Here is a 54,216-nt window from a genome sequence, read left to right as displayed (position 1 = left end):
AACGCCGAGCCGCTGAGCCGATCATGCCCCTGAAGTTGTTCAAGGACCGCAACTTCAACCTGACCACGATCGCCGGTCTCATCATCGGCATCGCGATGTTCGGAGCGCTGGCCTACCTGCCGACCTACCTGCAGATGGTCACCGGAGCCAATGCGACCGAGGCCGGGCTGCTGATGATCCCGATGATGGCGGCACTGCTGCTGACGTCGATCGTCTCGGGCCAGCTGGTCAGCAGGACCGGTCGCTACAAGTGGCTGCCGATCGTCGGCACCGTGATCGTCGCCGTCGCCCTGGTGCTGCTGTCGACCATGACCCCGACCCTGCCGGTGTGGATCATCTGCTCGTTCCTGGCCGTGATGGGCATCGGACTCGGCATGAGCATGCAGATCCTCATCCTGATCGTGCAGAACTCGTTCCCGGTGTCGCAGGTGGGAACCGCGACCGCGTCGAACAACTACTTCCGTCAGATCGGAGCCTCGCTCGGCTCCGCGATCGTCGGCAGCCTGTTCGTCGCCCGCCTCACCGAGCTGCTGACAGACCGGATGCCCGCAGGCGCATCCTCTTCCAGCGGATCGAGCAACTCGTTCACCCCGGCGATCGTCAAGGCGCTGCCGGCACCGGTGCGCGATGTCATCGTCGGCGCGTACAACGATGCGCTCACCCCGGTGTTCCTCTACATGGTCCCGCTGCTCGTGATCGCCGCCCTGCTGCTGTGCTTCGTGGTGGAGAAGCCGCTGGCGACGACCATCGATCGGGACGTGCTCCCGACGACGTTGGAGACCGACGGATCGACGCATCCGGTGCTCGCCGTCACCGGCGAAGCCGACCGTACCCCGGCATCCGGAGAGGCGGCGTCCGACACGGCGTCCGACCTCGACGGAGACGAGCGCGAGCAGGAGCTCATCTCCCGCTGACGCCTCGTGAACCGAGCGACCCGCCTCCGAACGGCTTCCGGAGGCGGGTCGCTCGCGTTTTGTCGGGCGCCGGACCCTGGCGGCTGTCACCGGCGGCTCCTACAATGACCCCATGTTCGTCGAAGGGACCCTTCGATGGCAGGTCACCGAGGACTGTCCGTGGGACCTGCTGATGGCGCTCGCCCTGCGAGACCTCGGACGCCTGTCTCCGATCGGCGATCCGTGCATTCCCGAGCTGTCTCCGGCCGTGGCGCCGGCCATGCGCGCGGCTACCGGCACCGTCCCCGTTCAGCGCGAGGGCGGCCGCCCCGCACGCGACCAAGCGGTCGGCCGGATGGACACCGGGCCAGTGCGTCCCGCCTCCGAGCCGGATCGCGTGACCGGCCCGGATGCGCTCCGTGAGCAGTGGCTGGCGTGGTTCGAGCTGACGGTCGATCGGGAGCGGCGGCCGATCGCCAGTCTGCTGCGGCCCCCGCACTTCGAGGCGTTCGATCGCGCGCTCGAGCTGCAGGATCTGGTGATGGCCAACTACCAGGCCGCGCTGGCCTGGACCCGCGAACGTCACGCCGAGTACGCGGCGACGAGTGTGGAGCAGCACGCCGCGCGCGCCGCCGACATCGTCGACGTGGTGCAGGAGCGCGAGCACGTGCTGCGGCGCCAGGCGGGGTACTTCCGGCTCGATCTCTACGTGCTGCCGCTGGCGGAAGCCGGCGCGTGGATCGTCGGACCGCACACCGTCATCGTCTCCACGTCGCTGCGGGACGACTCCGCCGCCTTCCGCGCCTGGTTCACGCCGATGGTCGCCGCCCTCGTCTGAGCCTGCCCGGCCCAGACGAGGTGCGGGCGATCAGACCGGCCGACGCTCGGGCGAGACCGTCAGGGACGGGTCGGTCTGCGCGACATCGCCGACGGCCTCGTCGATGCGTCCGAGCACGTCCGACGACAGCCGGACGCCGGCTGCGGCGGCGTTCGACGCGACCTGCTCCGGGCGGGAGGCGCCCACGATCGCGCCGGCAACGTTCGGGTTCTGCAGCACCCACGCGACGGCGAGCTGCGCCATGGTGAGGCCGAGTTCGTCGGCGATCGGCTGGAGCTGCTGCACGGCCGTGAGCACGTCGTCGCGCATGAAGCTCTTGATGGCGTTCGCGCCGCCCTTCTCGTCGGCGGCGCGGCTCCCCGCCGGCGCCTCGGCGCCCGGCTTGTACTTGCCGGTCAGCACGCCCTGGGCCACCGGAGACCAGACGATCTGCGAGATGCCGAGCTCGCCCGAGGTGGGTACGACCTCCTTCTCGATGACACGCCACAGCATCGAGTACTGCGGCTGGTTCGAGATGAGCTGGAAGCCGAGCTGCTTCGCGAGCGCGTGGCCGTTGCGCAGCTGCTCGGCGTCCCACTCGCTGACGCCGATGTACAGCGCCTTGCCGGCGCGCACGACGTCGGCGAACGCCTGCATGGTCTCTTCGAGCGGTGTCTCGTGGTCGTAGCGGTGCGCCTGGTACAGGTCGACGTAGTCGGTGCCGAGTCGCTGGAGGGAACCGTCGATGGACTCCAGGATGTGCTTGCGCGAGAGCCCGACGTCGTTCGGGCCCTTGGGACCGGTCGGCCAGTAGACCTTGGTGAAGATCTCGAGCGAGGCGCGGCGCTCGCCCTTCAGGGCGTCTCCGAGCACCTTCTCCGCCGCGGTGTTCGCGTAGGCGTCCGCCGTGTCGAAGGTGGTGATACCGGCGTCGAGAGCAGCCTGAACGCACTGCGTCGCGATGTCGTTCTCCACCTGTGATGCGTGGGTCAGCCAGTTGCCGTAGATGATCTCCGAGATCTTGAATCCGCTGTTGCCGAGGTATCTGAATTCCATGGTCCCAAACTACGCCAGCGACGCCGGGCCGGATGTCGGCGGAGCGTGGCAAGCTGGGGGAGTGGGACGAGCGGACGGCAGCGACAGACGCGTGTCTGCGGCGACCGTCGACGACACGACGGCCACCATCCTGCATGTCGACATGGACGCCTTCTTCGCGGCGGTCGAACTGCTCGATCATCCGGAGGCGCGGGGCAAGCCGGCGATCGTCGGGCATCCCGGTCCACGTTCGGTCGTGACCAGTGCGACCTACGAGGCGCGCCGTTTCGGTGTGCGCTCGGCGATGCCGGTGGCCCAGGCGCTGAGGCTGTGCCCGCAGGCGATCATCCTTCCGCCGCACATGCACAAGTACCAGGAGTACTCGGCGAAGGTGATGCGCATCTTCTCCGAGGTGACGCCGATCGTGGAGCCGCTCAGCATCGACGAGGCGTTCCTCGACGTCGCGGGGGCACGTCGACTCCTCGGGTCCCCGCGTCACATCGCGGAGCTCATCCGGGCGCGCGTCTTCGAGGAGACGGGGCTGACCTGCTCGGTCGGCGCCGCCTCGACGAAGTTCATGGCGAAACTCGCGTCGGGGCGGGCGAAGCCCGACGGGCTGCTGGTGATCCCGGCCGCCGAGACACTCGACTACCTGCGGCCGCTCCCGGTCGGGGCGCTGTGGGGCGTCGGGGCGAGCACGCAGGAATCGCTCGCCCGGCTCGGACTGCGCACCGTCGCCGACCTGGCCGACACGCCGCTGCACGTGCTGCAGAAGACCGTCGGCGACGCCTCCGGCCGCAAGCTGCACGAACTGGCCAACGGCCGGGACGCCCGCAGCGTGACGCCCGAGTCGCGCGAGAAGAGCGTCGGGCACGAGATGACCTTCGAGGTGGACGTCTCCGACCAGGATCGACTGCGGCGCGAGCTCCTGCGCCTGTCGAACCAGGTCGGCGCACGCCTGCGCACGCACGGACTGGTCGGCCGCACCGTCGCTCTCAAGCTCCGCTTCTCGGACTTCCGCACCGTAAGCCGGTCACGCACGCTGGGCGAGGCGACGAACGTCGGGCGCCGCATCTTCGAAGAGGTGTGGCAGGTGTACGAGGCGCTCGGGCTCGACCGCACGCCCATCCGCTTGATCGGGGTCCGCGTCGAGCAGCTCACGGAGAGCGGCGGCGACCGGCTCGCGCTGTGGGACCCCGACGAGGAGTGGCGGGAGACCGAACGCACCCTGGACGCGGTGAGCGCGCGATTCGGCCGGGGCGCGATCGGCCCGGCATCGCTGGTCAAGCCGGGCAGGGACGCCGACGCGGCCGCGGAAGACGGGCGCAGTCCGCGCTGGCTCAGCGACTAGGCCGGCTAGCGCACGCCGATCTGGATGCCGCGGTGGTCGCTCCCGTTCGCGGAGAGCACCGAGCTCGAGACGGTCGTCAGACCGCGCACCAGGGCGTGGTCGAGCCGCGCGACGGGGAACGACGACGGCCAGGTGAACCCGAGGCCGAGATCGCTGTCCGACGCCTCGGTCATCGTCGAGAGCAGGGGACGGAACTGGCGGTCGGTCGACGCGGTGTTGAAGTCGCCAACGACGAGCACACGGCTCGACCTGTCGGCGGTCAGCGTGTCGGCGAGCTGAGCGAGCATCGTGTCCCGCTGCTCGTACTGACCCGGGCGCACCGAAGCCAGGTGCACCGCGTAGACGCGGGTGGGCGCACCCGGAGTCGCCAGATCGACGCGGAGCGCGCGCGCCCAGCCCAGGCCGAGGTCGAGACGCGCCTGATCGGTGATCGGGTAGCGGCTCCACAGCCCGACGGTGCCGACGATGTCGCTGTGCGGATAGGTCTTGTCCAGTTCCCGGGAGACCGCCTGGCGTGAGGTGGCGTCGAGTTCCTGCAGGGCGATGACGTCGGGCCTGCGTGACGCCAGGTCGTGCGCGATCGAAGCTGCCGCAACGTTGTCGGCGTGGATGTTCTCGCTGACGACGGTGATCCCCGCGGCACCCACCGGCATCGCGGGAAGCAGCGCCGTGCCGAAGTTGGCCGCCCAGACGGCGGCCGCAACGGCCACGCAGAGCGCCCCGAACAGTGACAGCCGCAGCAGCGCCGCGAGGCCGAGCAGCAGGATGGCCACGCCGACCCACGGGAGGAACGTCTCGATGAGCGAGGCGGAGCCTGCCAGGTTGGGGAGCAGGCCGTGCCAGAGGAGCAGCGCCGCGGCGGCGAGTGCGAGGATCCCGACGACGACGCCACGGGGGCCTCGGCTGGAACGGATCATCGACACTCGCACGATTATTCAGGGTCAACTCCTGAGAAGCCGCCGCAAACGCTGGACGCAGGCCGGGAGATGGCCTGGTCAGCCTGGGAGGCGGAGGGTAGCGTTGCCCGCATGACGAACATCTCCCTGAAGCTCGCGGAAACCATCAGCTCGAACGGCATCAAGGCGGTCTACGGCGAACCCGTCGAGATCGACGGAACGACGATCGTTCCCGTCGCCGCCGTGCAGTACGGTTTCGGCGCCGGCTCGGGCGGCGAGGCCGGCGAGGAGGACGCGCCCGGCGGCGCCGGTGGCGGCGGGGTGAGCATCCCGTTCGGCGCCTATGTCAGCGACGAGCGCGGCGTGCACTTCCGTCCGAACCTGATCACGCTCCTGATCGTGGGGATCCCGTTCGTGTGGGTGGCCGGCCACGCCTGGTCGCGGGTCATCAAAGCACTCAAGAAGTAGGCGAACGCACTAGACTCGGTGCGAACACGGGAGTCCGGTGAGCCGGGCTGAGAGGAAGCTTCTCAAGCTTCGACCGTTGAACCTGATCTGGATCATGCCAGCGCAGGGAGACATTCTCATCATCCCGTGCCCTCTTTCCACGAATGAAAGGGCACGAAAAGTGCATTCGACAATCGCATCCACACCGTCCACGGCGCGAACCGGGCGGGTCCTCCGCTGGCGCGTCGTCGACATCGTCGTCGCCAGCGTGATCGCTGTCGCAAGCGGTGTCATCTTCTGGGCCTGGGGTCAGGCGTACAGCCCCATCGCTGCGCCGATCGAGGCCGTGCTGCCTGGCTTTCAGGGCATCCTGAACGGGCCGTGGCTCTTCGCCGGCGTGCTCGGCGCCCTGGTGATCCGCAAGCCGGGAGCGGCGATCTTCACCGAGCTGGTCGCTGCGGTCGTCTCCGCGCTGATCGGTACACAGTGGGGCTTCATGACACTCGTGTCCGGCCTGGTGCAGGGCCTGGGCGTCGAGATCGTCGTTGCGGCCTTCCTCTACGCCAACTGGCGGCTCTACGTGGCTCTCCTGGCCGGAGCAGGCGCCGGCCTCGCCGAATCGGTGCTCGACCTCCTCTACTCCTACCCGGGCGCCAAGGCGTCCTTCGCGATCGCCTACACGGTGTCGACCACCATCTCGGGCATCGTCGTCGCCGGTCTGCTGTCGTGGCTGCTGGTGAGGGCGCTCGCGCGCACCGGAGCGCTGAGCAGGTTCGCGGCCGGCCGCGAGGTGACGGGGCGGGTGTAATCATCAGCGGACGCGGAGACGCTCCGATTCCGGCGGGCGCGCGGTTCGACGGCTGGGGCTGGCGGTATTCGGGGCGCGCCGCCTGGGCGGTGCGCGATCTGACGCTGCGCATCGAGCCGGGCGAGCGCGTGCTACTGCTGGGCGCATCCGGCGCGGGCAAGAGCACCGTCCTGGCGGCGCTTGCCGGTGTGCTCGGCGGCGACGACGACGGTGACACGCTCGGCACCGTCGGCGTGGCGGGGGAGTCTCCGCTCGGCTCTTGCGGAGTGAGCGGATTGCTGCTGCAGGATCCGGACTCCCAGGTCATCCTGGCGCGCGTGGGCGACGACGTGGCCTTCGGCTGCGAGAACCTCGGCGTGCCGCGCGAGGCGATCTGGGCACGCGTGCGCGCTGCGCTCGACGCCGTCGGGCTGCGGGTCCCGCTCGACCATCCGACGGCGGCGCTCTCCGGCGGGCAGAAGCAGCGGCTGGCCCTCGCCGGCCTGCTCGCGATGCGTCCGGGGATGCTGCTGCTCGACGAGCCGACCGCCAACCTCGATCCCGACGGGGTCGTCGATGTGCGCGACGCGGTCGGTGCGGCACTCGAGGCGACCGGCGCCACGCTCGTGGTCGTCGAGCACCGGGTCAGTGTGTGGCGGGACCTCGTGGACCGGGTCGTCGTGCTCGCGGCCGACGGTGGCGTGCTCGCCGACGGCGCTCCGGATGCCGTGCTGGCCGACCGTTCGAACGAACTCCGGCAGGCCGGCGTCTGGCTGCCGGACGAGCCGATCGACCCGGCGCGACCGGTGCAGGCCGGCACGGAACTGCTGGTGGCCGACAGGCTCGAGATCGGCCGGGGTGGGGCATCACGCCGTCGGCACCGGCGTACGGCGCAGGCCGTGCAGCCGCTGCCGTTGCGGATCGATACCCACATCGCCGCCGGCTCAGCGCTGGCGCTCACGGGACCGAACGGGGCGGGCAAGTCCACGCTGGCACTCACGCTCGGCGGTCTCCTCCCACCCCTCGGCGGGTCGCTGCGGGCCGAGCCGTCGTTCGCGCTCGATGCGCCCGCCGAGCCGTGGACCTGGCGATCGCGCCAGCTGCTCACGCGGATCGGCAGTGTGTTCCAGAACCCGGAGCACCAGTTCGTGGCCTCGACGGTGCGCGAGGAGCTCGCCGTCGGGCCGCGTGCGGTGCGGGAGCCAGAGGACGAGATCGTACGGCGGGTCGACGAACTGCTCGAACGGCTCGGCCTGGCCGGCCTCGCCGAAGCGAATCCGTTCACGCTCTCCGGCGGCCAGAAGCGACGGCTCTCGGTCGCGACCGCCCTCGCCACCAGACCCAGGATGCTCGTGCTCGATGAGCCGACGTTCGGACAGGACGCGCTGACCTGGGCCGGCCTGGTCGCCATGATCGGCGAGCTGCGAGCGGAGGGGCACGCGATCGTCGCAGCGACGCACGACGCGGAGTTCGTCACCGCGATCGGCGCGGACGTTCTGCGCCTCGGGGACTCCCGAAGCGGCGAAAGCGTCGCGAGGGTCGGGATCTCCGGGACCGACGGGCGCGGGGCGCACGACGGCTCCGCCACGGGGGAGGAGGTCGCATGAGCATCCTCGCCCCTGTGCGCCAGGGCGCGCTCGCCCGCGTGAACCCCGTCGCGAAGCTGGGCGCGGCACTCATCGTGAGCGCCGTCCTCCTGATCTCGATCGACTGGGTGTCCGCAGCGGTGGCGCTCGTGCTCGAGATCGCGCTGTTGACGGTAGCCGGCATTCCGCTGCGCACGCTGGTCGTCCGCACGGCGCCCGTCTGGATCGCCGCGCCCCTGGCCGGGCTGACCACCGTGCTCTACGGCCAGGCGAGCGGCACCGTCTACGTGCAGTGGTGGGCCGTCGAGATCAGCGACGGCTCGATCGCGCTCGGCCTCGCGACGATGCTGCGCATCCTGGCCATCGGACTGCCTGCCGTTCTGCTGTTCATCACGATCGACCCCACCGACCTCGCCGACGGGCTCGCCCAGGTGCTGCGTCTTCCTGCCCGCTTCGTGCTCGGTGGATTGGCCGGGTTGCGCCTCGTCGGCCTGTTCGTCGACGACTGGCGTGCGCTGACCCTCGCCCGGCGCGCCAGGGGGATCGCCGAGACCGGAGCCATCAGGCGCATGCTCGGCCAGGCGTTCGCGCTGTTCGTGCTCTCGATCCGGCGCGGCACCAAGCTCGCGACCGCCATGGAGGCGCGGGGCTTCGGCGCGCCGGTGAGACGCACGTGGGCGCGGCCGTCGGTCTTCCGTGGGCGCGACTGGGTGACGCTGGCCGTCGCGGTGCTCGTGGCATCCACCGCCGCTGCGGTCGCGATCGCGGTGGGGAGCTGGAATGTCCTCGGCAGCTGACGCGCACGCGCGCCTGACCGCCGCGCTCGGTCGCCTCGCCGCCGATCCGGGGCGTCCGGCGCCAGTTGTGCTGATCGACGGCCCGAGCGGCGCCGGCAAGAGCTCGCTGGCCGACCGGATCGTCGCGGAGTGGCCCGGCGACGTCGCGCCCGTGCTCGTGCGCATGGACGACCTGTATCCCGGCTGGGGCGGCCTCGCCGCGGCGGCCGCGGCGCTCGGTGCCGAGCTGCTCGGTCCGCTCCGACGAACCGGCCGCGGACGCTGGCGACGCTGGGACTGGGCGGCCGATCGCCCGGCCGAGTGGCACGAGGTGGATGGCGTCCGTCCGCTCATCGTCGAGGGCTGCGGCACTCTCACGGCCGGCAACGCCACCGACGCCGACCTGTGCATCTGGCTGGACGCCGACGACACGCTGCGTAAGGAGCGCGCGCTGGCGCGTGACGGCCTCGCGTTCGAGACGCACTGGGACCAGTGGCAGCACGACTTCGAGGCATATCTCGAGCGTGAACAGCCCCGGCACAATGCCGACCTGGTGCTCGATGTGACCGAATGGCCCCTGCCGGTGCAAGCCGTACCGCGTGCCGAGGACTAGATTTGAGGAATGAGCGATCAGAACCAGTCCGAGCACGAGTACATCGTCGAGTACGTCGACGGACCCCTGGAAGGAACGACTGACCGCCGGGTGCTGGTCGACGGAAAGGTCGATGACCGCATCGGCGTCGTCGCGGCCGTCAGTGGTCTCGAATCGCTGTTCTGGTACGTCGCCGGCGACGAACGCACGGTGAACGGCGAGAAGTACGTCTCCTACCGTTTCGACGCTCCGGACAGCGACCCCGTCGAGGCCGACGAAGAGGACGAGTCGCTCTGAGCGACGGGCCGTCTGAGCTGTCGGCGGCTACGCCCAGCCGAGTTCGTGCAGGCGGTCGTCGTCGATCCCGTAGTAGTGCGCGATCTCGTGCACGAGCGTGACGTGGATCTCGTCCCGTAACTGCTGCTCGTCGTCGCAGATCGACAGCAGCGGCTCCCGGTACAGGATGATGCGGTCCGGCATCTCGCCGAAACCGTAGTCGCCGCGTTCGGTGAGCGCGACGCCGTCGTAGAGTCCGAGCAGGTCGAGCGAGCCGTCTTCCGGGCGGTCCTCGACCACGAACACCACGTTGTCGAGCCCGTCGACCATCTCGTCCGGCAGTTCGTCGAGCTCGTCGGTGACGAGGGCTTCGAACGCGTCGGCGTCCAGGTCGAGCATCTCAGGTCACCAGGCGTCGGCGACGGCCGCGTGCAGGTCGAGCAGAGCTGGGGTGCGTTCGCTCGGGCCGCGTCCGAAACCGCACTCGGTGGCGACGCCGAACCGCGGCACCGCGGTGGCCGCCGCGTCCGCGCGGCGACGGGCGCCGTCGACGCCGTCTTCGTGGTGGAGCAGCCCGAGGTAGAGCTCGGTGCTTTCCGGCAGTTCGACGGCGGCGAGCGGTGCGAAGAAGGCCGCGTCGTCGCGCTCGATCGGCACGGGCAGGTGGAACCAGGTGATCGGACGCGGGGCGGCGGCCAGCACGCCGGAGATGACGTCGGCGAGATGCCCGGCATCGGTGGGCTGCACGAAGTGCGCCTCCTCGACATCGCCGTAGCAGAGGTGGTAACCGACCTGCACGTCCGCGGGGACGACCGAGGCCTGCCGTGCGGCACGCTCGATCACCCCGCCGAGCACATCGTCGAACCACGGCACGATGGCGTGAGTCGACCGGATGTTGGTCGACTCCAGCAGCGCGAACTCGACGGCCGTGTCCCACTGGATGGCGAGGTCGGCGTGGGGGATGCCCGCCACGATCCGCTCGAGCTCGCCGAACAGCGCGCGCTCGTAGGCCCGCTCGAAATCTGCGCGGAAGTCGGCGACGACGAACGCTCCGGCGATGGCCGCCGGAGTGGGGAGGGAGACCTGGAACCGCGTTCCGGGTGCGATCGCGCCCTCGTCGCGCAGGCGGGCGAACGTCGCGTACGACGCGAGCGCCGCCTCGGCGTAGCCGAGGTCGGGGAAGACGAGGTCGTCGGCCGACACGCCCTCGTCGATCACGAAGGGGCGGCCGTCGAAGGTGTCGCGGATGTAGAACGGCTCGACGGGGATTCGCGAGAGACCCGCCATCGTGTCGAACCGCTTGGTCTGGAACTGGATCCAGTAGAAGCGTTCGCCCACCTCGCCATCCGGGATGCGGTGCAGACGGTCGCCGAGGTGGGTGCTGACGGTGCGCAGGACGGTCTCGGCATCGGGCAGGTTGATGCTGCCGACGAGATGTGCGCCCTGGATGACGGGGATGCTCACCTGCGTGAGTTTACCGGTGCGCCGGCCCCGGGATCGTCACGGGACCGGCGCACCGGAATTCACGAGCCCGGACTCCCGGGCGGATCGATCAGTACCAGTTGACCGACTGCGAGTGGGACCAGGCGCTGCACGGCGAGCCGTAGGAGCGCGCGATGTAGTCGAGACCCCACTTGATCTGGGTCGAGGCGTTGCTCTGCCAGTCGCTGCCGGCGGTCGCCATCTTGCTTCCGGGCAGCGCCTGCGGGATGCCGGTGGCACCGCTCCCGGCGTTGTACGCCTGGTAGTTCCAGCCCGACTCCTTCTGCCACAGGTTGCTGAGGCAGCTGAACTCGCCGTCGCCCCAGCCGTGCAGGCTCGAGGCGAGATTGCGGGCCGTCGCCTGCGCACCCGAGGGGGTGTTCGCCAGCGCTGCGGCGCGGGCGGCTGCCGCAGCGGCGGCGGCGGCGATCTCGCGGTCCTTCGCGGCGGCGGCCGTCACGACGGCGGCCGTGGCGGTCTTCGTCTTGTCGATGGTGGCGCGCAGCTTGGAGTCGTCGAGCTGCTGATAGTCGTCGAGGCCGGCGATCGCGGTCTTCGCCGCGGACGTGTCGACCTTCGCCGCACGCGCGGCGACGGTGGTCTTCGCGCTGGCGAGCGTCTTCGTGGCCTCGGCCTCGAGCCGGTGGCGCACGATGCCCTCGTAGACCGAGAGCTGTTCGTGGTGCATGCCGGTCGACTCGGAGATCTGCTTCGTCTCGGTCTGGCTCTGCTGCTGGGCGAGCGCCGGGCCGATGAGGCTGGCGGTCGCGAGGGCGGTGGCGACACCGGCGACGATGCGGCCGAGGGGCAGGGAGGTGTTGCGGATGGTTCTGAGCATTCTCTTCCAGTGTTCGGGCTTCCCCGCTCGCGGGCACACGGCTGTAGGCCGTGTGCGGGCATGGATCGGTCATCCTCTCGGTGGAGAGGAGGCGATCCGGCGGGTCGGGAACCGCGGCGGTACGTGCGTGATCGCCCGGCGACCCGGTGGGTCAGAGGGCGCGCAACGCGCGACGCGGGTGTGCCGCGCTAAACACAGGTGGACATCCGGAGCAATCGGGGGGTGGATGCGGCACACGCGCGACACGACGGCATACCGTGCCGTCAACGGAAAACAACGTTACGTGGTCATTCTGGGCAGAACAGGCACGTTGGCTGGGAGGGTCGTGTGTGCGTCGCTGGTGTCAGCGCCCGGCGGACCGTGCCGCGTCGTGCTCGGCGGACACTCTCTCCGCGTCACGCTCGGCCTGGTCCATGCGCCGGTCGGTGACCCAGATCATCCCGATCACGAGGCCGAGAGTGAGGGCGCCCATGATGATGAAGACGGGCGGGAAGCCCAGGAACTGGGCGAGCACCCCGCCGGCGAGGGCCCCGAGCGGGATGGTGCCCCACGAGACCAGGCGGTAGGCGCTGTTGAGGCGGCCGAGCAGGCGGGTGGGCGTGATCCGCTGGCGCAGCGACACCGTGATCACGTTCCAGATCGACACCGTGATGCCGCCGAGGAAGAATCCCGCACCGACGATGTAGGGGTTGGTGGTGAATGCCGGGGTCGCCAGGCTGACGAAACTGCCGAGGATCGTCAGGATCAATGCGCGGGAGCGCCCGAGGCCGTGCTCGACACGTTCGGCGACGAGTGAGCCGAGAACACTCCCGAGCGCGGACGCGGTCAGGAGGAGGCCGTACCCGGGATCGGTCAGGCCCATGGCCGATGCCGGGCCGACGGCGTAGAGCACGAGCACCGTGAAGGTCGCGTTGCCGGCGAAGTTGAAGACGCCGACCATGATGGCGAGCACACGGAGCAGGGTGTTGCTCCAGAGGAAGCGCAAGCCCTCGGCGATGTCGGCCCGCATGGTGGTGGTGCGCGGATGATCGGTACCGTACGAACCGCGCATCAGCAGGAGCATCCCGATCGCAAGCACCCAGAGCAGCACGGGAGCGCCGAAGGCCAGGGCGAACCCGGCGGCGACCAGGAAGCCGCCGAGCGGGGGACCGACGAATTGGTTCGCGGTCAACTCGGCGGCGTAGAGGCGTCCGTTCGCGCGGGACAGGGCGCTGCGCGACACGACCTGCGGGAGGATCGATTGCGACGACGTGTCGTAGATCGTCTCTGCGATGCCGACGCAGAGGGCGGCCGCGTAGAGGATCCAGATCGAGCCTGCGCCCATCGCCGCGGCGATGGTGAGAACCGCCAGGAAGGCGGCGCGGGCGGAGTTGGCGACGAGCATCAGGCGGCGGCGATCGAAACGGTCGGCGAGTGCGCCGGCGGTCAGGGCGAAGACCAGCCAGGGGAGCGAGAAGGCGAACGCCAGCCCCGCGATGATCGTGGGCGAGTCGGTGTACCGGATGGCCACCAGCGGCAGCGCGACCTTCATGACCCCGTCCGCGAGGTTGGACAGCGCGGACGATGTCCAGAGCTTCCAGTAGTTCGATCCCAGCGGTGCAGCCATGAGGGAAGACTTGCACAGTGATTGGGAAAGTTCAAATGGATTTGCATAATTCACATCGGGACGTATCCTGAGGGCATGGACGAGCCCCGACATCCCGTCGACGCCAAGCGCAGGCCCGCGACGGTCAAAGAAGCGAAGGCGCTCGCCAACCCCGTGCGCGTGCGCATGGTGAGGCTCTGCGGCGAGTACGAGCTCACCAACAAACAGCTGGCCGACCGGCTGGGCATCGACCCCGGCACCGCCCACTATCACGTGAAGCAGCTACTGGATGCGGGCTTCCTCGAGCCAGCCGGCGTCCGCACCGGCGAGAGCGGAGCCCTCGAGAAGCCGTACCGTTCGACCGGCCGCACCTGGTGGCTCTCCGACGCGCTCGCCCACGCGGATACGGCGGAGTCGTTCGCGCCGATCGATGCGTTTCAGCAGGAGCTCGCCGAGGCGGGCCCCTCCTCGATCGCCACCTACGCGCGCTTCTCCCTGCACCTGTCGCCGGACGACGTCGCGGAGATCGACCGGCGCATCCTGGCTGTGCTCGACGAATACGTGGAGAGCGACGGCCAGCGCGTCGACCGTCCTGTGCACGGCGGCATCTGGTTGCTGCACCGCTCGGCCGACTGAACGCCGGGCGATCACAGGGAGGCCGGGCATCCGCCCGATGGATGCCCGGCCTCGATCTGCCTCAGCGCGTCAGCGGGGTGCCGGCGTCAGTTCCACGGTGACGGCGCAGGAGGCACGACGACCGGCGGGCGGTCGTCGCAGGTGATGGTGTTCGGCAGCTCCCACGCCGCGAGCCACGGGCCGGTCGTTCCGCCGCCGTCGTTGCCGCCGAGGTCGGTCAACGAGAACTCCGAACCGGCCGGAGTGAAGTTGAACGATCCGCAGTTGTTCACGCCGACAGCGCCGACGTTGCGGGCATCCACGTTCTGGAAGCTCGCCGAGCCGGCCGCGCGGGCGCTGACCACCGAGGTTCCGGTGCCGTCCACGCGGATGTCGGCGAAGTGGACGTTCGTAATGCGGTACTGGTCTTTGACCGGGAAGTCGGTGACCAGCATGATCGCGTTGTACGTGTTGTCGAGGAAGTGGTCGCCCACGACCTGGATGTCCGCGTCGATGTTCCGTTCCAGCGCGTAGAACCAGATCGCTCCGAGACCGATCTCCCAGTTGAGCTCGTACGTTCCGGCCCGCACCGTCGTGTTGTCGGTGATCCAGAGATGACCGGCGAACGGTTCGGCGCCGAAGCGCGATCCGACCTGGATGCCGCTGCCCTCGCGGAGCGGATCGGCGATCAGGTTGGCGGAGACGCTGTTGTCCGTGCCTCCGTAGATCGCGATCCCGTTGGCGAGGGTCGGCGTCTGCACGGTGTTGTGGTCGAAGGTGTTGCGGGCATCCGCCGTCTTCTCCGACCACATCGCCAGGCCGTCGTCGCCCGTGTTGCGGATGAACGAGTTCGACACGCTCGAGTCGGTCACGCCGGTGTGGAAGTTCACGCCGTCGGCGATCTGATCGGCGATCACGGTGTTGGTGATGTGCGTGTTCGACATCGGACCGTCGAACCAGATCCCGACCTTGGTGTGGTGGATGTAGAGGCCGTCGATGGCCGAGTCGCTCATCGCGCCGCCGATCCCATTCACCTGGTCGGTGTCGATGCGCTCTCGAACGTCGCCCTCGATCGCGAAGCCCGAGAGGTGCACGTTGTGGGATCCGCCGGCGCTCGCGTCTTTGCCGTAGAAGCCGACGCCCGTGTGCACGGAGCCGTCGGGTGCGGGAGTGGAGAGCGTGACCTGCTTGCCGGTGATGATCGTGTACCAGCTGCCGGCGCCCTCGATCGTGACGTCGTCGACGATGATGTGACGGTTGACCTGGTAGCGCCCCGGCGGCACGTAGACCTTCAGATGCGTCTTCTTGGCGAATGCGATGGCTTTGTCGAACGCCGCGGCGGAGTCGCGCTTGCCGAACGGGTCGGCGCCGAACGCCAGCACGTTCGCCGCGATGAGCCGGATGTGCGGCGGGGCCACCACCTGCGAGTCGAGCAGGTCGATGGTCGTGGTCGCCGCCGGGCTGCCCGCGGGTGCGGTGAGCCGGATCGTGTCGCCGGCCTTGTAGGTGCGACCGAGGAGCAGTCGCTGCTCGTCGTAGAAGTGCATCGGGCGGAACGGGGTGGAGATCACCGGCGCGGGCGTCGTCTGCGACGGGACGCACTTGCATTCGGTGATCCACCAGTCCGGATGGATGAGCCCGGCGTTCGGGTCGTTGGTGAACGAGTACTGGTTGTAGAGCCACGAGTACTGCGACGTGAGGGTCATCGTGCGCGCGGCGCCGCCGTTCGCGGAGACCGCAAGCGGGGCGGTGATGCCGCCGCCCTGGGGCGCATCCGGGATGCTGTAGCGCACAGTGATGGCGTTCGCGGCGGCCGGGAGGGTGAACTGCACGTACTGTCCCGGTTTCAGCGAGACGGCGGAGCGGCCCGAGGCCTCGGCGGGCAGGGTGTACGCGGTACGGTCGGGGCCGATCACGGTGCCGTTCGTCGCGGCCTTCTCCGCCTCCTGCTCGGAGAAGCCGAGGGCGGCGCCGCGCCCGCTGACGAGGGACGGGTCGAGGGCCGCGCGTGTGACCGGCGACGGTGTCACCGGAGCGGGGGTTGCGGCGGCGGGTGCGGCGAGCCCGGCCAGAGTGACGGCCGTCGCGATCGCGGCGGCCGAGGCGATGGACGTGCTCCAGCGCATCCGGGGGAATCGGCCGCGCCGGGCGGCCGGGACGTTTCGTGTCATCGTTGACTCGTTCCTCTCGAGAAGGTGTACGCCGTTGGACACTCGGCGCACGATTGCGTCGAGAGTTGGCCCGACGATACGACCGCGATGCGGCCATCCACAAGAGGTTCGTGAGAATTGTCGACGATTTGTCGAGTTATTGCGTAATCGACTGCAAGCCAGCGCAAAGATTGCGTCGACTGCCGCCGCCCGGCGCCGGCGGTGCCGGCGCCGGCTGGCGGGTCAGGGGGCGCGGTGCTGTCCAGACCCGGCGTTCGGGTCGTCGGGAGCCACGGCCGGCGCGGCGGGCGAGGTCGGCGGCGGCGCCTGCGTCGTGTTCGGGGCGTCTCCTGCGACGGTCGGCTCCGCGGCAGATCCGGGGGCCGCCGGTGCCGTTGTGGGCTCGGCGCGTCTGCCGGTGCGCACGTCCGGGTCGAGCCCGTCTGCCTTGCGGAGCTTGTCGTCGGACGCAGAGCGCGCCTCCGTCGCGTCGGTCTGACGGGCCTCCGCCTCGCGGCGCAGTTTCTCGGCCTCGACCTCTGCTTGCTTCGCGTCGGCAGACGCACGGGCGGCAGCCGCCTCACGTTCGCGGGCGGCCAGCTCGTCGTCCGCGGCGGACTGCCGCAGCTCTCCGGCCCGCTGACGGTCCGCTTCGACCTTGCGTCGGCGGCCGGCCATAGAGACGACGACGATGATCGCGATCACCACGATGACGATCACGACGATGAGGATGATCCATCCGGTTGCATTCATGCCACGTCACAGTACGCGCGCCGCCGCAGTTCTCTACTGGGGGCTTGGCGTGACGCTGCACCACGACCAGGCGCTTCTTCGGGGTGAGTAACGGGGCTTGAACCCGCGACCTGCTCTGTGACGCTGCACCACGACCAGGCGCTTCTTTGGGGTGAGTAACGGGGCTTGAACCCGCGACCTGCTCTGTGACGCTGCACCACGACCAGGCGCTTCTTTGGGGTGAGTAACGGGGCTTGAACCCGCGACCTCCTGGACCACAACCAGGCGCTCTACCAGCTGAGCTATACCCACCATGCTCTTCGAGTGTCTCTTTCGATTCACTCAAAGCAACTTGACGATTGTATTACATCTGGGGCGCCCATTTTTCCACCACGGCCGCTGAGACCGCCTGGACGTGCTCCGTGGTGGGCCCCGGCTCGCCGACGAACGCCGCGTCGCGGTAGTAGTCGAGCTCCCGGATCGACTCCAGAATGTCGGCGAGAGCGCGGTGCCCGCCGTGCTTCTCGGGCGCGTTGAAGTACACGCGCGGGAACCAGCGGCGTGCCAGTTCTTTGATCGACGAGACGTCGACGTTGCGGTAGTGCAGGTGGTTGTCGAGCCGGGGCATGTACTTCGCGAGGAACATGCGGTCGGTACCGATGGTGTTGCCGGCGAGGGGAGCCGTTCGGGCGCCCGGTGCGTACTTGAGCACGTATTCGAGCACCTCGTACTCGGCTTCGGCGAGGCTCTTGCCGTGCGGGATCTCTTCGATGAGGCCGGACGTCGTGTGCATGTCGCGCACGAAGTCGTTCATGTTCTCGAGCGCGGATGCATCCGGCTTGATCACGATGCTGAGTCCCGGGTCGAGCACGTTCAGTTCGAAGTCGGTGATCACCACCGCGATTTCGACGAGTTCGTCGACCTCGAGGTCGAGTCCGGTCATTTCGCAGTCGATCCAGACCAGTCGATCCGAGGAATTAGCCATGCGGAGAGTCTAATGCTGGGGTCCGACGCGGCAGGGCACCGGCCGCTTGGGGTCGAGCCCGTCGCCGGCGGAGATGTGTCGGAGCCGGCGCGCGGCCCAGGGGATCGCGTAGACCCTCAGCCAGGTGCGCAGCGGCAACGGTTGCGGGGGAGCGGGGGACGATTCCGCGGTGTTCTTGGCGGCGATCTCCGCATACGGAACCCCGAGCGTGTGCGCGGCACGCGCGGCCAAGAGCCGGTGTCCGCGGGCGCTCAGGTGCACGCGATCCGAGGCCCACATCGCGCCGTCCTGGAATTCGCGCACGCCCCACACGTCGAGCACGACGGCCTGGTTGGCGCGCGCGATGCTCCAGACGTTCGCGTTGAACACGGCTGCGCGCCCGCGGAACGGCTTGAGGAAGAACGCGAACTGCGGGTCGAAGATGTTGGCGAGCAGCACCGTCGCACCGCTCGCCCGCAGCGACCGGATGCCGGCGTCGAGTCGGCCGGCGAGCGCATCCGGATCGGCGGCGGGGCTCATCAGATCGTTGCCGCCGACCATCACCGAGACCAGGTCTGCGCCGAGCGCGACGGCGTGCGGGACCTGGGCGTCGACGACGTCGCCGATGCGGCGCCCGCGCACGGCGAGGTTCGCGAACTCGAACTCGCGTCCGCCGAGATGCGCGTCTCCGTCGAGGATCACGGCGAGCCTGTCGGCCCATCCGAGCCACGGGGCGGTGGGCGCCGATGGCCTCGAAGGCGGCGGCGCAGGATCGCACAGCCCTTCGGTGATCGAATCTCCGAGGGCGACGTACCTGGTGTATGCGGCTCGGCTCACACGAGTGATTCTCGTCAGTCGGTGCGAACGCCGGGTGTCCGCCGCGTGACCGTTCCCGGATGGCCTCCGGATGTTCGCCGGACGTACACTGAAGTCGTGCATTCGACATCCGCGGTTCGCCCTCCCGTCACTGCGTGCGGAGCCGGTGCACTGTGAAGCTCACCCTCTACACCTCGGCCTTCTGCGAGCCGTGCATGCAGACGCGTGCGATCCTCGCTGAGGCGTCACGGCTCGTGCCGGGTGCCTCGGTGGCGGAGTTCGACGTGGCGCGCAACGTGGAACGTGCGGAGGCCGACGGCATCCGGGTGACGCCGACGGTGATCGTCAGCACGCCCGACGGCGACGAGGTGTTCCGGGCCGAGGGCGTTCCCACGCTCCAGCAGGTGCTGGTCGCGGCCGCGAAGGCGCTGCCGTAACCCTCGCTGCCACACTCTGCGTCTCAGCGAGAGGTGCGAAAAGGTCGGTTGACGCCCTTCGAAGCGACGTTTCGGCACCTTTCGGGCACGTGCCCTCGGCAGGAATCGAACCTGCGACCAAGAGATTAGAAGGCTCCTGCTCTATCCGCTGAGCTACGAGGGCGGGGCGCTTCCACGATACCGTAGCTGCCGCCGTCGCCGGCTCTCAGCGCAGCCGTCGGCCCGCGTTCACCCGCTCGATCGCCTGCTGGATGCGCCGGGTGCGCGTCTCGGGGCGCTTGGCTTCTTCGATCCAGAGCGCGTACTCCCGCTGGTAGCTGAAGTTCATCGCGCGGAACGGGTCGAGCGCCTTGGCCGTCTTGAACGCCTTCTGCACATCCGGCTCGAGCTCGACCACGCGGGGCTCGGTGTCGAGGGCGAGCGTCACGTGCACGCTGTCGCCTGCTTCCTTGCCGATCTGCTCGCAGATGCTGCGCAGCACCAGGATGAGGTGCTGTCCGCCTCCGTAGGTGACGAGCGACCCGCGATAGTGCACGTCGTCGAAGGTCGCCACGACGGGGATGCGGCCACTCGTGCCGAACAGCTCTTCGGCCTTTCCGGGCAGCAGGATGTACGATTGGGAGTTGCCGGCATCGCCCCGCTCCAATGCGGTATCGAACTCGAGCAGACCTGGGTCGCGGTATGTCACCATCCTCGGAGCCTAGCCGCTGCACATGTTAGAGGCGCGCGCCGGCCTTGCCAGCGCGGTTGACGATCGCCACGCTCGGGCGGCGTCCGCGGAGGCTGAACTTCAGCCGGAGGCTCGCGCTGCGCGCGATGAGCAGCGCGATCACCACGGCCGCCGCGGCGGGCACGAGGCCGGAGATCATCATCGCGACGTGCGGTCCCACGGTCTCGACCACCCAGCCCATGAGTGGGCCGCCAATGGCCTGACCGCCGAGCAGCACCAGGATGTAGAGCGAGATGACCCGGCCGCGGATCTGCACGTTCGACGACATCTGCACGAGCGAGTTGGCGGCGGTGACGAAGAGCAGATTCGCGAGCCCGATGCCGACGAGGAGAGCGCCGAAGGTGAACTCGGTGGGCGCGAAGCCCGCCAGCGCCTGCACGATCCCGAGGGCGGCGGCCGTTCCCACGACCATGCTGAGCCGGATGCTCGTGCGGCGCGTCGAGGCGAGCGCGCCGACGAGCGCGCCGGCGGCGACCAGGGCGTTGAAGAGTCCGTAGCCCTGCGCGCCGATGTCGAAGACGTTGTTCGCGAACGCCGCGAGGAAGACGGGCATGTTGAAGGCGAACACCGCGATGATCGCGACCATCACGACGGTCCAGAAGATCACCGGCTTGCCACGGACGTAGCGCATCCCCTCGACGAGTTGCCCCTTGGCGCGGGGCGCTGCCGGCGAAGCGTGCAGCTCCGAGCGCCGGAGCGAGCAGAGCGCGGCGACCACCACGAGACAGGCCACCGAGTTGATCGCGAACGACCACCCGCCCCCGACAGCGGTGATCAGGATGCCGCCGACCGCCGGTCCGATGAGGCCGCCGAGCTGAAAGATCGACGAGTTGAGGCTGATCGCGTTGCGCAGGTAGTGCGGCCCGACGAGTTCGTTCACGAACACCTGCCTGGCCGGGTTGTCGACGACGGTCACCAGCCCGAGCGCGAACGAGATCACGTACACGTGCCACACCTGCGTTGTGCCGGTGAGGGTGAGCACGGCCAGGAGGGCAGCGAGTCCGGCGGCGCACGACTGCGTCACGATCAACAGTCGCTGCTTGGGGTAGCGGTCGGCGATGACTCCGCCGTAGAGGCCGAAGACGAGCATCGGCGTGAACTGCATGAACACGGTGATCCCGACCGCGGCGACGCTCCCGGAGAGTTGCAGCACAAGCCAGTCCATCGCGATGCGCTGCATCCACACCGCGGTGTTGGCAAGCAAGTTGCCGGCGGCGAAACGCCGGTAGTTGCGGACGCGGAGCGAGATGAACGTGTCTCTCCACGGCGGGCGGGCTGAGAGGACCTGCATCGGTCCGGTGGGTGGTGCTGCTGCGGTGTGTGCCACGAATCGTCCTGCGTATCTGGTTCCGTATGAAAGGTCTTCCCTCTCGACGTTACGCAATCCGCGATATTCTTGCGGGCAATTGAAGCTATAACTCCTATTGGCTTATCGAATGGATGCCTGATGTTCGATCCGGTGCTGCTCCGCACCTTCCTGGCGGTCGCCGACACCCGCAGTTTCACGAAGGCGGCCGCGCGTCTCGGGATCAGTCAGCCCACCGTCAGCCAGCACGTGCGGCGCCTCGAGCAGACGGCCAAGCGGCAGCTGGTCGCCCGCGACACCCGGGATGTGCGCCTCACCGACAACGGAGACGCGATGGCCGGTTTCGCCCGCACCATCCTGGCCGCGCACGCGGAGGCCGACCGTTATTTCAGCGGTTCGGCGATGCGCGGCCGGCTTCGGTTCGGCGCGGCCGACGACCTGGCGATCACCACGCTGCCGCGCATCCTGCGCCACTTCCGGCAGCAGCATCCGCAGATCAATCTTGAACTCACCGTCGACCAGTCCGGCCCTCTCCACCGCCGGCTCAAGGGCGGCCACCTCGATCTGATCTTCATCAAGCAGAACCCCGGCACGACCGACGGAACGGTGGTCGCCACCGACGACCTCGTCTGGGTGGGGCAGGAGAAGACTGTTATCGAGCCGGGGGAGCCCATCCCGCTGATCGCCTACCAGGGGCCGAGCCTGAGCCGCCAGATCACCATCGACGCCCTCGAAGCAGCGGGACGCACCTGGCGGATCACGTGCAATACGCGCGAGGTGAACGGCGTGCTCGCGGCCGTGCGTGCCGGGATCGGGGTGGCGGTCTTCCCGCGGTCGCTCATCCCGTCGGATCTGGTGAAGGTCACCAACCGGTTCGCGCTGCCCGAGCTCGGGCAGGTCGACTTCACACTGCTGTCGAACCCGGCCGCGCCGCGCGAGCCGATCGAAGCGCTGACCACCGCGATCCTCGGACGCGCGCTCACGCGCATCCCGTAGCGCTCGGACCGACCGGCGCCGGGTGGCGCCGACCGGCGCGGGGCGCCAACCGGCGCGGGCCGGCACTGGCTAGCCGACGATCGGCACCCGATCGGTGTCGGGCGACCGCAGGCCGCCATCGCTCGACCGCTTGCGCAGGGTCAGCGCGATGATCGGGAACAGCAGCACCGAGAGCATCCCGGCCCCGACCAGCGCGGTCGCCGTTCCTTTCGAGAGGGCGTGCTCGTCGAGGGCGATATTCGTCACGGCCACGATGATGGGCAGACCGGTGGCGCTGAACAGGGTGAGGGCGCTGCGGTCGGCGAACGTCGCGCCGCGCGGAGCAGCGAAGGAGCCGGGGATCCCGCGGACGATCAGCAGCAGCACCACGAAGATCGGCAGCAGCAGAAGGGCGTGCGGGTCGCCGAGGAGGGCCGGCAGGTCGAATCCGATGCCCGTGTTTATGAAGAAGATGGGCACCACGACACCGAAGGCGACCGCCTCCAGCTTGCCCTCGACCAGTTCGGCATCCGGCTTGCTCGCGCCCTGCAGCAGCACCCGGCAGATGACGCCGGCGGCGAAGGCGCCCAGCAGCATGTCGAGGCCGAGCGCGACGCTCAGGCCCACGAGGGCTGCGATGACCAGAACGACGAAGCGGACGGCGAACTGTCCACTCGTGTGCAGCGTCGCGCGCACCAGGCGGTGGAAGCGCTCGTGCGTACCCCTCGAGGCGAGCCAGATCCCCAGCCCAGCGACGATGGCGAAGCCGATCAGCACGAGGGCTGCCGCCAGAGGTCTGCGGCCGCTGAGGAAGAGCGAGATGGCGACCAGAGGTCCGAACTCGCCGATGGCGCCGACCGCGGTCACCGCCAGACCGAACGGCGTCTTGAGCTCGCCCGCGTCGCGCAGCACCGGCATCAGCGTGCCGAGCGCCGTCGAGGTGAGGGCGATCCCGATGTAGACTCCGGCGATCGGGTCGGGGGCGAGCACGATCCCGAGCACCACACCGAGCACCAGCGAGACGAGCCAGCCGATCGAGGCACGACCGAGCGGACGCCCCTTGATCGAGGCGAAGTCGATCTCGTTGCCGGCCATGAAGAAGAGGAAGGCGAGCCCGAAGTTCGCCAGGAAGTCGACTCCGTCCGACTTCGGGATCCAGCCGAGCACGCTCGGACCGACGAGCAGTCCGAGCAGGATCTCGAAGACCACCAGGGGGATCTTGGCGACCTTCCCCACGGCGTTCGCGAGCAACGAGGCGCCGACCGCAATCAGGGGGAGCAGGATGATGGTGCCGACCGTGGGATCCATGCCGCGATGCTACTCGTGGCGCGCATCCCGGCGGTGTTCACATGACCGAAACGCGCCGGCGCTAGGGTGGCTGCATGCGTGATCTCCAGGCCAGAATCATCGAGGAACTCAACGTCAGCCCGACCATCGACCCGGCGGCCCAGATCGAGAAGCGGGTCGGCTTCCTCGTGGAGTACCTCAAGAACACGGGCGCGTCCGGGTACGTGCTCGGCATCAGCGGCGGGCAGGATTCCTCGCTCGCCGGCCGGCTCAGCCAGCTCGCGGTCGAGCGACTCGCCGAGCAAGGGGTCGAGGCCGAGTTCATCGCCGTGCGGCTGCCGTACTCGGTGCAGCACGACGAAGACGACGCGCAGCTCGCGCTCTCGTTCATCCGCCCCCAGCGCACGGTGACGTTCAACATCAAGCGCGGCGTCGATGGCTTCCAGGACGAGTACCGCGACGCCGTCGGCGACGAGATGAGCGACTTCACGAAGGGCAACGTGAAGGCGCGCGCGCGCATGGTCGCCCAGTACGCGATCGCGGGCCAGCGCCGCCTTCTCGTGGTCGGCACGGACCACGCCGCCGAGGCGGTCACGGGATTCTTCACCAAGTACGGCGACGGCGGAACGGACATCCTGCCCCTCACCGGGCTCACCAAGCGTCAAGGGCGCGCGCTGCTCGAGCACCTCGAGGCGCCGGAGCGGCTCTACACCAAGGCGCCCACCGCCGACCTCCTCGACCACACGCCGGGCCAGACCGACGAGGACAACCTCGGCCTGACCTATGCGGACATCGACGACTTCCTCGAGGGCCGCGATGTTCCGGATGAGGTGGCGAGCGCCATCGAGGCCCGGTACCTGGCCACCGAGCACAAGCGGCGTGTTCCGGCCAGCATGTTCGACGAGTGGTGGCACGAGCGGGGCGACTACTCGAAGTAGGGCTGCAGCAACGGAAGAGGGCCGGCGGATGATCCGCCGGCCCTCTCTCGTTCGGGTGGAAGTGCGCGTCGGTCAGACGGGCTGCGACAGCTTCGAGGTCGGAGCGGTGTCGGACGGGACCGTGTTGGACGGCACCGTGTCGGACGGGATCGGTGATGCGGGCGCGACCGTGTCGGCGTTGCCGACTCCGAACGGGTCCGCCGTGTCGTTCTGGGCGACGGGGACGTACTGCTGGTGATGCTGGTCGGCGACCCAGGCGTCCTGCTGGGCGATGAGCTGGCGCTCCGAGTCGTTGTTCTCGAACCGCCAGCGCTCGAGGTCGCCCTGGAAGATCTTGCGGGCGCGGCCCGGCTTGTTCTGCCACTCGATCAGGCGGTCGCGGAACTCGGCGATCGCGGGGTCGAGCTGATAGCCGAAGGTGGCGGACGCGCGCTTCATCTCTGCAAGCTGGTGTCCGGCCCAGTTGGCGGCGATACCGGCGCCCTTGATGGGGAGCAGGCGCACCATGATGTCGGCCTGGCCGACGGCGCGGTCCGAGAGGACCTGTTCGCCGGGGGTCAGGGAATTCCATACGGATGCCTCGGTCGCCGCGTCGACGAGGGCCGCGATGGCCGACGCCTTCTGCGCGCGATCGGTGCGGGAGAGCAGGCCCTTGATCGCGCCGCGCGCGATCCAGGCTGCGAGCAACCCGGCGACGATCACGGCAACCGCGAGCACCACCGCATTGAAGATCATCGGCTGAGCGTCCGACGATGTGAGCCAGTCTACGAAGTCATTCCACCACTGCATGGCGCGATGTTAACTCCGGATGGGCCGCTCTTCCGGGACCTCGCGCGCAGTGTCGCGGAGTCGTGACGCTCCCGTGACCGGTCGCGGGCGCACTCCGGTCGCGTTCATCCGGAACTCCGGGCCGACACGCCGTGTGAAAGCGCACAACTCCGGAACGCGGGCCTGTTTGCGCCCGTCGTTCCGGAGTTGTGCCGGCTTGCTACGTCAGTCTTCGAGGTGCTCGGTGCCGTCGACCGCGTACGGCTCGATGGCGGCGATCTCGTCCGCAGTCAGCGGGGGAGCATCCAGGGCCGCGACGTTCTGTTCGAGCTGCGCGACGCTCGACGCGCCGATCAGCGCACTGGTCACCGCGGGCTGGCGCAGCACCCAGCGCAGCGCCAGCTGAGCGAGGGACTGGCCGCGTGAGGCAGCGATCTCATTCAGCGCACGGGCCCGTTCGAGGTAGACGGGGCTCAGCTGCTTCTCCGACAGGAAGTGACTGGTTGCCGCGCGCGAACCGGCGGGGACCGTGCCGTCGAGGTAGCGGTCGGTGAGCATTCCCTGAGCGAGCGGCGAGAACACGATGCTCCCGGCACCGATCTCGTCGAGCACCGGGAAGAGGCCGTCTTCGATGTGACGGTCGAACATCGAGTAGCGCGGCTGGTGGATCAGCAGGGGGATCTTGTGCTCGGCCAGCGCGGCGGCCGCGGCGCGGGTCTGCTCCGGGTCGTAGTTCGAGATGCCGACGTACAGGGTCTTGCCCTGCTGCACGGCGCTGGCGAGCGCGCCCATGGTCTCCTCGATCGGCGTCTCGGGGTCGGGACGGTGCGAGTAGAAGATGTCGACGTAGTCGGTGCCGAGGCGCGCGAGACTCTGGTCGAGCGACGAGAGCAGGTTCTTGCGGGAGCCCCACTCGCCGTACGGGCCGGGCCACATGTAATAGCCGGCCTTGCTGGAGATGACGATCTCGTCACGGTACGGGGCCAGATCTTCGCGCAGCAGGCGACCGAAGTTGGTCTCGGCGGTGCCGGCAGGCGGCCCGTAGTTGTTCGCTAGGTCGAAGTGCGTGATGCCGAGGTCGAACGCGCGCCGCACGATGGCCCGCTGGGTCTCGATCGGGCGCTCGTCGCCGAAGTTGTGCCAGAGGCCGAGCGACAGTGCGGGCAGCTTGAGGCCGCTGCGTCCGCTGCGGTTGTAGGTCATCGTGTCGTAGCGGTCGTCCGCCGGAACATAAGTCATGTCCACATCGTAGGAGAATGGTGCGCGTCGCAACGAAAGGGTTCCCATGCAGACGTTCGTCATCGCCGGAGGCTGCTTCTGGTGTCTGGATGCGGTCTACCGCGTGCTCCGCGGGGTGCAGGATGTCGTGTCGGGCTACACCGGCGGCACGACGGTCGACCCCACCTACGAGGAGGTCTGCACCGGGACCACCGGTCACGCCGAGGCGGTCGCCGTGACCTTCGATCCCGAGGTGATCCCCGCATCCGTGATCCTCGACGTGTTCTTCACGCTCCACGACCCGACGCAGCTCAACCGTCAGGGCGCCGACGTCGGCACCCAGTACCGCTCGGCGATGTTCTACGACGGCGACGAGCAGAAGGCGCTGTTCGAGGCTGCCCTCGAGCGGGCGGCGACGTACTGGGACGGCACGATCGTCACCACGCTCGAGCCACTCGGCACGTTCTACCGCGCCGAGGAGTACCACCAGGACTTCTTCGCGAAGAACCCGGGTCAGGGCTACTGTCTCGCCGTCGCGCAGCCGAAGGTGAACAAGATCCGCGCTTCGTATTCGCAGTACGTGATCGCGGCCTAAGGGGTCTCCCGGCTCCCGCCTCCCGCCTCCACAGGCGCTCGTGTCGAGAGCCTTTCCCCAGGTTGATGCGCACGCGGTTTCCGGATGCTCATCCGTCCGAGACTCGTCAGCACCGCCATCCGGCGATGTTCCGAGGTTCCGAAGGAGAGCACCATGAACGATTCCCTGGCCACGCGCGGCTTCGTCGCCACCGCCCCCAACCACCTCGTCACGGCCGAGGGGCTGCCCATCACGACGTTCCGCCTCGCCGCGTCGCGTCGCCGGTTCAACCGGCAGACCCAGGCGTGGGAAAACACGGGCACCAACTGGTACACCGTCACGGCATTCCGGCAGCTCGCGCTCAACGTCGCCTCCTGCGTCTCGAAGGGCGACCCGGTGATCGTCTCCGGCCGGCTGAGCGTTCGGGAGTGGGAGAACGACGACCGCTCGGGGATCGTGGTCGAGATCGACGCGGATGCGGTCGGTCACGATCTCGGTTGGGGCAGCGCGTCGTTCGCGCGCACGATCCGCTCGGCGCCGATCGACGGGCACGGTGAGGGGGCGCCTGGTGGCGGGATGCAGGGCGGCAATGCGCACGGCGACGCGGCAGAGCGAGACGCGGCAGGTGGAGCTGCGGCTGAGGACACCGGGATGCCGGGCGACGGGTCGGACGCATCGGGACGGCTGTCGAGCGGGTCGCGCGGCGACGGAGACGTTCACGCAGCCCCTGCCGGGGCCGGGATCGATCGCGACGCGGACGGCTGGGCTCTCCCGGTGACCGCGGAGGATTCACCCGCGGTGCCCTTCTAGAATGGCTTTCGCCCCCACCGCTACCGCAACGGAGACGAGATGACCGACGTGCGACGCCTCCCGATCGTCCGTCGATCCCGGGGGCGCGCGGCAGGGGTCTGGGGTGCAGCGACGGGGGCCATCGTGGTCTCGGTTCTGCTGAGCGGATGCGTCGGCGGCGGCCCCGCGCCGACCCCGAGCACCGCGACCGCGAGCCCGACGGCGACGACGACGCCGAGCCCGACCCCGAGTGCCGTCGAGTTGCACCCCGATGGAACGGCGCAGCAGAATCTGCCGTTCTTCAACAAGGTCAACAAGGCCACCCTCGCGGCCAAGCCTGCCGCGCAGGGCCGCGACTTCATCGACGCGCTCGTGGCGGCGGGCTTCGTGAAGGCCGACATGCAGGTCACTCCGGATACGACGACGATCGGCCTTAAGGCGAATTCGATCCAGTTCTCGGTGCGCATGGGCGACAGCTGCCTCATCGGCCAGAACGGTGCGGATGCCGGCGGCTACAGCAGCCAGGTCACCCCGGTGCTCGGAACAGGTTCGTGCCTCATCGGACAGACCCGCGCGATCGACTGGTAGCTCGCGCCGGCGGTGGTGGATGCCCGTGCAGGGAGTGCGTCGAGCCGTGTGTCGAGCCGTGCCCCGCGTTTATCCACAGGGCGCTGGCGGTGCACGAGCGTGAGCGGTCACCAACTGTCGCCACACACGCGGTTCCGGACCGGCCAGCGACAATACGTGACCACTCACGCGAACCTATTCGTCAATGACGGCTCGACCGGGAGCGCTTTTCGAGGCCGATCGGATCTTCAGCTCTCGGCACGTCTGAGTAACGAGCAAGGCCCAACCAGGCGAAACCGGTGAAAACGGTGGGCTTCTGCTGCGCTCGCTTCTCGTTCACGATCGCTCTCCATGCCTGGCCCCGCGCATAATCCTGGACGAGGCTCGGCGACGGGTGCGACGCTGCCGCCGAGATGAAAGCGTTGATGACGGCGGCCTGCTGCCGCGCGTGGTGCCGCCCAGCCACGGTGGCGGGATGTCCTCGCGTCCGGCGACGCCCGGCCTCGGTCCACGAGAAGGTCAGCATCCGCCAGATGCCCGAGTCGTAGCCTTCTGTGATGAAGCCGCTCCAGGCGGTCGTGTCACAGCGAGCGGACGAATCAAGCGGGACCGTGTACGTACGAAACCAGCTTCGGATAGTGAGACGGTCGGGGGCGAAATAGACCCCTACGAAGACTGTGCGTATCCCGAGGATCATGAGACAGATCGCGGCCGTGGCGGCGAGAGGCTGCAAAGAACGACTGAGCGGTGTCTGCGTCGGGTCGGGGTTCGAAAGACCAAACGTGATGGAGCCGACGAAGAGGAGCTGGATCGTTATGCCGTACCACCGCGCCCCGCCACCAGAGCCACGCAGTCCAATTCTGACTCCTCCTGACTATGTCGACGCAGTGACTCGACCAACATGATGCCACGCCGCCGCTCAGATGGGCTGACCTACCCCTGACGACGGTATTCGCCGATCTCGGCGGCGGACAAGCGCGGTGCGGCAGCCAATTAGACTTGTTTGCATGGCCGAATACATTTACTCGATGGTGCGCGCCCGCAAAGCGGTCGGCGACAAGCTGATTCTCGACGACGTGACCATGTCGTTCCTGCCGGGGGCGAAGATCGGTGTCGTCGGCCCGAACGGTGCGGGTAAGTCGACCATCCTCAAGATCATGGCGGGGCTCGACACCCCGAGCAACGGCGAAGCCAAGCTCACGCCCGGTTACTCGGTGGGCATCCTGATGCAGGAGCCGCTGCTCGACGAGAGCAAGACGGTGTTGGAGAACGTGCAGGAGGGCGTCGGCGAGATCAAGTCGTACGTCGACCGCTTCAACGAGATCTCCGGGCTGCTCGCCGACCCCGACGCCGATTTCGACACCCTGCTCGCCGAGATGGGCACGCTGCAGGAGAAGATCGACGCCGCAGACGCGTGGGACCTCGACTCGCAGCTCGAGCAGGCGATGGATGCGCTCCGCTGCCCGCCGGGGGACTGGCCGGTCACGAGCCTCTCCGGTGGTGAGAAGCGCCGCGTCGCGCTCTGCAAGCTCCTGCTCCAGAAGCCCGACCTGCTGCTCCTCGACGAGCCCACCAACCACCTCGACGCCGAGAGCGTGCTCTGGCTCGAGCAGCACCTGGCCAAGTATCACGGTGCTGTGCTCGCCGTGACCCACGACCGGTACTTCCTCGACCACGTGGCCGAGTGGATCGCCGAGGTCGACCGCGGTCACCTGTACCCGTACGAAGGCAACTACTCGACCTACCTCGAGAAGAAGCAGGCTCGACTCGAGGTCCAGGGCAAGAAGGACGCCAAGCTCTCCAAGCGGCTTTCCGAAGAGCTCGACTGGGTGCGCAGCAACGCGAAGGGACGCCAGGCGAAGTCGAAGGCGCGTCTGGCGCGCTACGAGGAGATGGCGGCCGAGGCGGAGCGCACCAGAAAGCTCGACTTCGAAGAGATCCAGATCCCGCCGGGCCCGCGCCTCGGCCAGATCGTGATCGACGCGAAGAACCTCGAGAAGGGGTTCGCGGACCGCAAACTCATCGACGGTCTCACCTTCACGCTTCCGCGCAACGGCATCGTCGGCGTCATCGGCCCGAACGGCGTGGGAAAGACGACGCTGTTCAAGACGATCGTCGGTCTCGAACCGCTCGACGGCGGTGACCTCAAGATCGGTGAGACGGTCGAGATCTCGTACGTCGACCAGTCCCGCGGCGGCATCGACCCGAACAAGAGCCTCTGGGAGGTCGTGTCCGACGGGCTCGACTACATCCAGGTCGGCAAGATGGAGGTGCCGTCGCGCGCCTACGTCTCGACCTTCGGGTTCAAGGGACCGGACCAGCAGAAGAAGGCCGGCGTGCTCTCCGGTGGTGAGCGCAACCGCCTCAACCTGGCGCTGACGCTCAAGCAGGGCGGAAACCTCCTGCTGCTCGACGAGCCGACCAACGACCTCGACGTCGAGACGCTCTCGAGCCTCGAGAACGCGTTGCTCGAGTTCCCGGGTTGCGCCGTCGTGATCACACACGACCGGTGGTTCCTCGACCGCATCGCCACGCACATCCTCGCCTATGAAGGCACCGAGGAGGACCCGGCCAACTGGTACTGGTTCGAGGGCAACTTCGAGGCGTACGAGGAGAACAAGATCGAGCGCCTCGGCCCGGACGCGGCCAAGCCGCACCGCTCCGCGTACCGCAAGCTCACCCGCGACTGAGCCCCGCGCTCCCGCCCGGCCGTCGTATCCGTCGCGGCCGAGCGGGAGAACAGGCGCAGCACAGAGCTGGCGCAGCAAGCAACGACGCAGGAAGGCGAAGACGATGAGACTGCACGTGCCGATCAGGCTCCGCTGGAGCGACCTCGACGCCTACGGCCATGTGAACAACGCGGAGATGCTCCGCCTCCTCGAGGAGGCGCGCATCATCGCGTTCTGGATCACCGACGACGCAGAAGAGGCGGTCGGCGCGAGCACGGCGGTGCTCGACGGGCGGCCGGGTGCTGACACGCTCACGCTGATCGCGCGGCAGGAGATCGAGTACCTGGCGCCGATCCCGTACCTGCGGCAGCCGCTCGACGTGCAGCTCTGGCTCGGACGCCTCGGCGGCGCGAGCCTCGAGGTCTGCTACGAAGTGCACTCGCCCCGCGGAACCGAGCCCGACATCCTGTACGCGCGCGCCGCGACGACGATCGTGCTGGTGGATGCGGCGAGCGAGCGGCCGCGCCGCATCAACGACGGCGAGCGCGCGGCCTGGACGCCCTACCTCGACGAGCCGGTGCAGTTCACCAAGCGCGGCTGACCGCCGCGGCCGCCGCGGCCGCCGCAACCCGCGTGGCCGACTTGCGTTGAATGTGCGGTTCGGAGCGTGCGCGACCGCACATTCGGCGCAACTCGCTGGGACGGCTACTTCGTCACGGTGACGGTGTCACCCGACACCGAGGCGGTCAGCTTGCCGAGCGGCTGCTGAGCCGGGCCCTGGAGCACGTCGCCGGTCGTCCCGTCGAAGCGGGAGCCGTGGCACGGGCAGTCGAACTCTTTGCCCGTCGGAGCGACGGTGCAGCCCTGGTGCGTGCAGACCGCGCTGAAGGCCACGACCTTTCCTTCCGTGGGCTGCGAGACGACGACGGGCGTCGACCCGAGCTTCGCGGAGACAGCGCCTCCCACGGGGATCGAGGAGAGCGGCACGGTGACGGAGCCCGATTCGGAGCCGGCCGCGCCATCGGACGTGCACGCGGCGAGCAGCAGGGCGCCCGCGGACGCTCCGCCGATCGAGACGAGGGTGCGTCGGGTGAGCGGAGTCGGTTCGGTCATACTGAGTCCTCACGGGTCGGCGTAGCGTTGTAATACCGGTATCCACGAGTCTGCCGTGCGAACGGTTCAATGCGGGGCCGTGAAACGGTGAACCTTCTTTGAAGCGGCTTCGTGTATCTGGTGGAGGTGTGCATGCCGAACGAGGACGCGCGACTGCTCCGCGAGCTGCACGATCAGCACGCGCAGGCGGTGTGGCGCTACGTGGTGCACCTCACCGGCGACCGCGCGATGGCCGATGACGTCGTTCAGGAGACCCTCTTGCGCGCCTGGCGCCGGCCGGCGGTGCTCGACCAGTCGCAGTCCTCGGCGCGCGCCTGGATGTTCACGGTGGCACGCAACCTGGTGATCGACGACAAGCGCAGCGCCCACAGCATCCACGAGATCGGCACCGATGTGCTGCCCGAGCGCGGTGGCCCGAACGAGGCGGATGCCGTGCTCGACGCCTGGTTGGTGACGGACGCCCTCGCGGAGCTGTCCGACGAGCACCGCGCGGTGATCGTTCACGCGTACTACGGCGGACGTTCGATCGCCGAGATATCACGGGAGCTCGACATTCCCGAGGGGACCGTCAAGTCGCGCATCCATTACGGGCTGCGCGCGCTGAGACTCGCACTGCAGGAGAGGGGGGTGACCGAGCGATGACGACTCACGACCAGTTCGCGACATGGGACGGCGCCTACGTGCTCGGGGCGCTGTCGCCCACCGAGCGCCGCGCATACGAGGAGCATCTGCGCACGTGCAGCGACTGCGCCACGTCGATGGGGGAGCTGGCCGGTCTCCCCGGCATCCTGGGCAGGGTCGCCCCCGACGACGCGTTCGCACTGCTCGACGACCCGACGGTCGCGCCCGCCCCGCAACTGCTTCCGGCACTGCTGAGCGAGGCGCGACGGCGCCGCACTCGTCGCCGCTGGTGGACCGCCGGTGCGCTGGCCGCTGCGGCCGCCGTGATCGCGATCTCGGCCGTGGTGGTGCCGTCGCTCGTCGCGCCTCCCGTCACGCAGCAGGCCGGAACGAGCGTCCAGATGACGCAGGTCGAGCCGAGCGCGTTGAGTGCCGACCTGAAGCTCGTCTCCGAGCCGTGGGGGACCCGTATCGAGTCGCGGTGCAGCTACGCCGAGTGGGCGGGGAGCGAGTCGGGGCGGGTCTGGACCTACGCGATGGTCGTCACCGACCGGAGCGGGGTCGCCACACAGATCTCGACCTGGACGGCGCAGGCGGGATCGACGGTCGAGCCGGTCGCCACGACCAGCGTGCCGCTGTCGAAGATCGCGAGCGTCGACATCCGCTCGGCGACCGACGGCACCGTGCTACTGCGCAGCACCTTCGGGTAGACGGGGCCGGGGGCGACGGGTTGGAAGGCGACGGGCTACGGGACGGCGCCTTACGGCACCCGCACCATCGCCTCCTGCGCCACGCTGGCGATCAGCCGGCCGTCACGGCTGTAGATACGGCCGAGCGAGAGGCCTCTGCCGCCGCTGGCCGACGGCGACTCCTGCAGGTAGAGCAGCCACTCGTCGACCCGGGCGTAGCGGTGCCACCACATGGCGTGGTCCAGGCTCGCCGCCTTGAGTCCGGGCGTGGCCCAGGCGACGCCGTGCCGTCGCATGACGGACTCCATGATCGAGTAGTCGCTGGCGTAGGCGAGAGCGGCGCGGTGCAGCTCGGGGTCGTCCGGCAGCGTTCCGATCGCGCGGAACCACACGGCCTGGTGCGCCACCTGCTCGCCCTCGACCGTGAAGTAGATCGGCGAGGTGACGTGCCGGATGTCGAACGGGCGGTCGCTGGCCCAGTACTGCGCGACCGGATGGTCGATGTCGGCCAGCACTGCGGCCGAACTCTGCAGCGACTCGGGATCCGGCAGGTCGTCCGGCATCTCGATCTGGTGCTCGAGGCCCTCGTCGTCGTCTTGGAACGAGGCGATCATCGACAGGATGGGCAGCCCGCTCTGATAGGCCTGGGTGCGCCTGGTCGAGAACGACCGGCCGTCGTGGATGCGGTCGACCGAGAAGGTGATCGGCAGGTTGACGTCGCCCGGCCGCAGGAAGTAACCGTGCATCGAGTGGATAGAACGGTCGTCGGGGACGGTGCGCTGGGCGGCCACGATGGACTGCGCGAGCACCTGGCCGCCGAAGACACGCCCGAGGGGCATCCATTGCGACGGTCCGGTGAAGATGTCCTCACTGGTGCGTGCGCCGGTGTCAGTCAGATCGAGCGCGGTCAGAAGGGATGCCAGGGGCTCGGTCACAGTGCCTCCATTGTGATGTCTCTTGGTAGTTTAGACAGCAGATGAGCCAGTCATTCTCCCTCTTGGATTCCCTCTCCGTGTCCGACCTGCAGACCTACCTGTCCCGGGCGGCCCGGGTGGAGGAAGGTTCGGTGCGCCTGATCGGCGGATCGGGCGTCCTCGCCGTGTACTCGGCGATCCTGTACCCGCGCGGCCTGCTCGACCAGACGCCGACGGTGCTCGGTCTGCGCACGTTCGCCATCCAGCCGGAGGTCGCGTTCGACGCGGTGGTGCCCATCCGGTCGCTGCTCGATCGCCTGGCGCGGATCTCCGAAGCTCTCCCGGTCGGCGACGGCGTCGACGGCCCGGTAGAGGTCCGGATGCCGCTCGAGGTCTCCACGGTCACCTGGGCCGGCATCTCGCCGCCACGGGGCGGCTGGCGGCCGGTCGGCGACGCCTCCGCCGACCTGCTGCAGCAGACGGCGAAGGACGGCATCGCCGAGGTGGCCGAAGCGGTGCCGACGGGCACCGGCGAACAGCTCGTGCAGCGGGTGCGAGCCGAGGTCTGGGGCAAGCCGGTCGAGGGGCTGGAGTACATTCCGGCGGGCGCGGCGTTCGCCGCCGAGAGCCTCGGCTTCCTCGGCGAGGGCGAGCCGGTGTCCATCCTGGAGACCGGCCCATGGACGCGGCTCACGACGAAGCGCGGCCACGTGCTCGTGCGCCGGCAGGCCTGGACGCTGCGAGCGTAGCCGCAGCGCCTCACCCAGAAGCGCCTCACCCCGCAGCGCCCCACTCCGCAGCGCCCCGTCCGACAGCGCCCCGCGGCAGGCAGCCCGGGCGTCAGCCGCGCGCGATCGCCCGGCCCACCTGACGGCCAGAGAACAGGCAGCCGCCGAGGAACGTGCCCTCGAGGGCGCGGTACCCGTGCACGCCGCCACCGCCGAACCCGCTCGCCTCTCCCGCCGCGTAGAGTCCGGCGACCGGCTCACCGCCGTCGCCGAGAACACGGCCGTCGAGGTCGGTTTCGATTCCGCCGAGGCTCTTGCGGGTCAGGATGTGCAGCTTCACCGCGATCAGCGGCCCCGCCGACGGATCGAGCAGCTTGTGCGGGCTGGCCACCCGGATCAGCTTGTCGCCGCGGTACTCCCTGGCCCCACGGATGGCCGCCAGCTGGAGGTCCTTGCTGAACGCGTTGTCGAGTTCACGGTCGCGCTCCTGGATGTGCTGCGCGACGCGCTCGCTGTCGAGCGGCACATCGGAGAGTCGCTGCATCCCCGCCAGGAGTTCGTCGAGTGTGTCGGCCACGACGAAGTCGGCCCCCTTCTCCTTGAACGCCTCGACCGGCCCGGGTGCCCCGGGACCGATCCGCTTCGACAGCAGCCGCAGGTCTTTGTTCGTCAGGTCGGGGTTCTGCTCGCTGCCCGACAGCGCGAACTCCTTCTCGATGATCTTCTGGGTGAGCACGAACCAGCTGTAGTCGGCGCCGGTCGTGCGCAGGTGCTCCAGCGTGCCGAGCGTGTCGAATCCGGGGAACAGCGGCACGGGGAGACGCTCGCCCGACGCGTCGAGCCACAGCGACGACGGGCCGGGCAGGATCCGGATGCCGTGCTGCTGCCACACCGGGTTCCAGTTCTGGATGCCCTCGGTGTAGTGCCACATCCGGTCGCCGTTGATGAGGCGCGCTCCCGCCGCCTCGCTGATGCCGAGCATCCGGCCGTCGACGTGCGCGGGGACGCCGGACAGCATGTGCGTCGGGGGAGTGCCGAGCCGTTCCGGCCAGGCGGCACGAACCAGGTCGTGATTGCCGCCGATCCCGCCGCTGGTGACCGCGACGGCGGTGGCGCTGAGCTCGAACTCGCCGACGACTTCCCGGGAGCTGGGCGCCCCTCGGAGTGCCGGGTCGTCGGCGAGGATCGCGCCGCGCACGCCTGTGACGCGTCCGTCCTCGACGATGAGCTCGTCGACGCGGTGCCGGTGCAGCAGCGTGACGAGACCGGAGGCGACCCCCTGCTGCACGCGGCGCACGAACGGTGCGACGACACCGGGGCCGGTGCCCCACGTGATGTGGAAGCGCGGCACCGAGTTGCCGTGGCCGCCCGCGATGCCCGAGCCGCGTTCGGCCCAGCCGACGATCGGGAAGAAGCGCACACCCTTCTCGTGCAGCCAGGCGCGCTTCTCCCCGGCGGCGAACTGCAGGTAGGCCTCCGCCCAGCGCTTGGGCCAGTGGTCCTCCTCGCGATCGAAGCCGGCGCTGCCGAGCCAGTCCTGGCGCGCGAGGGCAAGGGAGTCCTTCACGCCCATCCGGCGCTGCTCCGGCGAGTCGATGAGGAACAGGCCGCCGAACGACCACCACGCCTGTCCGCCGAGTGACGCGGCGGGCTCCTGCTCGACGATCGTCACGCGCTTGCCTGCGTCGATGAGCTCCGACGCCGCGACCAGGCCGGCGAGGCCCGCTCCGACGATGATGGCGTCTGACTCTGTGACTGCATTGGTCATCCGGGTGTCTCCTTCGGCACAGGGGTGGTCGGGCGGGTGGGGCGGGTCTGGCGGGGGCCTGCCGCGCTCGTACGGGCCAGGCCTATTCTGTGGAGTATGGCGGTTCGAATCAACCACATCACGTTCGACAGCGCGAATGCCTACGAGCAGTCCCTGTTCTGGGCCCAGGTGACCGGCTTCGCGGAGGACCCGGACGACCCCAATGGCCCGGATGACGAGGAGAACCTCATCATCAGTCCGGATGGCCTCACCCGGCTGCTCTTCATCAATGTGCCGGAGGGGAAGTCGGTGAAGAACCGGGTGCACCTCGACGTGGCACCGACCGACGGCACGAGGGATGACGAGGTCGAACGACTCCTCGCGATGGGTGCGACGGTGTTCGCCGACCACCGGCTGCCGGATGGCCGCGGCTGGGTGGTGATGCAGGACCCGGAGGGCAACGAGTTCTGCGTCGAGCGCAGCCAGGCGGAGCGCGACGCGGCGGAGCTGGCGGCCCACCCCTCCTAGCGATCCGTTCCCGCGGCGCATCCCTCGGACTGGGGGAGTCCGCACGTGCCGGGTGCGCGGGTAGGGCGTGGCAGGCTGTGACTCGCGCGAGATCCGCGCTGAGGGGGAGTAGCCGCCATGTCCGACGCCCACGACGATCAGTCGACCACCGTTCCTGCCGAGCCCGTCGCCCCCGAGGTCTCGGTGCCGCCTGAGCTGGTCGGCCCCGCGGTCCCGGAGCCGGAGCGCGTCGCGCGCGGGCTCGCCCTCGCCTTGGTGGTGATCCCTGTCGGCGTCGCCGCCTGGGTGCTGCTCTGGAACATCGGCTTCATCGCGTCGATCGTGTCGTACGGCGTTTCGTTCGGGGCCGTCTGGCTCTACCGGGTCGGCTCGAAGGCACGGGTGACGCGGGCGTCGTTCTGGGGCGTTCTGGCGATCATCGTCGTCACGGTCGTGCTGAGCCTGCTGGCCGGCATCTTCTCCGACCTCGTGCAGGCCGTGGGCATCCCGTTGTCGGAGGCGCTTAGCGAGCCGCAGTTCTGGAGCCTGTTCTGGCGCAACATCTTCACCAACGGCGACCTCTGGAGCGCGTATCTCCCGCAGATCGTGCTCGCCCTGGCGTTCGCCGCGCTCGGCTGCTACCGCACCATCCGGATGCTCGCGAGCGAGTCGCGCCGCTAGTCGCGCCGCGGCCCATGGCGGACCACAGCGCCGCCGGTCACTCCTCGAAGGTGTTCACCATCGCGAAGGCCGCCCGCTCCAGGTAGGCCCAGAGGGTCTCCTCCTGCAGGGGAGGCAGGTCGAGTTCCTCGACGGCAGCGCGCATGTGCGCGAGCCAGCGGTCGCGCGCGTCGGGATTGACCTTGAACGGCGTGTGACGCATGCGCAGCCGCGGGTGACCGCGCTGCTCGCTGTAAGTGCCGGGGCCGCCCCAATACTGCTCGAGGAACAGCGTCAATCGCTCGGCTGCCGGTTCGAGGTCCTCTTCCGGATACATCGGCTTGAGAACCGGGTCGCCGGCGACGCCTCGATAGAAGGCGTCGACGAGGCGTTTGAACGTCGCGTGCCCGCCGACCTGCTCGAAGAAGGTCTGCTCGACACCGGCGCCGTTCTCGCTCGAGCGGAGCACGACGGGACTGGGCGGGACCGTTCCGGCGCTCTCGGGACTGGTGGGGATTGTCACGTCACTCCTGCGGGGGGCTTGGTGTTGGGCGGTTCGGCCGTGGGCGGTTCAGTCGGCTCGGCGGGGCCGGACGCGGTCGGCGTGGACGTGGTCGACGGCTTCGTGGTGGGCTTCGTGACGGGCCCCTTCGTGGACGGCGCCGGCTTCTGCGTCGCATCCGTGCCCGTCTCGATGGCGGTGCCCTTCAGACGGAGCGCGCGCGGGTCGGACGCGACGGTGGCGCCGCGCTTGGCGGCCGCGCGGGCCTTGCGCCCCTTCGGGGCCTCGTTCACGACCGGCGTCGGCCGGGTGCGAGGCGGTTTCGCGCCGGTCACGCTCGCCGCGCCGTCGAAGCCGCTGAGTACGATCGCGTTGAGCGACGGCAGCTTGACCCCCATCTCGTCGAGCGCCGTCTTGAGGCGCATCCGGAGCTCGCGGGAGACGTCGTCTTTGGCGGTCGTGCGCGTCTTGAGCACGATGCGGATCACCATGGCCTCGGCCGAGATCGATTCGAGTCCCCAGATCTCGGGCTTCTCGAGGATGCGGGACCGCCACTTCGGGCTGGTGGCCAGGGCCGTCGCGGTCTCCATCATTTTGGCCTCGACGGCCTCGACGTCCGCGTCGTATGGCACCGCGAGATCGATGATCACGCGCGACCAGCCCTGCGACATGTTGCCGACCCGAAGGATCTCGCCGTTGCGCACGTACCAGAGCACGCCGTTGACGTCACGCACCTGCGTGATCCGGATGCCGACCCCCTCGACGACGCCGGTCGCGGGCCCGAGGTCCACGATATCGCCGACGCCGAGCTGGTCCTCCATCACCATGAAGAGACCGTTGAGCACGTCTTTGACGATGTTCTGGGCGCCGAAACCGAGGCCGGCGCCGAGGGCGGCCGTGAGCAGGGCGAGAGAGCCGAGCGTGTTGGGGGCGAGCTTGTCGATGACCAGGATGATCGCGATGATGCCGATCGTCACGTTGACGATGTTCGTCAGCACGGTGCCGAGCGTTCGGGTGCGCTGCACTACGCGCACGGCGGCGAGCGGCGACGCGACCAGCGCCTGCGTGTCGGTGACGTTCTGGTTCTTCTTCACACCGCTGACGATCTGGCGCACGACGCGCCTGATCACCACCCGCAGGATCCAGCTCAGCAGGAAGGCTCCGAGGATGATCGCCGCCACCTGCAGGAGGAGCCATCCACTCGCCACGGCCCACGCGCCGAGGTCGGTCCAGAAGTTCGATTGCAGCTTCAACATATGCATACGAGCCTACCGAGCCGCGCCTTGGCGGGTGCTGGGTCTCGCCCTCAGGCCGCCCGCTGTGGGATCAGCGCTCGACGAGTCCGTTGTCGTACGCGAAGATCACGGCGTGCACGCGGTCGCGCAGCTGAAGCTTCGCGAGCACCCGGCCCACGTGGGTCTTGACCGTCGATTCGGTCAGGAAGAACTTCTCGCTGATCTCGCCGTTCGAAAGACCCTCGGCGATCGCCAGCAGGATCTCGCGCTCGCGCGGGGTCAGCGCCGCCGTCGGGTCGGCGGAGGGAGTGCCGGCCGCGGCGGAGGAGGGGAGCACGTCGGCGAACAGTTCCAGCATGGAGCGGGTGACGCGGCCGGAGATGGCCGCGTCGCCGGCGGCCACGGCGCGGATCGCAGCGGTGAGCTCGGCCGGGCGGGCGTCCTTCAGCAGGAAACCGCTGGCGCCGGCTCGCAGCCCTCCGAAGGCGTACTCGTCGAGGTCGAAGGTGGTGAGGATGATGATCCGCGCATCCGGATTCGCGGCGACGATCCGGCGCGTGGCCTCGATTCCGTCGAGCGTCGGCATCCGCACGTCCATCAGGATGACGTCGGGACGCGACTCGACGGCGAGCCGAACGGCCTCGCCTCCGTCGCCCGCCTCGCCGACCACGGTCAGGTCGCTCTCGGCGTCGAGCACCATGCGGAAGCCCAGACGAACGAGCGCCTGGTCGTCGACGAGGAGCACACGGATGGGGGGACGATCGGTCACGAAGAACTCCTGGGCGAGATCGGTGCGGGCGGTGCGGGCGGTGTGGGCCGAGATGCTGAGTCGGACGAAGATGCTGAGTCGGGCGGAGATGCTGAGTCGGTCGGAGATGCTGCGTCGGGCGGTGAAACAGAGCTGGCCGAGGATGCCGCCGCCGGCGCGATGGCGTCGAACTCCGCGCGCAGGCGCCACCCACGCCCGGCGCGTGGGCCGGCCTGAAGCGAGCCGCCGTACAGGCCGACGCGCTCGCGCAGCCCGAGCAGTCCGCGGCCGGAACCCTGGCCCGGCGTCCCTCGAACGGTGGCATCGTCGTCGACGGTGATGGAGATCCGATCGGCCGCGAAGGTGATGCTCACCTCGACGGTGGTGGCGAGCGAGGCGTATCGCAGTGCATTGGTGAGCGCCTCCTGCACCACCCGGAAGACCGTGAGCTGCTGCCCGGTGTCGGTCGGCGGAGTCCCGGTCACGCTGATGCGGACCGGGAGTCCCGCCGCGCGGAAGCGCTCGACCAGCTCGCCGAGCTCGCCGAGACCCGGCTGCGGCGCGTGCTCGGCCCCGTTCCCCTCGGTCGCGCGCAGAACGCCGAGCAGGCGCCGCATATCACCCAGCGCCGAGCGCCCGGTCTCTGCGACCATCCGCATCGCATCCGCTGACCGTTCGGGGGCCGTCGCGACGAGCCCCGCGGAGCCGTCTGCGAGTGTCACCATCACCGTGAGACTGTGCGACACGATGTCGTGCATCTCGCGGGCGATGCGGCTGCGCTCCGCCGCAGCGGCGATCACGGCCTGCTGGTCGCGCTCGCGCGCGAGCTGCTGCGCCCGGTCGATGAGGGCGGCGAGATAGCGGCGCCGACCTCCGATGTTGTTGCCGATCAGCACCCACACGAGGGCGAGGACGATGACGATGACGCCCGACGCGATCGGTTCGTTGTCGAGCGGCGTGTAGAAGTTCACCTGCGCGAGGAGCCAGCCGGTGGTGAGCGCGATGACTGTCGCCGCCGAATAGGCCGCAAAGCCGATCCACGCGGCGCGCGCCGACCGGTAGACGGCCAGCGCATAGAGCGCGAAGAGAGCGGGCACGAAGTCGATGTCGCGCGCGAGGGTGACACCGGCCAGCATCACCACCAGGGCGACGATGAACACCGCCCACGGCCGCTGGCGGCGCAGGAACAGCGCAGCCCCCGCGATGGCGTGCAGCACCAGGCGCGCGGCGAGCTGCCAGCTCGGCTCCATGACGATCGCAACGATGCCGGCCGTCAGGCTCGGCACCAGATAGACGCCGGCGATCAGGGCGTCGACCAGCACCGGATGCGCCGCGAAGAACCGCCGGATGGCGCCTGGCGGCCGCGGCAGCAACAGATCACCCCCGGCCGGAGAAGCCGTCCGGCCGGGGGTGATCGGGTCAGTGGTCATACGGGAACGCTACGCGTCGCGGCGCTTCATGACGACAGCGCCCGCGATGAACGAGACGGCGGTCCAGACGAGCACGATCAGCACGTTCTGCCACGGGTCGAGCTCGGTGCCCGCCCCGGCCATCGCCTGTCCGGCGTTGCTGATGAGGTACTTGGGCACCTCGGCGATCCACTCCGTGGTGGCGAGCAGGCCGCCCACGATGCTGACGATGATCGGCAGGAGGAACACCACGCCGAGCGCCGCGGCGATGCCGCCCGCGGCTGAACGGAGCAGGGTGCCGAGCCCGAGCGCGAACACCGAGACCAGGCCCAGGTAGGCGCCGGCGCCGAGGATCGCCCAGACGGTGCCAGCCTCGGTGAGGTCCACGGGGAAGCCCTTGGACGACAGCACCGGTGCCGCGATGGCGTAGCCGGCGAGCGTGGTGACGATGCCGACGACGAACGAGCTGATGAAGAGCACGATCGCCTTGGCGACGAACACGGGCGTGCGACGCGGCACGGCGGCGAACGACGAACGGATCATGCCGGTCGAGTACTCGCCGGAGATCGCGAGCACACCGAGCACGGCGACGATCAGCTGACCGAAGTACACGCCGAACGACGCGGTGCTGGTGACGAAGGTCGCCTTGGCCGCGGCGGGCATCTGCGAGACAGCGCTCTCCGGGAAGCTGAAGGCGACAAGCGAGGTGATCCCGAGGCCGAGCACCAGCACGATCGCGTACGACCAGAACGTGGAGCGCAGGGTGCGGAACTTGATCCACTCCGAGCGGACGACGCGCGGGAAGGTGAGGTGCCCGAGCGAGCTGTGCCGGGTAGTGGGTGCGACTGCGGTGCTCATCGGGAGACCTCCGTGCGGTATTCGACCTCGTCCTGCGTCAGTTCGAGGTAAGCCTCTTCGAGCGAGGCGTTGATGGGGGTGAGCTCGTGCAGCACGATGCCGAACTGCGCTGCCGCCTCGCCGATCTGCGCGGCGGAGAGGCCGGAGACCTCCAGCAGCTGGCTCTCGACGCCGGTGACGGTGACGTCGGGGCCGTTGACGGCGCGGGAGAGCTCCTCGGCCTGCGGGGTGCGGACGCGCACAGCGCCGCGGGTGGCGCCGGCAAGGATCTCGCCGACCGGGGCGTCGGCCAGGATGCGGCCGCGTCCGAGAACGATGATGTGGTCGGCCGTCTGGGCCATCTCGCTCATCAGGTGCGAGGACAGGAAGACGGTGCGGCCCTCGCTCGCCAGGTGCCGGGCGAACTGGCGCACCCAGAGCACGCCCTCGGGGTCGAGCCCGTTGACCGGCTCGTCGAGGATGAGCGTCGCGGGGTCGCCGAGCATGGCCGCCGCGATGCCGAGCCGCTGGCCCATGCCGAGCGAGAAGCCGCCGACGCGCTTGCCGGCGACCGCGTCGAGTCCGGTGAGTCCGATGACCTCGTGCACGCGCCGCTTCGGGATCCCGTGGGTCGCCGCCATCGCCAGCAGGTGGTTGTAGGCGGTGCGGCCGGTGTGCACGGCTTTCGCGTCGAGCAGGGCGCCCACCTCGGTGAGCGGAGAGCGATGCTCCATATAGCGCTTGCCGTTCACGATCGCCGTGCCGTGCGTCGGCCGGTCGAGTCCCATGATCATGCGCATGGTCGTGGACTTGCCGGCGCCGTTCGGGCCGAGGAAGCCGGTGACCTTGCCCGGTTGGATGGTCGCTGTGATGTCGTTGACCGCGGTCTTCGAGCCGTAGGTCTTGGTGAGACGATCGAGTTGGATCATGGCTACGACTCTATTGACGCGCTCCGCTCCCGTCATCGATCAGGAGTGCAGTGTGTCGAACGGATGGCGTGGTACCGAAGTACCACGCCATCCGTCGGTCACTGCAACAAGGTGGAGGCTACTGTGCGTCGCGCTCCTGGGCGGCGATCGCCCGCTCGACCCCGGCGAGGTTCTCGACGACCAGACGGCGCAGCGCCGCCGGCTCCTGGTTGGCGTCGAGCCACGCGCGCGTCGCGTCGCGCAGCTCGGCGTTCGCCAGCGGCGCCGGGTACATTCCGGCGACGAGGTACTCGGCGATCTTGTAGCTCCGTGACTCCCACACGCCCTGCAGCGCCTCGAAGTACGGGGCCACGAAGGCGGCGAGCACGCTCTTGTCGGCCGCGCGCTGGAAGCCGAGGCCCGTGTAGCGCACGATCGCGTTCGGCGCGGAGTCCGTGGCGAACACCGAGTCCCACGCCGCCTGCTTCCCCTCGAGCGTCGGGATGGACGCCGAGGCCTGCGCGGCGAACTGCGCGCCGTTGGCGGTGTTGTCCGCCGCGAGCGCCGCGGCGATCTCGTCCTGGCCGGCCGCGCCGCCCGCGACGAGCGCGATCAGCAGCTCCCACGCGAGGTCGGTGTCGACCGTGAGGCCGGGAAGGGTCGTCGAGCCGTCGCGGAGGGCCGCGATTGCTGCGAGGTGCTCGTCGGTCGACGCCAGCGCGGCGAAGAACTTGACGAACTGGAACTGCGCGTCGCTGCCGGCCTCCGCCTGCTGCGCGAGGGCCCACAGAGCCGAGGCGGCCTCTTCGGCCGTCGCCTGCTGACGCTCCGGCGCGACGTACGAGCCTGCGGCGAGCGCGAGCTGGCTCAGCGTGGTGCGGATCGTGGTCGACTCGGTCTCGGTCGCGATGTTGCCGAGCACCAGGCGCACGTAGTCGCTCGCCGGCGTCTCGGCGTCGCGGGTCGCATCCCAGGCCGCACCCCAGACGAGCGAGCGGGCGAGCGGGCTCTCGATCTTCGCGAGGTGCTCGATGGCGACGGCGAGCGAGTCCTCGTCGAGACGGATCTTCGCGTACGCGAGGTCGTCGTCGTTGAGCAGCACGAGAGCGGGGCGCTTCTGCCCGACCAGTTCGGCCACCTCGGTGCGCTCACCGTCGACATCCAGTTCGATGCGGTGTTCGCGCACCAGGGCGCCGTCGACCAGGTTGTAGAAGCCGATGGCGAGGCGGTGCGGCCGGATGGTCGGGTAGTCGGCAGCAGCGGTCTGCAGCACGGCGAACGAGGTGATGGTGCCGTCGGCGTCCACCGCGATCTCCGGGCGCAGCGTGTTCACGCCGGCCGTCTCGAGCCACTTGGCCGCCCAGTCGGTGAGGTCGCGACCGCTGGTGGCCTCGAGCTCGACGAGGAGGTCGCGCAGCTCGGTGTTGGAGTGCTCGTGCTTCTTGAAGTACTTCGCGACGCCGGCGAGGAAGTCGTCCTGCCCCACCCACGCGACGAGCTGCTTGAGCACGGAGGCGCCCTTGGCGTACGTGATCCCGTCGAAGTTCACCTGAACGTCTTCGAGGTCGTTGATGGTGGCGACGATCGGGTGCGTCGACGGCAGCTGGTCCTGCTTGTACGCCCAGCTCTTCTCCATCGCCGCGAACGTGGTCCAGGCCTCGGTCCACTCGGTGGCCTCAGCGGTGGCGAGCGTCGACGCGTACTCGGCGAACGACTCGTTCAGCCACAGGTCGTTCCACCACTTCATGGTGACCAGGTCGCCGAACCACATGTGGGCGAGCTCGTGGAGGATCGTGACGACCCGGCGCTCCTTGATGGCGTCGGTGACCTTCGAGCGGAACACGTAGGTCTCCGTGAAAGTGACGGCTCCTGCGTTCTCCATCGCGCCCGCGTTGAACTCGGGGACGAACAGCTGGTCGTACTTCTCGAACGGGTACGCGTAGTCGAACTTCTCCTCGTAGAACGCGAATCCTTCGCGGGTCTTGTCGAAGATGTAGTCGGCGTCGAGGTACTCGGAGAGGCTCTTGCGGGTGTAGACCCCGAGCGGGATGGTGCGGCCGTCGCTGCTGGTCAGCTCGCTGTGCACCGAGTCGTACGGTCCGGCGATGAGCGCGGTGATGTACGACGAGATGCGGCTGGTCGCGGGGAACGACCAGGTCTTCGCGTCGTCGCCCGCGTCGACGGGCTGCGGCGTGGGGGAGTTGCTGACGACCACCCAGTGCGCGGGCGCGGTCACCGTGAAGGTGAACTCGGCCTTGAGGTCGGGCTGCTCGAAGACGGCGAACATCCGGCGCGAATCCGGGACCTCGAACTGGCTGTACAGGTAGACCTCGCCATCGACAGGGTCGACGAAACGGTGCAGTCCCTCACCGGTGTTGGTGTAGATCGCGTCGGCCACGACCGTGAGCTCGTTCTCAGCGGCGAGACCGTCGAGCTGGATGCGCACGCCGTCGCTGACCTGGGCGGGGTCGAGCTCCGCTCCGTTCAGCGTCACCGAGTGCACGGTGCGGGTGATCGCGTCGATGAAGGTCGACGCGCCCGCCTCGGCCGAGAACCGCACGGTCGTCGTGCTGAGGAAGGTCTCCGACCCGCGGGTCAGATCGAGGGTCACGTCATAGCTGTGGGTGCGGATGAGCGCTGCGCGCTCCTGTGCTTCGACGCGGGTGAGGTTTTCTCCTGGCAACGCTGGCTCCTTCGGATGCGTGGTGGATCGTGTCCAACAGACAACCCTAGACGCATCCCTAAACTGGACTCCATGCGCATCCACATCGCCACCGATCACGCCGGTCTCGATTTCAGCACTTATCTCCAGAAGCACCTCACCGACGCGGGCCACGAGGTCGTGGACCACGGGCCGACGAGCTTCGACGCTCTCGACGACTATCCGGCCTTCTGCATCAACGCGGCCAAGGCGGTCGTCGTCGACCAGCAGGCGGGCGTCGAGGCGCTCGGTGTGGTCTTCGGAGGTTCTGGCAACGGCGAGGCGATCGCCGCCAACAAGGTGCGCGGGGCGCGCGCGGCGCTGGTCTGGAACAACAGCACGGCGGTGCTCGCCCGTCAGCACAACGACGCCAACGTCATCTCGATCGGCGCCCGTCAGCACACCGTCGAGGAGGCCACCGCCTTCATCGACGCGTTCATCGCCGAGCCGTTCTCGTTCGAGGAACGGCACGTGCGCCGGATCGCCCAACTCGCCGAGTACGAAGCCACCGGCGACATCGCGGGCAAGAACGTGGACCGCTGATGCCCGAGGGTCACTCCGTCCACCGCATTGCGCGACAGTTCGCGGCGAACTTCGTCGGGAGCACCGTCGCCGTGTCGTCGCCGCAGGGCCGCTTCGCGGAGGGGGCGACCCGCATCGACGGCCACCGGATGATCGATGCCAGGGCCGTCGGCAAGCAGATGTTCCTCGAGTTCGACAACGACCTGTGGCTGCGCGTGCACCTCGGCCTCTACGGAGCGTGGGACTTCGCCGGTGACATCAGCGTCGACCCGACCATCGCCGCAGCGAACGGGCGGATGGGCCAGACCAACCAGCGCGGCACCGTGCTCGACAGCGCCGGCGAGAACTCGCTGCACAGCATCGGCGCTCCACGGCGCACCCGGCTCCGGATGTCGGAGTCGGAGAAGCTCGAGCCGGAGATCACCGAGTTCCCGCCGGAGCCCATCGGGCAGGTGCGCGTGCGCCTGCTCACCGACACGGCGGTCGCCGACCTCCGCGGCCCGACCGCGTGCGAGGTGCTGGACCCGGCACAGGTCGACGCCGTCATCGCGAAGCTCGGACCGGACCCGATCGTGGACGACGGCCCGGAGGCGGAGAACCGGTTCGTGACGGCCGTGCGCAAGAAGGGGACGCCGATCGGTCTGCTGCTGATGGACCAGTCGGTCGTGAGCGGGATCGGCAACGTCTACCGTGCCGAACTGCTGTTCCGTGCCCGTCAGAACCCGCACACTCCAGGCAAGCAGGTCTCGGAGGAGACGGCCAGGGCCCTCTGGCGCGACTGGGTGAGGCTGTTGCGGATCGGGGTCGAGACCGGTCAGATGATGACGATGGACGACCTCGACGACGAGTCGTACCGCAAGGCGATGGCCTCCCGCGACGACCGGCACTGGGTCTACAAGCGTGAGGGCCTGCCGTGCCGGATCTGCGGCACCCATATCCTTCTCGAGGAGATGGCCGGCCGCAAACTGTACTGGTGCCCGGTCGATCAGGCCTGAGAAGAGAAGGTGGGCGCGATGCGTCAGAATCCGAGTTTCACCCTCGCCGACCCCGCGGAGATCAAGCGGATCATCCGCGAGAACCCCTGGGCGACGATCGTCAGCCAGACCTCCGAGGGTCTGGTGGCGTCGCACTATCCCGTCCTGGTCGACGAGTCGCGCGAGGAGTTGTCGATCGTCACGCACGTCGGACGGCCGGATGAGCAGCTGCACGAGCTCGGCGCGCACGAGATCATCGTGATCTTCCAGGGCCCGCACGGCTACATCTCGCCGGGCTGGTACGACGCCAAGCCGGCCGTGCCCACCTGGAACTTCGTCGCCGTCCATCTCAGCGGCGTCCCCGAGATCCTGAGCGACGAAGAGAACTTCCGCGTGCTCGGTCAACTGGTCGATCATTTCGAGGATCCCATGCCGAATCCGCGCCGCATGGAAGGCACCCCCGAGAACGCCGAGTACGCCAAGCGCATCTCGTCGGGCACGGTCGGACTGCGCCTGACGCCGACCCGCGTGGTCGCCAAGAGCAAGATGAGCCAGAACCGCCCGGCGGAGACCGTCGATCGCATCGTCTCCGAGCTGGAGGGCGACGGCCCCTACGCGAGCGCGGCCCTGGCGGCCGAGATGCGCCGCGTGCACGACCGGATGCGCGCCGCCCGATGACGATAGTGCTGCGCGGCGGGCGCGTTGCGGCCGTCGACGGCACCGTCGACATCCTGATCGCGGACGGCCGCATCGCTGCGCTCGCGCCGGCCGGGCGACTGCGCGGCGATGACCTGGTGTCGCTGGACGGGCGGTGGGTGGCGCCCGGGCTCTGGGACAACCACGTGCACTTCACGCAGTGGGCGCAGACGGCCCGGCGGCTCGACGTGTCGCAGGCGAGCTCGGCCGCTGCCGCAGCCGAGCTCGTGCGGGAGCGCGCCTCCGCCGCTGCGACCGCCGAGACACTCGTCGGCTTCGGGTTCCACGACGCGCTCTGGCCGGACTCGCCGACGCGCGCTCTCCTGGACGACGCCGCCGGCGATCGGCCGGCCGTGCTGATCGCAGGCGACCTGCACTGCTGCTGGCTCAACACCGCCGCCGCGCGGCTCTACGCCCCGGCGACCGCGGACGACGACAACGCGGCGGTGCTCAGGGAGGATGCGAGCTTCGCCGTCACCTCGCGGCTCAGCACAGCCGACGACGCGACTCTCGACCGTTGGGCGTCCGACGCCGCGCTGGCTGCTGCCGCCCGTGGTGTGGTCGGAATCGTGGACCTGGAGTACGGCTGGAACCTGGATGTCTGGCAGCGACGGATGGGCGACGGCGCCCGATCCCTGCGGGTCGAGTTCGGGATCTACGGCGATCACCTCGCTCGGGCGGCCGACCTCGGTCTGCGTACGGGCGACGCGATCCCCGAGACCGGTGGCCTGCTGACCGTTGGACCGTTCAAGGTCATCACCGACGGCTCGCTGAACACCCGCACGGCCTTCTGCTTCGACGCGTATCCGGATGGCGGCCACGGTGTGCAGAACCTGACACCCGACGAACTGGTCGCGGCGATGCGCTTCGCAGCGGACAACGGACTCGAGCCCGCCGTGCACGCGATCGGCGATCACGCCAACCGCATCGCCCTCGACGCCTTCGCCACGGTCGGCGTCCCTGGCCGCATCGAGCACGCACAGCTGCTCAGCACCGCCGATGTCTCCCGCTTCGCCGAACTCGGCGTCGTCGCGAGCGTGCAGCCCGAGCACGCGATGGACGACCGCGACGTGGCCGACGTGCTGTGGGCAGGCCGCACGGGCCGCGCCTTCCCGCTTGCGGCGCTGCAGCGGGCCGGTGTGCGACTCGCCCTCGGCTCCGACGCACCGGTCGCTCCGCTCGATCCGTGGGTCGCAATGTCCGCGGCCGTCGCGCGGGCGCGGGACGGCCGGGCCCCGTGGCATCCGGAGCAGTCGATCTCGCGACGCGTGGCCTTCGACGCCTCGGTGCGCTCGCGGATCGCCGTCGGAGAGCCTGCCGACCTGATCGTGCTCGACGACGACCCGTTCGGCTGCAGTCTCGCCGAGCTGCGCCGGATGCCCGTGGCCGCGACGATGCTCGCCGGCCGTTTCACGCACGACGCGGTGCGCTGAGGCGCCGGAACGACGTGAACGGGCCGCCCGAAGGCGACCCGTTCACGGAGAAGAAAGCGCTACTCGCTGATGTGCGCGAAGAGGAACCAGCGGTCCTTGTCGAGGCCGCGGGCGATCTCGATGGCGATGTCCTGGCTGGTCTGGTCGAGCTCGTCGAGCTCCTTGACCGCGGTGTTCACGGCGGCGAGCGCGGCATCGATCTGGCCGATGACCTCGGCGATCGTGTCGTTCGACTGGCGGAAGCCGGCGGTGAGCTCAGCGGTCGCGGTCTTCGCTGCGACCGTTCCGAGGCGGGCGTCGACCGGGAGACCGAGAGCGACGATGCGCTCAGCGGCGAGGTCGGCCCACTCCTGAGCGTGGTCCACGATGGTGTCGAGGAGCTCGTGCACTCCGATGAAGTTGGCTCCGCGCACATGCCAGTGGGCCTGCTTGCCGTTGACCACGAGGGCGGTGAGGTCGATCACGACCGGGCTGAGGAACTGTGCGACTCCGGCGGCGACGTCCGGGTTGGAAACACTCTGCGTTACGGCGATGTCCGTCATAATGGGCGTCCTTTCTTGTGCCTGAGACAACGCTACGCGGTACGCAGAATTCCGCAACGAAGCTGAGGCTGCGCTAACTAAGGTGGGGGTAACCCCCCGTCGGGTCCGGTTGCCCGCCGCATACCGCGCGTGCCGCGGTCTGGCGAGGCTGGAGGCATGACCAGTTCCTCGCCCGCGTCCCGGCTGCGGCGCCCTCGCGCCACCGTCATCAGCGCAGCTCTCGCCGCCGGCATCGCGTCGGCCATCGGGCTGGGGATCGCCGGCTGCGGGACCCTCGGCGGCGGCACGATCGACACAGCAGGGAAGGTGCGGTTCGACAGGGCCCTCCCCATCCCGCCCCTGGCGAAGCCGACGATCGATGCCACGGGATCGAAGGTCTTCGACCTCGAGGCGCGTGCCGGCACGACCGCGTTCCGGCCAGGGGTCGAGACCACGACCTGGGGCTTCGACGGCGCCTACCTCGGACCGACGATCGTCGCCGAGCGCGGGGACGACGTGCGGATGCGCGTGACCAACCGGCTCACCGAGGAGACGACGGTGCATTGGCACGGCATGCACCTGCCCGCCCGCATGGACGGCGGCCCGCACCAGCTGGTCTCGCCGGGGGAGGTCTGGGAGCCGCACTGGCGCATCGACCAGCCCGCGGCCACCCTCTGGTACCACCCGCACCTGCACGGCGAGACCGAGAAGCAGGTGCAGCTCGGCATGGCCGGGATGGTCATCCTGAAGGATCGTGCGGAGGAGGCGCTGAACCTCCCGCGCAGCTACGGCGTCGACGACATCCCCGTCATCGTGCAAGACAAGCGGTTCGATGCGCAGGGCCAGTTCACCGACGCTGTGGGCGGGTTCATCGGCGCCATCGGCGACACCCTGGTGGTGAACGGCGCGATCGGCCCGTACCTGGACGTGACCTCGGAGACGGTGCGGCTGCGCCTCCTGAACGCCTCCCCGGCCCGCACCTACGACTTCGGCTTCGACGACGCCCGTTCCTTCTCGCTCATCGCGACCGATGGCGGACTCCTGCCTGCGCCGGTGCCGCTCACGCACATCCGGCTCTCGCCCGGCGAGCGCGCCGAGGTTCTCGTGCACGTCGTGCCGGGCGAGCGCACGACACTGCGTTCCGTTCCTCCCGACCTCGGGGTGGACCGCATCAACGCCGGGATGAACGCGGGCAACGACACGCTCGACGTTCTGCAGCTGCGGGCCGCCGCCGTGCTCACGCCGAGCGCGCCGATCCCCGACTGGCTCGTGGCCCTCGCGCGCTGGCGTGCGGCCGATGCGGATGTGACGCGCGAGTTCCGGCTCGACGGACACGAGATCAACGGACGCCAGATGGAATCAGGGCGCATCGACGAGACCGTCGAGCTCGGCGCGCTGGAGCAGTGGGTCGTCACCAACACGATGGATGCTCCGCACAGCTTCCACGTGCACGACGTGCAGTTCCAGATCGGGACGATCGCGGGAAAGACGCCCCCTCCGGAGCTCGCCGGGTGGAAGGACACGATCTACCTGCCGCCGCAGACCGAGTTCCGGCTGCTGATGCGGTTCACGGACTACGCCGACCGGAACGCGCCGTACATGTACCACTGCCACCTGCTGACGCACGAAGACCACGGGATGATGGGCCAGTTCGTGGTCGTCCAGCCCGGTCAGCATGCCGGCACCGTGCCGGAAGACACCACCGCAGCCGGGTCCGGCAGCGGTCCACGACAGGAGATGACCCATGACCACTGAAACCTCTGCCACGCTGGACGATGTGACGAGCATCCGCCAGCAATCGAGCACCCGAGGCGTCGGCTACGGCTCCCTGTGGCGCGGTGTGCCCCGTGAGCTCGGCTTCCTGCTGCTGACGATGCCCATCGCGATCATCGGGCTCGTCGTTCTGCAGTCGCTGTTCTGGACCGGCGTCGGGACGATCGTGATCTACGTCGGGCTCTTCGTGCTCATCGGGGCGTTCTACACGGCGCGCGGCTTCGGGACGCTCGAACTCGTCCGGCTGCGCTGGGCCGGCCGGGACGAGATCGCGCGACCCCAGTGGGAGCCGGCCGACAAGCCGCGCACGTTCCTGCGCTCCGCGTTCGGACCGTTCGTCAACGGGCACTACTGGCTGTACCTGCTGCACACGATGGTCGTGAATCCGATCGTCAGCATCGTGTCGTGGTCGATCACGATCGCGTGGACGGCCACGGCGCTCGGTGGGCTCACCGGCTGGATCTGGGACCGCTTCCTTCCGAACGACGGTCAGACGTTCTTCCTCTCGAGGGTGATCGTCGACTGGGCCACCGGCACGCGATCGACCTTCGACCCGGTGGTCGGCGACCAGATCCTCTACATCGTCCTCGGCGCGCTGTTCGCCGTGACGCTCCCGTTCGTCACCCGGGGGTTGACGGTGATGCACAACGGGGTGGCGCTCGGGATGCTCGGGGCGTGGCGCTCCGAGGCCCTGCAGCGCGAGGTCGCCGATCTGTCGGCATCGCGCGGTGCGGCGGTCGTGGCGGAGGACCAGTCGCTGCGGCGGCTGGAGCGCGACCTGCACGACGGACCGCAGCAGCGGCTCATCCGGCTGCAGATGGACATCGCCAGCGCCGAACGCAAGCTCGACGCCGACCCGGAGGGCGCCAGGGCGATCCTCGCCGAGGCCGGCCAGCAGGCGCGCGACACGCTGGAGGAGCTGCGTGCACTGTCGCGCGGGTTCGCGCCGCCCATCCTGCAGGACCGCGGACTCGTGTCCGCGCTCGAGAGCCTCACGGCGCGCAGCACGGTGCCGATCCAGCTCGAGACGGAGATCGCCCCGGGCGCCCGGTTCGCGCCAGAGGTCGAGCGCAGTGCGTACTACGTCGCCGCCGAGCTCGCCGCGAACCTCGCCAAGCACTCCGGAGCGACCGCGGGCCGGCTCTTCGTCGACACGCGCACCGACGCCCAGTCCGGCGCGGTGTGGCTGGACATCTGGCTGACCGACAACGGCAACGGGGGAGCGTCCCTCGTCGATGGCCACGGACTGCGCGGCCTGGACGAGCGGGTGCGCGGACTGCGCGGCGAACTGGTGATCGACAGCCCGGTCGGCGGTCCGACCCGCATCGGCGCCCGCATCCCGGTCGCTGCGCCGCAGTAGCGCCGCCCGGGCTGGGCGACGCCCCGGGGCTGGGCGCCGCCCTAGGCTGGAGGGGTGACCCCGAGTGATCCCTCCCGCCTCCGTATCGTCGTCGCCGACGACTCCGTGCTGCTGCGCGAGGGTCTCATCCGGCTGTTCGACGAGGCCGGCTTCGAGACCGTCGGCGCGTACGGCGACGGCGACAGCCTGCTGGCCGAGGTCGGCTCCCTGCATCCGGATGTCGCGGTGCTGGACGTGCGGATGCCGCCCACCTTCCGCGACGAGGGGGTGCGGGCGGCCATCCGGTTGCGGGCCGAACACCCGGCCACCGCGGTGCTCCTGCTGAGCCAGTACGTCGAGGGCACCTACGCGCAGGAGCTGCTGTCGGCGGGCGAAGGCGGAACGGGCTACCTGCTGAAAGACCGGATCGCGTCGCTCGACGAGCTGCGGGATGCGATCACGCGCGTCGCCGACGGGGGAACGGTGCTCGATCCGCAGGTCGTTCGCGAGCTCCTGGTACGCCGCACCGACCCGATCGATGCGCTCACACCGCGCGAATCCGAGGTGCTGCAACTGATGGCCGAGGGCCGCACCAACGCCGGGATCGCGCAACGGCTCGTGATCGGCGTCGGGGCCGTGGAGAAGAATGTGACGGCGATCTTCCAGAAGCTGGGGCTGGAGGATTCGGGCGACGACCACCGCCGGGTGCTCGCAGTGCTGGCCTACCTCCAGCGCTGACCCTC

Annotated in this window: 57 protein-coding genes, 2 tRNA genes and 1 riboswitch (1 of these 60 only partly in view); of the genes, 30 read left to right on the top strand and 29 right to left on the bottom strand. The window is 69.2% G+C overall.

What is annotated here, in order from left to right:
• Nucleotides 1–914 carry the 3' portion of an MDR family MFS transporter gene (locus AC1DB1_RS08130; RefSeq protein ID WP_271178440.1) on the top strand. It extends 784 nt beyond the left edge of the window, so only the last 914 of its 1,698 coding nucleotides appear in the window; the start codon falls outside the window, past its left edge; it ends in the stop codon at nt 912–914.
• 112 nt (nt 915–1,026) lie between these two features.
• The gene (locus AC1DB1_RS08125) at nt 1,027–1,731 is read left to right on the top strand and encodes a hypothetical protein (protein WP_271178441.1); all 705 of its coding nucleotides are present in this window, start codon (nt 1,027–1,029) and stop codon (nt 1,729–1,731) included.
• Nucleotides 1,732–1,761: 30 nt separating this feature from the next.
• Here the strand turns inward: AC1DB1_RS08125 and AC1DB1_RS08120 are convergent, their stop codons facing one another.
• Nucleotides 1,762–2,766 (bottom strand): aldo/keto reductase family protein, encoded by a 1,005-nt coding sequence (locus tag AC1DB1_RS08120; protein WP_477200378.1) that lies wholly within the window; start codon nt 2,764–2,766, stop codon nt 1,762–1,764.
• Between the two features lie 61 nt (nt 2,767–2,827).
• On the opposite strand from AC1DB1_RS08120, the gene dinB reads away from it, so the two are divergent.
• Nucleotides 2,828–4,096, top strand: coding sequence for a DNA polymerase IV (dinB, locus tag AC1DB1_RS08115; RefSeq protein ID WP_477200377.1), 1,269 nt, complete (start codon nt 2,828–2,830; stop codon nt 4,094–4,096).
• 5 nt (nt 4,097–4,101) lie between these two features.
• On the opposite strand, the gene AC1DB1_RS08110 is transcribed toward dinB, so the two are convergent.
• Nucleotides 4,102–5,013 (bottom strand): endonuclease/exonuclease/phosphatase family protein, encoded by a 912-nt coding sequence (locus tag AC1DB1_RS08110; protein ID WP_477200557.1) that lies wholly within the window; start codon nt 5,011–5,013, stop codon nt 4,102–4,104.
• A 111-nt stretch (nt 5,014–5,124) separates the two neighbouring features.
• On the opposite strand from AC1DB1_RS08110, the gene AC1DB1_RS08105 reads away from it, so the two are divergent.
• From AC1DB1_RS08105 to AC1DB1_RS08080, 6 genes are all read left to right on the top strand, one after another.
• Complete coding sequence (locus tag AC1DB1_RS08105) at nt 5,125–5,460, top strand: spore germination protein GerW family protein (RefSeq protein ID WP_271178444.1); 336 nt, start codon at nt 5,125–5,127, stop codon at nt 5,458–5,460.
• A gap of 25 nt (nt 5,461–5,485) precedes the next feature.
• Nucleotides 5,486–5,586, top strand: a riboswitch (TPP riboswitch).
• A 34-nt stretch (nt 5,587–5,620) separates the two neighbouring features.
• Entirely contained in the window at nt 5,621–6,247 is a 627-nt protein-coding gene (locus tag AC1DB1_RS08100; RefSeq protein ID WP_477200376.1) for an ECF transporter S component, read from the top strand.
• 89 nt (nt 6,248–6,336) lie between these two features.
• Entirely contained in the window at nt 6,337–7,833 is a 1,497-nt protein-coding gene (locus AC1DB1_RS08095; RefSeq protein ID WP_477200375.1) for an ABC transporter ATP-binding protein, read from the top strand.
• Entirely contained in the window at nt 7,830–8,609 is a 780-nt protein-coding gene (locus AC1DB1_RS08090; RefSeq protein ID WP_477200374.1) for an energy-coupling factor transporter transmembrane component T family protein, read from the top strand. Before AC1DB1_RS08095 ends, AC1DB1_RS08090 begins: the two co-directional genes overlap by 4 nt.
• Nucleotides 8,593–9,201, top strand: a complete 609-nt coding sequence (locus AC1DB1_RS08085; protein WP_477200373.1) for a nucleoside/nucleotide kinase family protein — start codon at nt 8,593–8,595, stop codon at nt 9,199–9,201. The genes AC1DB1_RS08090 and AC1DB1_RS08085 overlap by 17 nt, the downstream gene beginning before the upstream one ends.
• 9 nt (nt 9,202–9,210) lie before the next feature.
• Complete coding sequence (locus AC1DB1_RS08080; RefSeq protein WP_271178448.1) at nt 9,211–9,477, top strand: hypothetical protein; 267 nt, start codon at nt 9,211–9,213, stop codon at nt 9,475–9,477.
• A gap of 27 nt (nt 9,478–9,504) precedes the next feature.
• On the opposite strand, the gene AC1DB1_RS08075 is transcribed toward AC1DB1_RS08080, so the two are convergent.
• The 4 genes from AC1DB1_RS08075 to AC1DB1_RS08060 form a co-directional block, all read right to left on the bottom strand.
• Nucleotides 9,505–9,855, bottom strand: coding sequence for a metallopeptidase family protein (locus tag AC1DB1_RS08075; RefSeq protein WP_477200372.1), 351 nt, complete (start codon nt 9,853–9,855; stop codon nt 9,505–9,507).
• A gap of 6 nt (nt 9,856–9,861) precedes the next feature.
• Entirely contained in the window at nt 9,862–10,920 is a 1,059-nt protein-coding gene (locus tag AC1DB1_RS08070; RefSeq protein WP_477200371.1) for a hypothetical protein, read from the bottom strand.
• A gap of 88 nt (nt 10,921–11,008) precedes the next feature.
• On the bottom strand, nt 11,009–11,776 hold the full coding sequence (locus tag AC1DB1_RS08065; RefSeq protein ID WP_477200370.1) for an aggregation-promoting factor C-terminal-like domain-containing protein: 768 nt from the start codon (nt 11,774–11,776) through the stop codon (nt 11,009–11,011).
• A 343-nt stretch (nt 11,777–12,119) separates the two neighbouring features.
• Complete coding sequence (locus AC1DB1_RS08060) at nt 12,120–13,382, bottom strand: MFS transporter (RefSeq protein ID WP_477200369.1); 1,263 nt, start codon at nt 13,380–13,382, stop codon at nt 12,120–12,122.
• A 75-nt stretch (nt 13,383–13,457) separates the two neighbouring features.
• Between AC1DB1_RS08060 and AC1DB1_RS08055 the strand changes: the two genes are divergently transcribed.
• Nucleotides 13,458–13,997 (top strand): ArsR/SmtB family transcription factor, encoded by a 540-nt coding sequence (locus tag AC1DB1_RS08055; RefSeq protein ID WP_477200368.1) that lies wholly within the window; start codon nt 13,458–13,460, stop codon nt 13,995–13,997.
• An 86-nt stretch (nt 13,998–14,083) separates the two neighbouring features.
• On the opposite strand, the gene AC1DB1_RS08050 is transcribed toward AC1DB1_RS08055, so the two are convergent.
• The 5 genes from AC1DB1_RS08050 to AC1DB1_RS08030 all read right to left on the bottom strand — a co-directional run bounded on the left by AC1DB1_RS08050 (nt 14,084) and on the right by AC1DB1_RS08030 (nt 18,659).
• The gene (locus tag AC1DB1_RS08050; RefSeq protein ID WP_477200367.1) at nt 14,084–16,147 is read right to left on the bottom strand and encodes a glycosyl hydrolase family 28-related protein; all 2,064 of its coding nucleotides are present in this window, start codon (nt 16,145–16,147) and stop codon (nt 14,084–14,086) included.
• Nucleotides 16,148–16,369: 222 nt separating this feature from the next.
• Nucleotides 16,370–16,879, bottom strand: coding sequence for a hypothetical protein (locus AC1DB1_RS08045; RefSeq protein ID WP_477200366.1), 510 nt, complete (start codon nt 16,877–16,879; stop codon nt 16,370–16,372).
• A 215-nt stretch (nt 16,880–17,094) separates the two neighbouring features.
• Nucleotides 17,095–17,170 (bottom strand) — tRNA-His (locus AC1DB1_RS08040).
• 52 nt (nt 17,171–17,222) lie between these two features.
• A complete protein-coding gene (gene orn, locus AC1DB1_RS08035; RefSeq protein ID WP_271178456.1) occupies nt 17,223–17,843 on the bottom strand; it encodes an oligoribonuclease in 621 nt (206 codons plus the stop codon).
• Nucleotides 17,844–17,852: 9 nt separating this feature from the next.
• Nucleotides 17,853–18,659 (bottom strand): SGNH/GDSL hydrolase family protein, encoded by an 807-nt coding sequence (locus AC1DB1_RS08030; protein WP_477200365.1) that lies wholly within the window; start codon nt 18,657–18,659, stop codon nt 17,853–17,855.
• A gap of 152 nt (nt 18,660–18,811) precedes the next feature.
• On the opposite strand from AC1DB1_RS08030, the gene AC1DB1_RS08025 reads away from it, so the two are divergent.
• Entirely contained in the window at nt 18,812–19,075 is a 264-nt protein-coding gene (locus tag AC1DB1_RS08025; RefSeq protein ID WP_271178458.1) for a YbbN family protein, read from the top strand.
• A gap of 90 nt (nt 19,076–19,165) precedes the next feature.
• Here the strand turns inward: AC1DB1_RS08025 and AC1DB1_RS08020 are convergent.
• The 3 genes from AC1DB1_RS08020 to AC1DB1_RS08010 all read right to left on the bottom strand — a co-directional run bounded on the left by AC1DB1_RS08020 (nt 19,166) and on the right by AC1DB1_RS08010 (nt 21,096).
• A tRNA-Arg gene (locus AC1DB1_RS08020) sits at nt 19,166–19,238 on the bottom strand.
• A 42-nt stretch (nt 19,239–19,280) separates the two neighbouring features.
• The gene (locus AC1DB1_RS08015; RefSeq protein WP_477200364.1) at nt 19,281–19,766 is read right to left on the bottom strand and encodes a DUF1905 domain-containing protein; all 486 of its coding nucleotides are present in this window, start codon (nt 19,764–19,766) and stop codon (nt 19,281–19,283) included.
• Between the two features lie 25 nt (nt 19,767–19,791).
• Nucleotides 19,792–21,096: an MFS transporter gene (locus AC1DB1_RS08010; RefSeq protein WP_477200556.1), complete on the bottom strand. Its 1,305-nt coding sequence runs from the start codon at nt 21,094–21,096 to the stop codon at nt 19,792–19,794.
• 156 nt (nt 21,097–21,252) lie between these two features.
• On the opposite strand from AC1DB1_RS08010, the gene AC1DB1_RS08005 reads away from it, so the two are divergent.
• Nucleotides 21,253–22,107: a LysR substrate-binding domain-containing protein gene (locus tag AC1DB1_RS08005; protein WP_271178461.1), complete on the top strand. Its 855-nt coding sequence runs from the start codon at nt 21,253–21,255 to the stop codon at nt 22,105–22,107.
• A gap of 69 nt (nt 22,108–22,176) precedes the next feature.
• Here AC1DB1_RS08005 and AC1DB1_RS08000 read toward each other — a convergent pair whose 3' ends face one another.
• Entirely contained in the window at nt 22,177–23,394 is a 1,218-nt protein-coding gene (locus tag AC1DB1_RS08000; RefSeq protein WP_271178462.1) for a cation:proton antiporter, read from the bottom strand.
• Between the two features lie 74 nt (nt 23,395–23,468).
• Here AC1DB1_RS08000 and nadE point away from each other — a divergent pair, with 74 nt between their 5' ends.
• The gene (gene nadE, locus AC1DB1_RS07995; RefSeq protein WP_271178463.1) at nt 23,469–24,311 is read left to right on the top strand and encodes an ammonia-dependent NAD(+) synthetase; all 843 of its coding nucleotides are present in this window, start codon (nt 23,469–23,471) and stop codon (nt 24,309–24,311) included.
• A gap of 72 nt (nt 24,312–24,383) precedes the next feature.
• On the opposite strand, the gene AC1DB1_RS07990 is transcribed toward nadE, so the two are convergent.
• Both AC1DB1_RS07990 and AC1DB1_RS07985 read right to left on the bottom strand, forming a co-directional pair.
• Nucleotides 24,384–25,100: a hypothetical protein gene (locus AC1DB1_RS07990; protein ID WP_271178464.1), complete on the bottom strand. Its 717-nt coding sequence runs from the start codon at nt 25,098–25,100 to the stop codon at nt 24,384–24,386.
• A gap of 204 nt (nt 25,101–25,304) precedes the next feature.
• Nucleotides 25,305–26,318: an aldo/keto reductase gene (locus tag AC1DB1_RS07985; protein WP_477200363.1), complete on the bottom strand. Its 1,014-nt coding sequence runs from the start codon at nt 26,316–26,318 to the stop codon at nt 25,305–25,307.
• A gap of 46 nt (nt 26,319–26,364) precedes the next feature.
• On the opposite strand from AC1DB1_RS07985, the gene msrA reads away from it, so the two are divergent.
• The 3 genes from msrA to AC1DB1_RS07970 all read left to right on the top strand — a co-directional run bounded on the left by msrA (nt 26,365) and on the right by AC1DB1_RS07970 (nt 28,248).
• On the top strand, nt 26,365–26,892 hold the full coding sequence (gene msrA, locus AC1DB1_RS07980; protein WP_477200362.1) for a peptide-methionine (S)-S-oxide reductase MsrA: 528 nt from the start codon (nt 26,365–26,367) through the stop codon (nt 26,890–26,892).
• A 153-nt stretch (nt 26,893–27,045) separates the two neighbouring features.
• Nucleotides 27,046–27,681 (top strand): single-stranded DNA-binding protein, encoded by a 636-nt coding sequence (locus tag AC1DB1_RS07975; RefSeq protein WP_477200361.1) that lies wholly within the window; start codon nt 27,046–27,048, stop codon nt 27,679–27,681.
• Nucleotides 27,682–27,720: 39 nt separating this feature from the next.
• Nucleotides 27,721–28,248, top strand: a complete 528-nt coding sequence (locus AC1DB1_RS07970) for a DUF6993 domain-containing protein (protein WP_477200360.1) — start codon at nt 27,721–27,723, stop codon at nt 28,246–28,248.
• Nucleotides 28,249–28,429: 181 nt separating this feature from the next.
• On the opposite strand, the gene AC1DB1_RS07965 is transcribed toward AC1DB1_RS07970, so the two are convergent.
• Nucleotides 28,430–28,960 (bottom strand): hypothetical protein, encoded by a 531-nt coding sequence (locus tag AC1DB1_RS07965; protein WP_477200359.1) that lies wholly within the window; start codon nt 28,958–28,960, stop codon nt 28,430–28,432.
• A 274-nt stretch (nt 28,961–29,234) separates the two neighbouring features.
• On the opposite strand from AC1DB1_RS07965, the gene ettA reads away from it, so the two are divergent.
• Both ettA and AC1DB1_RS07955 read left to right on the top strand, forming a co-directional pair.
• A complete protein-coding gene (gene ettA / locus AC1DB1_RS07960) occupies nt 29,235–30,917 on the top strand; it encodes an energy-dependent translational throttle protein EttA (protein WP_271178469.1) in 1,683 nt (560 codons plus the stop codon).
• Between the two features lie 103 nt (nt 30,918–31,020).
• Entirely contained in the window at nt 31,021–31,497 is a 477-nt protein-coding gene (locus AC1DB1_RS07955; protein WP_343881455.1) for an acyl-CoA thioesterase, read from the top strand.
• Nucleotides 31,498–31,601: 104 nt separating this feature from the next.
• Here the strand turns inward: AC1DB1_RS07955 and AC1DB1_RS07950 are convergent, their stop codons facing one another.
• Entirely contained in the window at nt 31,602–32,009 is a 408-nt protein-coding gene (locus AC1DB1_RS07950) for a QcrA and Rieske domain-containing protein (protein WP_271178470.1), read from the bottom strand.
• 132 nt (nt 32,010–32,141) lie between these two features.
• Here AC1DB1_RS07950 and AC1DB1_RS07945 point away from each other — a divergent pair, with 132 nt between their 5' ends.
• Together AC1DB1_RS07945 and AC1DB1_RS07940 are read left to right on the top strand one after the other, a co-directional pair.
• Nucleotides 32,142–32,651 (top strand): sigma-70 family RNA polymerase sigma factor, encoded by a 510-nt coding sequence (locus AC1DB1_RS07945; RefSeq protein ID WP_271178471.1) that lies wholly within the window; start codon nt 32,142–32,144, stop codon nt 32,649–32,651.
• Entirely contained in the window at nt 32,648–33,340 is a 693-nt protein-coding gene (locus tag AC1DB1_RS07940) for a zf-HC2 domain-containing protein (RefSeq protein ID WP_477200358.1), read from the top strand. Before AC1DB1_RS07945 ends, AC1DB1_RS07940 begins: the two co-directional genes overlap by 4 nt.
• Nucleotides 33,341–33,390: 50 nt before the next feature.
• Here the strand turns inward: AC1DB1_RS07940 and AC1DB1_RS07935 are convergent, their stop codons facing one another.
• Nucleotides 33,391–34,254 (bottom strand): acyl-CoA thioesterase, encoded by an 864-nt coding sequence (locus tag AC1DB1_RS07935; protein WP_271178473.1) that lies wholly within the window; start codon nt 34,252–34,254, stop codon nt 33,391–33,393.
• Nucleotides 34,255–34,295: 41 nt separating this feature from the next.
• Between AC1DB1_RS07935 and AC1DB1_RS07930 the strand changes: the two genes are divergently transcribed.
• Entirely contained in the window at nt 34,296–34,982 is a 687-nt protein-coding gene (locus tag AC1DB1_RS07930) for a DUF8185 domain-containing protein (protein WP_477200357.1), read from the top strand.
• A 91-nt stretch (nt 34,983–35,073) separates the two neighbouring features.
• Here the strand turns inward: AC1DB1_RS07930 and AC1DB1_RS07925 are convergent, their stop codons facing one another.
• Nucleotides 35,074–36,729: an FAD-binding dehydrogenase gene (locus AC1DB1_RS07925; protein ID WP_477200356.1), complete on the bottom strand. Its 1,656-nt coding sequence runs from the start codon at nt 36,727–36,729 to the stop codon at nt 35,074–35,076.
• A gap of 96 nt (nt 36,730–36,825) precedes the next feature.
• Here AC1DB1_RS07925 and AC1DB1_RS07920 point away from each other — a divergent pair, with 96 nt between their 5' ends.
• Nucleotides 36,826–37,236, top strand: a complete 411-nt coding sequence (locus tag AC1DB1_RS07920) for a VOC family protein (protein WP_477200355.1) — start codon at nt 36,826–36,828, stop codon at nt 37,234–37,236.
• A gap of 117 nt (nt 37,237–37,353) precedes the next feature.
• Nucleotides 37,354–37,896, top strand: coding sequence for a hypothetical protein (locus tag AC1DB1_RS07915; protein WP_477200354.1), 543 nt, complete (start codon nt 37,354–37,356; stop codon nt 37,894–37,896).
• A gap of 37 nt (nt 37,897–37,933) precedes the next feature.
• On the opposite strand, the gene AC1DB1_RS07910 is transcribed toward AC1DB1_RS07915, so the two are convergent.
• From AC1DB1_RS07910 to pepN, 7 genes are all read right to left on the bottom strand, one after another.
• Nucleotides 37,934–38,344, bottom strand: a complete 411-nt coding sequence (locus AC1DB1_RS07910; RefSeq protein ID WP_477200555.1) for a globin — start codon at nt 38,342–38,344, stop codon at nt 37,934–37,936.
• A 50-nt stretch (nt 38,345–38,394) separates the two neighbouring features.
• Nucleotides 38,395–39,633, bottom strand: a complete 1,239-nt coding sequence (locus AC1DB1_RS07905; RefSeq protein WP_477200353.1) for a mechanosensitive ion channel family protein — start codon at nt 39,631–39,633, stop codon at nt 38,395–38,397.
• A 70-nt stretch (nt 39,634–39,703) separates the two neighbouring features.
• Nucleotides 39,704–40,381, bottom strand: coding sequence for a response regulator (locus tag AC1DB1_RS07900; RefSeq protein ID WP_477200352.1), 678 nt, complete (start codon nt 40,379–40,381; stop codon nt 39,704–39,706).
• Entirely contained in the window at nt 40,378–41,790 is a 1,413-nt protein-coding gene (locus tag AC1DB1_RS07895; protein ID WP_477200351.1) for a sensor histidine kinase, read from the bottom strand. The genes AC1DB1_RS07900 and AC1DB1_RS07895 overlap by 4 nt, the downstream gene beginning before the upstream one ends.
• A gap of 9 nt (nt 41,791–41,799) precedes the next feature.
• Nucleotides 41,800–42,627 carry an ABC transporter permease subunit gene (locus tag AC1DB1_RS07890; RefSeq protein WP_477200350.1) on the bottom strand — a complete coding sequence of 276 codons (828 nt, stop codon included), beginning with the start codon at nt 42,625–42,627 and terminating at the stop codon, nt 41,800–41,802.
• Entirely contained in the window at nt 42,624–43,535 is a 912-nt protein-coding gene (locus AC1DB1_RS07885; RefSeq protein ID WP_477200349.1) for an ATP-binding cassette domain-containing protein, read from the bottom strand. The genes AC1DB1_RS07890 and AC1DB1_RS07885 overlap by 4 nt, the downstream gene beginning before the upstream one ends.
• Nucleotides 43,536–43,653: 118 nt before the next feature.
• Nucleotides 43,654–46,197 carry an aminopeptidase N gene (gene pepN / locus AC1DB1_RS07880; protein ID WP_477200348.1) on the bottom strand — a complete coding sequence of 848 codons (2,544 nt, stop codon included), beginning with the start codon at nt 46,195–46,197 and terminating at the stop codon, nt 43,654–43,656.
• A 72-nt stretch (nt 46,198–46,269) separates the two neighbouring features.
• Between pepN and AC1DB1_RS07875 the strand changes: the two genes are divergently transcribed.
• Genes AC1DB1_RS07875 through AC1DB1_RS07860 form a run of 4 tightly spaced genes read left to right on the top strand, consistent with a single transcriptional unit; the run spans nt 46,270 to nt 49,840 of the window.
• Nucleotides 46,270–46,758, top strand: a complete 489-nt coding sequence (locus AC1DB1_RS07875; RefSeq protein WP_271178484.1) for a ribose-5-phosphate isomerase — start codon at nt 46,270–46,272, stop codon at nt 46,756–46,758.
• Nucleotides 46,758–47,732, top strand: a complete 975-nt coding sequence (locus tag AC1DB1_RS07870; protein WP_271178485.1) for an Fpg/Nei family DNA glycosylase — start codon at nt 46,758–46,760, stop codon at nt 47,730–47,732. The genes AC1DB1_RS07875 and AC1DB1_RS07870 overlap by 1 nt, the downstream gene beginning before the upstream one ends.
• A gap of 18 nt (nt 47,733–47,750) precedes the next feature.
• Nucleotides 47,751–48,389, top strand: coding sequence for an FMN-binding negative transcriptional regulator (locus AC1DB1_RS07865; RefSeq protein ID WP_477200347.1), 639 nt, complete (start codon nt 47,751–47,753; stop codon nt 48,387–48,389).
• On the top strand, nt 48,386–49,840 hold the full coding sequence (locus AC1DB1_RS07860) for an amidohydrolase (protein ID WP_477200346.1): 1,455 nt from the start codon (nt 48,386–48,388) through the stop codon (nt 49,838–49,840). The genes AC1DB1_RS07865 and AC1DB1_RS07860 overlap by 4 nt, the downstream gene beginning before the upstream one ends.
• Before the next feature lie 59 nt (nt 49,841–49,899).
• On the opposite strand, the gene AC1DB1_RS07855 is transcribed toward AC1DB1_RS07860, so the two are convergent.
• Nucleotides 49,900–50,382 carry a Dps family protein gene (locus AC1DB1_RS07855; protein ID WP_271178488.1) on the bottom strand — a complete coding sequence of 161 codons (483 nt, stop codon included), beginning with the start codon at nt 50,380–50,382 and terminating at the stop codon, nt 49,900–49,902.
• 156 nt (nt 50,383–50,538) lie between these two features.
• On the opposite strand from AC1DB1_RS07855, the gene AC1DB1_RS07850 reads away from it, so the two are divergent.
• Genes AC1DB1_RS07850 through AC1DB1_RS07840 form a run of 3 tightly spaced genes read left to right on the top strand, consistent with a single transcriptional unit; the run spans nt 50,539 to nt 54,211 of the window.
• Nucleotides 50,539–52,116 carry a multicopper oxidase family protein gene (locus tag AC1DB1_RS07850; protein WP_477200345.1) on the top strand — a complete coding sequence of 526 codons (1,578 nt, stop codon included), beginning with the start codon at nt 50,539–50,541 and terminating at the stop codon, nt 52,114–52,116.
• Nucleotides 52,106–53,494, top strand: a complete 1,389-nt coding sequence (locus AC1DB1_RS07845) for a sensor histidine kinase (protein ID WP_477200344.1) — start codon at nt 52,106–52,108, stop codon at nt 53,492–53,494. The genes AC1DB1_RS07850 and AC1DB1_RS07845 overlap by 11 nt, the downstream gene beginning before the upstream one ends.
• Before the next feature lie 54 nt (nt 53,495–53,548).
• Complete coding sequence (locus AC1DB1_RS07840) at nt 53,549–54,211, top strand: response regulator transcription factor (protein WP_271178491.1); 663 nt, start codon at nt 53,549–53,551, stop codon at nt 54,209–54,211.
• The last annotated feature ends 5 nt before the right edge of the window (nt 54,212–54,216 follow it).

It is taken from the genome of Leifsonia sp. 10N434 (genome assembly GCF_056394405.1).
This window is presented reverse-complemented; position numbering and strand designations above follow the sequence as displayed.

What these genes read in the sequence shown, in the direction of transcription:
- AC1DB1_RS08125 (WP_271178441.1), top strand. Translation starts at nt 1,027, where the DNA reads ATGTTCGTCGAAGGGACCCTTCGATGGCAGGTCACCGAGGACTGTCCG.
- AC1DB1_RS08120 (WP_477200378.1), bottom strand. Translation starts at nt 2,766, where the DNA reads ATGGAATTCAGATACCTCGGCAACAGCGGATTCAAGATCTCGGAGATC.
- AC1DB1_RS08110 (WP_477200557.1), bottom strand. Translation starts at nt 5,013, where the DNA reads ATGATCCGTTCCAGCCGAGGCCCCCGTGGCGTCGTCGTCGGGATCCTC.
- AC1DB1_RS08105 (WP_271178444.1), top strand. Translation starts at nt 5,125, where the DNA reads ATGACGAACATCTCCCTGAAGCTCGCGGAAACCATCAGCTCGAACGGC.
- AC1DB1_RS08090 (WP_477200374.1), top strand. Translation starts at nt 7,830, where the DNA reads ATGAGCATCCTCGCCCCTGTGCGCCAGGGCGCGCTCGCCCGCGTGAAC.
- AC1DB1_RS08085 (WP_477200373.1), top strand. Translation starts at nt 8,593, where the DNA reads ATGTCCTCGGCAGCTGACGCGCACGCGCGCCTGACCGCCGCGCTCGGT.
- AC1DB1_RS08080 (WP_271178448.1), top strand. Translation starts at nt 9,211, where the DNA reads ATGAGCGATCAGAACCAGTCCGAGCACGAGTACATCGTCGAGTACGTC.
- AC1DB1_RS08075 (WP_477200372.1), bottom strand. Translation starts at nt 9,855, where the DNA reads ATGCTCGACCTGGACGCCGACGCGTTCGAAGCCCTCGTCACCGACGAG.
- AC1DB1_RS08065 (WP_477200370.1), bottom strand. Translation starts at nt 11,776, where the DNA reads ATGCTCAGAACCATCCGCAACACCTCCCTGCCCCTCGGCCGCATCGTC.
- AC1DB1_RS08060 (WP_477200369.1), bottom strand. Translation starts at nt 13,382, where the DNA reads ATGGCTGCACCGCTGGGATCGAACTACTGGAAGCTCTGGACATCGTCC.
- AC1DB1_RS08055 (WP_477200368.1), top strand. Translation starts at nt 13,458, where the DNA reads ATGGACGAGCCCCGACATCCCGTCGACGCCAAGCGCAGGCCCGCGACG.
- AC1DB1_RS08050 (WP_477200367.1), bottom strand. Translation starts at nt 16,147, where the DNA reads ATGACACGAAACGTCCCGGCCGCCCGGCGCGGCCGATTCCCCCGGATG.
- AC1DB1_RS08045 (WP_477200366.1), bottom strand. Translation starts at nt 16,879, where the DNA reads ATGAATGCAACCGGATGGATCATCCTCATCGTCGTGATCGTCATCGTG.
- orn (WP_271178456.1), bottom strand. Translation starts at nt 17,843, where the DNA reads ATGGCTAATTCCTCGGATCGACTGGTCTGGATCGACTGCGAAATGACC.
- AC1DB1_RS08015 (WP_477200364.1), bottom strand. Translation starts at nt 19,766, where the DNA reads ATGGTGACATACCGCGACCCAGGTCTGCTCGAGTTCGATACCGCATTG.
- AC1DB1_RS08010 (WP_477200556.1), bottom strand. Translation starts at nt 21,096, where the DNA reads ATGCAGGTCCTCTCAGCCCGCCCGCCGTGGAGAGACACGTTCATCTCG.
- AC1DB1_RS08005 (WP_271178461.1), top strand. Translation starts at nt 21,253, where the DNA reads ATGTTCGATCCGGTGCTGCTCCGCACCTTCCTGGCGGTCGCCGACACC.
- AC1DB1_RS08000 (WP_271178462.1), bottom strand. Translation starts at nt 23,394, where the DNA reads ATGGATCCCACGGTCGGCACCATCATCCTGCTCCCCCTGATTGCGGTC.
- nadE (WP_271178463.1), top strand. Translation starts at nt 23,469, where the DNA reads ATGCGTGATCTCCAGGCCAGAATCATCGAGGAACTCAACGTCAGCCCG.
- AC1DB1_RS07990 (WP_271178464.1), bottom strand. Translation starts at nt 25,100, where the DNA reads ATGCAGTGGTGGAATGACTTCGTAGACTGGCTCACATCGTCGGACGCT.
- AC1DB1_RS07985 (WP_477200363.1), bottom strand. Translation starts at nt 26,318, where the DNA reads ATGACTTATGTTCCGGCGGACGACCGCTACGACACGATGACCTACAAC.
- msrA (WP_477200362.1), top strand. Translation starts at nt 26,365, where the DNA reads ATGCAGACGTTCGTCATCGCCGGAGGCTGCTTCTGGTGTCTGGATGCG.
- AC1DB1_RS07975 (WP_477200361.1), top strand. Translation starts at nt 27,046, where the DNA reads ATGAACGATTCCCTGGCCACGCGCGGCTTCGTCGCCACCGCCCCCAAC.
- AC1DB1_RS07970 (WP_477200360.1), top strand. Translation starts at nt 27,721, where the DNA reads ATGACCGACGTGCGACGCCTCCCGATCGTCCGTCGATCCCGGGGGCGC.
- ettA (WP_271178469.1), top strand. Translation starts at nt 29,235, where the DNA reads ATGGCCGAATACATTTACTCGATGGTGCGCGCCCGCAAAGCGGTCGGC.
- AC1DB1_RS07955 (WP_343881455.1), top strand. Translation starts at nt 31,021, where the DNA reads ATGAGACTGCACGTGCCGATCAGGCTCCGCTGGAGCGACCTCGACGCC.
- AC1DB1_RS07950 (WP_271178470.1), bottom strand. Translation starts at nt 32,009, where the DNA reads ATGACCGAACCGACTCCGCTCACCCGACGCACCCTCGTCTCGATCGGC.
- AC1DB1_RS07945 (WP_271178471.1), top strand. Translation starts at nt 32,142, where the DNA reads ATGCCGAACGAGGACGCGCGACTGCTCCGCGAGCTGCACGATCAGCAC.
- AC1DB1_RS07940 (WP_477200358.1), top strand. Translation starts at nt 32,648, where the DNA reads ATGACGACTCACGACCAGTTCGCGACATGGGACGGCGCCTACGTGCTC.
- AC1DB1_RS07930 (WP_477200357.1), top strand. Translation starts at nt 34,296, where the DNA reads ATGAGCCAGTCATTCTCCCTCTTGGATTCCCTCTCCGTGTCCGACCTG.
- AC1DB1_RS07925 (WP_477200356.1), bottom strand. Translation starts at nt 36,729, where the DNA reads ATGACCAATGCAGTCACAGAGTCAGACGCCATCATCGTCGGAGCGGGC.
- AC1DB1_RS07920 (WP_477200355.1), top strand. Translation starts at nt 36,826, where the DNA reads ATGGCGGTTCGAATCAACCACATCACGTTCGACAGCGCGAATGCCTAC.
- AC1DB1_RS07915 (WP_477200354.1), top strand. Translation starts at nt 37,354, where the DNA reads ATGTCCGACGCCCACGACGATCAGTCGACCACCGTTCCTGCCGAGCCC.
- AC1DB1_RS07905 (WP_477200353.1), bottom strand. Translation starts at nt 39,633, where the DNA reads ATGTTGAAGCTGCAATCGAACTTCTGGACCGACCTCGGCGCGTGGGCC.
- AC1DB1_RS07895 (WP_477200351.1), bottom strand. Translation starts at nt 41,790, where the DNA reads ATGACCACTGACCCGATCACCCCCGGCCGGACGGCTTCTCCGGCCGGG.
- AC1DB1_RS07890 (WP_477200350.1), bottom strand. Translation starts at nt 42,627, where the DNA reads ATGAGCACCGCAGTCGCACCCACTACCCGGCACAGCTCGCTCGGGCAC.
- AC1DB1_RS07885 (WP_477200349.1), bottom strand. Translation starts at nt 43,535, where the DNA reads ATGATCCAACTCGATCGTCTCACCAAGACCTACGGCTCGAAGACCGCG.
- AC1DB1_RS07875 (WP_271178484.1), top strand. Translation starts at nt 46,270, where the DNA reads ATGCGCATCCACATCGCCACCGATCACGCCGGTCTCGATTTCAGCACT.
- AC1DB1_RS07870 (WP_271178485.1), top strand. Translation starts at nt 46,758, where the DNA reads ATGCCCGAGGGTCACTCCGTCCACCGCATTGCGCGACAGTTCGCGGCG.
- AC1DB1_RS07865 (WP_477200347.1), top strand. Translation starts at nt 47,751, where the DNA reads ATGCGTCAGAATCCGAGTTTCACCCTCGCCGACCCCGCGGAGATCAAG.
- AC1DB1_RS07860 (WP_477200346.1), top strand. Translation starts at nt 48,386, where the DNA reads ATGACGATAGTGCTGCGCGGCGGGCGCGTTGCGGCCGTCGACGGCACC.
- AC1DB1_RS07855 (WP_271178488.1), bottom strand. Translation starts at nt 50,382, where the DNA reads ATGACGGACATCGCCGTAACGCAGAGTGTTTCCAACCCGGACGTCGCC.
- AC1DB1_RS07850 (WP_477200345.1), top strand. Translation starts at nt 50,539, where the DNA reads ATGACCAGTTCCTCGCCCGCGTCCCGGCTGCGGCGCCCTCGCGCCACC.
- AC1DB1_RS07845 (WP_477200344.1), top strand. Translation starts at nt 52,106, where the DNA reads ATGACCACTGAAACCTCTGCCACGCTGGACGATGTGACGAGCATCCGC.